Consider the following 57,671-nt stretch of genomic DNA (forward strand, 5'->3'; position numbering starts at 1 on the left):
AATGTGAGTAAAAATATTGGTGATGGTTCCATTTTCATTGCTTTTGATCTCATACACCTCTTCAAGACCATCACGCCTGCTTATGAAATTACAGAACATTACTGCATCATAAAAGGAAGTCCGCTCAGGTGTAAGATGTACGTCCCTTATCCTATCAAAACTTGCATTAGGATTTACAGTCAGAGTAAAATTACGTATTATAACTGTATGTTCAGATATGTAGAAAGGTGAGACACTCACAGGGTGTCTCGGGCTGGTCTGTTTATAAAAATTTCCAGCAAAACCATCAAGCCCCATCATGAACACCCCACCCGGTATATAGACCATATCCTCAGGGGGAGATGAAGGTGAATACTCTATGGGTTCAACCGGTTGTGGAGCCTCTTCCTCTTTTCGGGAGCCGCAGCCTGTAATAATAATTATAAGCAGAGTAAACAGTAGTATGTTCTTCATAAGGTTCCTTTCATGATTTGAATTATCCATCCCGGGTTACTCGTATTCGGGGATAGGTAGTAGAGTGTACCTCTTCTCTGCCACGCATAAGTGAAATTTTAAAATCTGCATCGTAGTGTCTGCCATCAGGAGGTTCAAGCGTATAATTTACAATAGTTCGTCCGTTGGTACCATGTTCATCCACCTTTGCAATAACCGCGGCACATGGCGTGCTCCTAACAAGACCCATCCTAAACATCTGAACTCTTAAATGTAGCTCATTTGCATATCTGGTAAAAACATTGATGCTGACTGTACTCTGTCTGCTGAAATTGAACTGCAGTCTGTTATTTATAAGAGTATAACCGGATCCTCGTGCGTACGGGCTAAAAAACCTCTCAAGCTTCAGGCTGTCGAAACTCCTTAAAACCGGGCTCTGTCTGAAATCTACCTCCTCATTTTCCAACATCTTAAAAAGTGCGAATGTTTTCCAATCGTCATTAACTGTCGCATAGGGGTCAATCCCCACCCGAATATTTACAATATCTTTTACGCCTTCAAGAAATGGCCATATCTCCTGCAGTTTTCTGATGAATACATGGTTGTCATTAAGCGAATTTGAGACAAAGTGGACAGAACCTTTTCCGTTGACATTAGATTCACCTGCAATAAATTGAACTTTATTCTCTCGTTCTCTAACGTGTTCAGGTGTACTATGGAATTCTTCAGGTACGATCCTTTCCACTCCAATAAATATTGACGTACCAGTTTCAATCACACCGCTAATGACCTTTATCTGGTTATGATCCTTATCGTCATATCGCTCCTCATACTGCACATCCAGCGTAAACATGGTCCTAAAAAACTCGTTGGTCGTCTCTGCAATCGGAACTCTCTTTTCAGGTGAGCGATCCAGGTATGTCCTGCTCCAGAAGAGAGATTCCAGATAATTCAGTATGGGAGGTGTGTATAAAAATATCGCCAGTACAGCTAGAATAATCCCCACAATAATCAAAATACCGGTGATAACAGTAAGGCTGAAAACCAAAGCGAATACGGAAGCGATCCCAACACCGATCTGTGCAGCGTGAATTCCCATCATCTGACGGTCATTGCGTCTGTACGCCTCATTAAACTCTAATACACTTATAACGGTCGTTACAATTGCAGCTGCAACACCAAATACCCTTGCCGTACCTTTAAACAACTTAAACGCTTTACTGAACTTGAGGGCTTCGTTTCCGGAAGTTCTCAATGCTTTCAGAGAGCATGAAGCAGCAAACGTTTCAGCTGTGCTCTTAAGAAGCCCTAACAGACCATTCAGCCCGGATAGTAAATCCTTTGGATCCATTTTTTTCGCATTTGTAGCAATTGTTACACAGGATATGAAAAGAGAAAATGCATCCAGCGCAAGTCCAACAGGTGCACTATCCAGTGTTTTAATATGCCCATGCACTTCTGCAGCCTCTGTAAAACTAGTGTCACTAGTCAGATCACTAAAATCTCCATACGCTTTTTCTGCCAGAGCGCTTTGCAGATTATCCCAGGCTACGAAATCCCTGGTCCTGCTTTCCATGTTAGCATTAATGGTCTGAACGAATGAGCCAGTTCTCTCTCTGATCCAGCTTGAAACCCGAATACCACCGAACTTTTCATCCAGAAAATCCAGTATATTCTTTACTGCCCCGCGCTGAAACACCGCATTCACCGAATTTGCCATGTTATTTTGCAGCATTTGCTTGATTTCATAATCGACCCGGGGGACGACATTCTGCAAAAACCTCCCGAAGGCATTGTAAACAATTTTTGCTGTAGCACTATTCTTCTCTATCGCCGATTTACCACTGGTCATCAGGCCCCACACCGTTCCAAATGCAGGAAGGTCACGAAGCTTGTTGTTATCAAGCAAATCACCGAGAAATTCATTTCCTGTTTCTGAAACAGCAAGATAATCAGTAAGAGTTGCACAGTAATGATCAATAGTGCGTATTTTTACCTCCGCACGATCTTCGGGAGCAATATCAGGATAGTATTCCGCGATCTCATTAGAGGTTAGGAAATCAAATTCCCCATCACAATCGCTGTGGTTTTCAATCAGATCCTGTTGAAATTCATTTGAGCGCAATATACTCACCAACTCTGCAGCCGCACTTTCAACGTCATCTCTCAAACCTTTCTGAAATTCCTCAAAACGTTCAATATCCTGAAATAATTTTGAGCCATCCAAGCCCGAAGGTGCAGGGTTAGAAGGACAGGACAACATGGTTTCGTAAAGAAGCCTGTCTGCAATATCTTTTTCCTTTATCTCTCCACCATCTTTGATGATTTTCTGGCATACATCTTTAACGAAATTCGCATTCTCAAGATAAGTTGCGACCATTACACCGCAATAAGGGGATTCAAGAAATTCATCCTGAGCAGCCAAAGCATCCATATACTTTCTTCTGCAAATCAGAGCCTGTTTCACCGGACACTCTTCAGAATCCAGATACCGTCTGCATGCAACTCTTTTGGTAGTACAACTATTGGTACAACTCATATCTCAGTCACTCTTTATTAAGTTCCACTCTCGTTTCATAATTATGTGCAAACGGAACAAGCGCCCCGATTTCATCACACTTTGAAAAGACTTTTTCGTAGATAGTTCTGCTTTCCTGCTGTGATGTTTCCAAAACAGTAAATTTGTAGGCATCAGTGTTTTCCTGCAGAGGACGCCCCTTCCTATCCATCAAACTCATACTGAACGGCACCCACACATATGCATACCGCAACCCGTTCACATACTCTCTTACCTTTCCTCCCTTTGCCTCTATCTTTTCATCCCCCTGGGTGTCGTTCCACTGGGGAATTTTGAGTTTTGTTCCGGGTTTCAGAAGATCGGGATTGTCGCCAATGATGTCTTTGTTGATTTCGTAGAGGTATTTCCAGGAAGCGAGCCAGAACTTGCGTGCGATGCTGCCCAGATCCTCTCCGTCTTTGACAGTGTATTGTTTCATCTTTTTTTCTCCCTATGCCATAAAGGCCTGCTATTCAGGTTGTCTTTTTCCCTTTACGATTTCCTGTATTCTTTTTTTAGCCCCTTCGTGTAATGGGAAAATCTCCAGAACTTTTTTATAATTTTCAATTATGGTTTCATCATCATAGGCGTATTTATTTTTTTTTGTATCCGCGAAAAAATAGCGATCCATAACCTTCGCCACAAGATAGTGACTTTCAGCTAAAATGGTATCCTTAGAATTATCAATTATTAACATGATTTGTTTATCTATTTCGCCAGATTCAAATAAACTCTTTGCAATATAGTAATCTATTCCTGTTAATTCGTTCTGATTTGTATTTAGCCTTGAGGCCAGATAAAAAGTGTCCAGAGCACTTTTATACTGTTCCTGAAAAAATAGACACTTCCCCTTTTTAAAAATCGCCCCTGCATCATCAGGATAATCTTGGAGATATTCATTATAGAAATAGAGTGCCTCAGTATAGCTGCCTTTTTCAAAATAGAAATTTCCGTTCTTGATAACAGGATTTCCTGCATATAAGAAAAATGTAATCAAAAACACAATAATCAAAGAATTCCTTTTCACCATCTCCCCCAAACTCCCTTGTTTGTCATAGGTTTGATTTGCTTCCACACACGAACCTGTGTAACCACATATAATTGACTGTCAATATATCTTACACCTGTTCTGTCTTGACCACGTAGGATGGGTTTGTACATTTTTGAATTATCATCAACCTGAAATTCTACTTTAGGAACCGTTGATGAGGCGTTATCTAAGCCAAAAAATCTAACTATTTCACCCATATTATTTTTTTCATATCCAATCATGACCAAAAAGTGATCTGTAACACCATCATTTATTTCTGATGCGACTCCAACATTTACTCCAACCAGAACTGGATACCCGTTGTCCAAAGTTGATTTAATATAATTTAAAATATTCAATGCAATATCAGGTTGTACAGTAATGTCACTTTGATCTTGAGGTATCTCTGGAAATTCTTCCCAAACTCCACCAATGCCATGATTTTTATCGAGTAAGACAGCATTACTGTCGGCAATTACAACAGCAGCAAGGGCTGCATCTCTGGCAAGTGTGAAACAGTTATCTTCCGGATCATTAAATCCATATTTTTTGATTTCGTTAATCTGTTCTTTAGTTAACATCACCTTGCTGCTTTTAAGCTCAAGCTTTATGCAATTCGCAGAACTATTTACAATTTCATAGCAATTTTCCGTCATACTCATACCCACTCTCCACAAGGACGGTTTCTAAAAACATATTCCGTCCTTTCATCCGTCCCTGATTCAATTTTCAGCGAATAACGTAACCGCTCGTCTAATCCCGTAAAAATCATCTCAATGGATCTTTTATCTCTATCCAAATAATCTTTAACGCTTTTTATCTGCTTAAAAGACCTCTCTTTGTCAGTACTGTAAAGAATGAAATTGTCATTGTGGACATCTGAATTATTCGGTTCTATACCAAGTTCAATTTTTAGAATGCGCTTTTCAGAATCTGCTCTCTCCTCCTCATCATCATCCTCCTCATCATCATCCTCCTCCTCATCATCATCCTCCTCCAACTCATCATACGGATACGGTGCACCATTCATCGCCGAAGCCAGAAACTGGAAATGAGCCTGCATCACCTCATTATCATAGGAGCCCTCCTCCTCCACATCATACCCCAGGAGCCTCAACCCCCTTCTCAGGTTTTTTACATTGATCTTGTGTTCTTCGCCCTCAAAGCGGTCGGGATGATCATCGATCTCCTTGATCTGGGAATCATCCATGCCATAAAGCAGCATAAAGCGGGTAGGCATGCGGTTAGGGTCGTTGTCAGGATCACTGTTTTCACCCGAAACAAACGCTTTTGCCATATCGGTGAGTTTACCGTAATCCAAATGGGACGCAAAGTGGCTGGCTGCCTCGTATCCCTCTTCTTTCTCAACCTCTTTTAAAACCTCAACGATGTCCTTTATAGTGAGCGGTTCCTTTTTTTGCTGCTCCCCTGCAGCAGCCAGAGCTTCGCCTATCTCTTTAATTTTCTGCTGCACCTCTTCGGGGGCGCAGTACTTATTCATCTCAGAAAGTGCTGCCTGAATCTCAACGGGGAACGTTTCTGTCCCCTCAACCGGCTTTATTTTGCCCTCCTTTAATGCCTGGGCAGTGTTTGCAGAGGCTGCTGATGCACCTCCCCCACCCCCGCCGCCTCCACCACCGGAGCCGATAAGTACTGTTGGGCATCCTAAAACGATCGATGACGGTGGTCCCACACACACACACATATCCCCTTGTCTAGCCGCGGGAAGTTTTCCGATAAGTACAGTGGGGCATCCCCCAACGATAGGTCCTCCTACATGAGGTACAGGGGGCACCCCCGGGGTGACCATAGGACACATGTGCATATCGCCCATTCGGGCGGCAGGCACTTTTCCTATTAGTACATTTGGGCAACCCGGCCCGGTAATAGTCCCCGCGTGGGCGGTCATATCAGTCACACGTGCAGCCATCATAAGAGCACACTCCTTTTATGTTTGATCCCCGAGAGCTATTCATCATTGGAAAAACCCCATCTCTAAGTTATGGTCAAGTACCAGCTTTATTCAATATATATAATCCACCTTAGTCAGGTAAACGTTTTTTTGCTTTTTTTTCCACAAATCATGAACTAACGAATTTCCCGTCTTGCCCGATGCTTTATCACCTCTCTCCATACCCTTTTTCCCCTTTTCCACCAGACCACGTAGGTGGAAAGCTCGGTAACATCCTCAGGTGTCAGTGAGCCATTTTTCTCAGAGTGCCACTGTTTGGCAAGATAGGGGTGAGTGACAGCCAGAGACTTTTTGGGCAAAGGGATTCTTCCGCTACAGTAGGGGCAGCAAGATCCACCATTAAGACTCGAAACCATTGCTTTCCATTCATGGCCTCTCATACAGAGCCACCACACCTTTTTTGTACTCCAGGGGAAAACATCGGTTGGCTTAAGGGAGCCGTTTTTTTTGGGGTGCCAGAACGCACTTTGTTCGGGATTCACCGCAGCAAAACTTGTTTCCGCGGTAATCAAAGTATGCGAGCAGTACGGACAACCACGTCCGCTCATACGCTTATACGGCGAGGCCATCCATTCATGGCCCTTACTGCACCTCCACCACACTTTTTTGGTGTAACGAGCAACTGTATTACGAGGTGTCAAATCACCATTTTTTTCAGGATGCCACTGGGATGCCAGTTTCGGGTTTACTTTTTGAAGGTTGTTCTGAGCCGAAGGAAGGTGATTTGCACAATAGGGACATCCGGTTCCCGCTTTTACCCTGGTAACTATGTCCGTTTGCCAGGAGTGCTTTTTGCTGCACTTCCACCATACTCTTGTGTTTGAACCAGGGGTTACATCATGAGGGGTAAGTTTACCGTTTTTGGTTTTATGCCACTGAAGGGCAAGCTCCGGATGCATGGTTGCAAGACTATTCTCCTTACCTACAGCTCTTCCCGCGCAATAGGGGCAACCGTTACCTCTGTTTCTTGGCCCCACCGCGGCACGCCACTCATGCCCCTTTTTACACCTCCACCACACTTTCCTTTCCGATTTCACCGAAATGTCTTTGGGACGAAGTGTACCATTTTTTATGGGGTGCCACTGAAGCGCAAGGGCACGGTTATTTCTCCACAATGAGTTTTCAGGAGAAAATTTTCGCCCGCTGCAATAGGGGCACCCTGTGCCTGAAAGCGCACGGCTTTTCACTACCGTTTTCCAGGAATGTCCCTTTTTACACCTCCACCACACAGCTTTATGCGATCCGGGGGCAACCTCTGCAGGTGAAAGCGTGCCGTTTTTTACTTTGTCCCACTCTTTAGCCAGTTGGGGATACTTTCCCTTAAGCGACTCTTTACCAGTGATTCTACTTCCTAAACAGTAGGGACACCCTCTTCCCCGGGTACGAACTTTAATCGATGTCTTCCAGCTATGTCCTTTTTCACATTTGAAAAACGCCTTTTTATCTGAACCGGGAGTTAGATGTTCAGGTTTAAGGTCTCCGTTGCGCTCATAGTCCCACTGATAAATCACTTCGGGATGAGTTTTGGTGAGGTTGTAGTCTTTATTCGCACAAATACCCATTAGATCGCTATCACCTTATTGTTAAGAACGTATCAGACTATAAAACTAATAATTTAATTTATGACCCTGAAGAGGAGAAAAAACTGAAAACATCTCTATGAGTACAAACTTTTTTTTCGATTATTACAATCCCATAGTTCCGAAAAAAGAGCTCACTCAAAAGGTGCCCAAAAAAGATACTGTCAGCCGCTAAAAAACTCAATAATTTAATGACTGCTGTCCCGCAGACGTCTTGAGTTTCATTTTTGATTCAATGAATTCATGCATGATATAAAGAAAGCATTAAGCCATGGTCGCTCATTAAAGTACCCTATTGACTTATATTCGACTGGTGATCATACAATGGACGTGAAGAATGGTAACGCGTAAGCACAGATGGAAAAGTAAACTCACAGACTTTGAGGATAAGCAATCTTTTCGTCACACTAAATCGCCATTACAAAGCCTAATAAAATTATAATAACAGCACCAGCATACCGAACGCCGGAAAACAGCTTCGGAATCATCTTGCCTTTTCCATGAATCTGAAGTTTCCTTCTGACTACCACTCCGGCTGTACCGATGACACTTACAGTAATAGCCATACCAACGGAGAGGGAAACTACAGACACAATTCCCCAGTGAAGCATCCCAAGGGTATTAGAAAAGATAAGTATCAAAAAAGCGCCGGGACAGGGGACAATACCTGCAGAGAATGAAAGCGCCGGTAAAGATGTAAATTTCTCATAGGGAAAAGGTATTTTCTTTAATGGTAGTTTTTTCAGCACCGGGGCAAGAAGCAAAATTGCTCCTACGACCATTATCATTACTCCGCTCATTCTCATCATAACCTGTGAAGAGTTGTCACCGGTTGCAGAGGTATCAAGAAGAAAAACTCGTACCAAAAGAAAAAGAAGTATAGCAGAGCTTGTATGCACAAGTGCAAAAAGTGCTCCGGCAAACCATGAGCTAAGCAGAGAATCGGGTTGTGTAAGTGTATGGGTAGAAATGAGTAGTTTTGCATGCCCGGGACCAAGACTATGAATCACACCGTATACAAACGCAAGTAACACGATTACAGCAACAGAAAACAGCGTATTCCCTTCATCAATACTTCTCAATCTACCGGAGATTGTCCTGTTAAGCGAATGCTGTAAACGGAGTATTGTATTCATAAAGGGGATACGTGAGGTAAGATTTCCTGATACGGAAGTGGTTGTTGATACCTCTTTTTCGGTACTGTCCTCTGTTCTCTCCTGTGCCGGAGAGGTAGGTAAAAACGGATTACTCTGAGCAAAAGACATACTAAAAAAGAACATTACAATCAAAATGATCAGGTATTTCAATCTGCACTCCTAAAGATTTCAAGAACGATAGTTTCGGCAAAATTTCGTGTTCTGAAGGACAAATCAGTACTAAAGGATTCATCACTTGTTGCCTGAATGAGATTTTTGTCCAGAAAAAAAGCGGTATAGATCTCGGGATCACTGAATGTTATCGTGATCTCCTTTGATTCTTTAACATCAAAGGAAACCGAAACGGGGATAAAAAAAGCGTATTGGATTCTTGATTGATGAGTTATGGATGGCACAAAGTTCTCTACCCTGCCAAAATCGTACCCCCTGCCATCAACCTCAACGGTGGTATAGTAATTATACATCGAGAGATTATTGAATACTTTCTCGATTTCTGCACGCTCACTTTCATCAAAAACCCCGTCACTGTTTCTGTCATAATGCTCGACCATCATAGCACTGTTCATATCATCGATTTCCCAAAGGACCTGGATCCCATCAAGCCCCGAATCATTAATGACAAAACGTGCAGAAACATCGATAAAAAGGTGAGGGTGTGCAAGAAGTGAGATAGAAAAAAGCAGCATTAACAGCGCAGCTTTTACACTTTTTTGAAACAACTTAACATTCTCCTGCGCTTTATAATCATTGCAGCTATACATACAATCACAGTTTCATTTTTTAAAGGGACATTAGCCCCACTCTTACCCTATGTAGCTACTTTATACACCTAAAAATAGCATACAAATATTAAAACTACTATGAGGAGAGTTCAAATAACAATATAAACACTACCGTGTAATGGCTAGCAGAGCAGGTTTAAACGTTTAACTTCATCGGTTTTATCATTTATAATTAAAGTACCCGGTATTAATTCTGCTTTTTGTATTTTGAGGTTACGATATTAGCTCTGCGAGCGTACTGATTTTATATTATCACAATTTTTTTGAAAAGAGGGTTTGAGCAGGAATGTTATCTAAACCATTAATGAGATACCTGGACAGTGATGAAGCGTATCTTTTAAAAGAATACCTCAGTAATGAAGGTATCGAATCGATCGTTAAGCGCCAGGGGTTACCAAGAATACTGGGCGGTATCACCAATTTCAAAGTACTTATCGATCCAGGAGAGGTCAGTAATGCTCAGGCAGCGCTCTCCAATTTTTCTCAAGAGATGAAACTCAGGCACAGTGAGCAGCAGCACCTTCTCTCAACACAATGCCCGGCCTGTAAGTCTGGCAATGTTACCACTGTAGAGAAAATTAGCATGATACAAAGAATTTTCTATTGTGGAGTAATTATCATGCGCTGCAAAGAGTGTAGCTCCAGGTGGTACAGATAAGGAGCTATACATCATTTTTAAGCTGTTGATTCTGCCCTAACGGCTTAATCTTTACCATACAGTTTCAAATCACCATCACTTTTTCTACGTTGGCCCTCTTTTTGCTTTCATTCTCTAGGTAAAATTCGGTAAAAGCAACGCCTGGAACGCAGACAGCAACAGAAAATGTAGGGAGAGGTGCATGAAGGATGAACATTTTTCAATCGTTTACGATGGTTATAAGTCATCAGAAGAACCACTCAGAGAGGCACTTTGTACACTGGGAAATGGCTATTTTGCAACCAGAGGGGCAAACGAAACATGCCATGCTCAAAACAATCATTACCCGGGCACCTATCTTGCGGGTGGCTATAACCGCTTAAAATCACGAGTTGCAGGCGAACTAATAGAAAGTGAAGACTTCGTAAACTGGCCAAACTGGCTCTATATGAGCTTTAAAATTGATGATCAGGAGTGGTTTAGCCTCGATGATGTTGATATTGTTTCCTATCACCAGGTGCTGGATACGTATCGGGGAATGCTTCAGTGCACTATTCGTTTCAAAGACCACAACGGAAAAGAAACTATTCTGGTAACCCACCGTTTGGTTCATATGGGTTCTCCACATTTGGCCGCGATTCAGTGGACCATTACCCCAACCAACTGGTCCGGCAAAATAACTGTTCACAGCGCCCTTGATGGTAGGGTAAAAAATGAAGGTGTTGAGCGCTATAAAAGCCTCAATAACAATCATCTGGAAACCCTTTCCTACGGTTGCACCAGAACAGGTTCAATCTATCTGGAAGTACAGACCTGCCAATCACGCATTCGCATGGCACAAGCAGCAAGAAATAGATTGTACCATCCTGATGGCTCACCCATTGATTGTAAACGAAGAGTGGTCAATGAAAACAGCTACATTGCCGAAGAACTTACATTTGATTGTAAGCAGGATACACCAAGTTATGCAGAGAAGGTGGTCGCGCTGTATACATCACGGGATGTAGGGATAAGCGAACCGATACTTGAGGCTACAGAGCACCTGGAGCGTGCCGGAGATTTTAGAGAATTACTAAGCTCCCACCAAAGAGCCTGGCGTGAGTTGTGGGATACCTTTGATGTAGAAATCAGGGATGGCGATGAAAGCCAAAAAGTGATTCGGCTCCATATTTTCCATATCCTTCAAACAGCTTCACCCCATACCTATGACCTTGATGTAGGAATCCCCCCCAGGGGGCTTCATGGTGAAGCGTACAGAGGACATATTCTCTGGGATGAACTGTTCACGTTTCCGTTTCTCAATTTCAGAAACCCGCTTTTAACCAGTGAGTTTCTTTTGTACCGCCATCGAAGGCTTGACAGGGCACGGTTAGCCGCAAAAGAGGCGGGCTACAGAGGAGCAATGTATCCCTGGCAAAGTGGAAGTAATGGTAGAGAGGAGAGTCAAAGAATTCACCTGAACCCGGTATCGGGAAGGTGGATCCCGGATGAAACCTACCTTCAGCGCCATGTAAACTCTGCGATTGTTTACAGTATATGGCAATACTTTCAAACCACCGATGACAAAGAATTTCTCTACTTTTTCGGAGCTGAGATAATATTCGAAATTGCTCTGTTCTGGTCTTCAGTAGCCCATTATAATCCCGAAAGGCAACGGTTTGAAATCCATGGCGTTATAGGTCCCGATGAGTATCATACGCGCTATCCTGCGTCAGAAAAACCAGGCATCAACAACAATGCTTATACAAACGTCATGGCAGCCTGGGTAATACTTCGTGCAATCGATATACTTAATTTGCTGGATGATGCACGAAAAGAAGAACTTCTCACAAGGTTAAGAATAGATAACTCAGAATTGGAAAGATGGTATAATATCAGTACAAATATGTACATTCCTTTCACCAACAGCATAATCGATCAATTTGAAGGTTATAACGATCTTAAAGAGCTGGACTGGGAGCAATATGTAAATAAATATGGAGAAGATATTCGACTCGATAGAATACTTGAAAAAGAGGGAGATTCTGTTAACAATTACAAGGCAAGCAAACAGGCTGATGTATTGATGCTTTTCTATCTTTTCTCAGGCGAGGAGATAGAGGAGCTGTTTAGCCATCTTGGGTATTCTTTTGAGCACTCAATGATCGAGGACAATATCGAATATTACCGCCATCGCACCTCTCATGGCTCAACATTAAGCCGCCATGTATTCTCATGGGTAATCTCCCGTTCTGACCGGGAACGATCCTGGAATATCTTTAAAAAAGCACTTATGTCAGATATAGAAGACATACAGGGCGGAACAACTCCTGAGGGGATTCATCTGGGCGCGATGAGTGGAACTGTTGATATGATTCAGCGCTGTTATACCGGTCTTGAAGCCAGAGAGGATGTCCTTCACTTTGCACCCCAGTTACCTTCCAACTTAAAAGAGATAAAACTGAAACTTCGGTACAGAAGCCACTGGATCTACATCACACTAAACCACGAGTGTATGAATATCGCCTTTGAAAAAGGGTGGGGAAACCCGATTAAAGTGAAGGTATTTGACAGTGAGTACGTGTTTTCAGAAAAAGAAAGTATGAGTTTCAGGCTTGAGATGTAGTTGGAAAACAGAAAATTAAACATCGGTCAGAAAACACGAAAATAGCACTCTTAAAACAACAACCCTGCAAGTCTGCATTATTAAACATGATTGAATGGGCGTTCAAGTGAATACACTGAACACCACTTAAACTATTCATGGTCATCATAGATTATTGTAACTGAATCAATCCATAATGTGCTGCTCGTAATTTCTTCATTAGCATCACCAAAAACCATCCAAAAAAAGCGTCTCACTTCATCCGACGGTATCATATCTCATCTCTACATTCAGGGTATCAACCCAGTTTTCAAATTTTAATTCACTAAACACAGTATCCGGTCTCGAATCACCGTAATCGATTCTAATCTCCTTACCATGCTTAGCCCCTGAGATCTTCAGGTCAAAAGAAAAGGTATCTCCCTTCGAATACCTGCAGTTCTTCATCTATAAGAAAATTTACCGTTACTTTTTCTAATGGATGAGTAGGTGATCTACAGAACATACCAGCAAGTATCATTAAAACAGCAGTAATCAAACAGAAATCAGATTTAATCATTATTGACTCCGTAGATGAGTTTTACCGGGCGCCTAAAGTGATTATGGTGAAATAAAACCAGATTATAATATAATCAAATAACAGAAAGTAATAAATGATTGTATTACTTTGTATTTCTTTAATGTTTTTTGGTGAAACCATATCTAAATACATTCATTGAAAAGCAGGTTAATATAGAACAGTATAAAGAGAACCGAGACTTTCTTATATAATAAGTTTAACAGATACCAACATACAGCTATAAATCAATAGGTACGCTGTCCAGAAATAGGCAGAAACTTTGAATATCGGAATTTTTGAAAAAAACTTTATAGTATAATATTAGCGCACTTAAAAGCGCAACTATATTTTTTTTCTTTTTTTTTTCGTTTTTACCTATTGACAGCAATGAGGGTTAGAATCATTTTTTATTAAACAAAAGGGATAATGCTGGTTACTATTTTGAATACATTGTAAAAAATCCCTCAAAATCGTAAAGGTATTTTTTTTACCTTTTTCTGTGTATATACATTCTTTTCATATAAAAGTGTGTTTGTGATTACTATATCATACAACCTGCTAAACCAAATAAAGGGGAATTAGCATGAAAGCTTCATTCTTTACTGGTGTTGTATTTATCTTCTTATTATTTCTTCCATCCTTAGCTCAACCGGGATTAACCATTTCGGGAGAACTTACCGATTCTGAAGGTGAACTTATAGGAGAAAATGATAGTGTTTCGCTGGATGTAGTCGTGAAAATCTATGATGAAGATGACGGGACGGAACCTGGTTATGTTGAATCATTTTTAACAGAAGAATCTCAGGGTATAACAGTATACAATGGTATTTTCACCGTTCAAATCGGTATCAGTGATACAACAGGAGCACTAAAAACAGTGCTTAGCTCTGCTGAAAACCCCTGGCTTGAACTGACTATTGATGGAGATACATTATCACGATCACCAATAACCTCATCACCTTATGTAATAACTTACAACCGTCCACATGAAATAGCTGGTAATTAGTCGGCTAATTGGAGGAGATATGAAACGAACTAACAGATTACTTCTTTTGGTTGCGGCTAAACTACTGGTTTTGCTGTTTTTTCAGGTTACTGCATTTACTACTTTTGACACAGCTAAGGATAACAAGGCTGCTTTTTCAGACAGAGTTGATTTCTCAGTTGACCCAACTTCTTTGAATGTCACTCTACCTGTTGGTGAAACTGATACAGTTAACCTGTTAGTCACCAATACGGGTGATTCATTGCTAACCTTTACTCCATTTGCGGTAGAGGAGATGGAATCAGGTAGTAGCGTTACAAACCATGTTTACGGCGATTACCACTTTAAAAGTCTCGAAAGAGGTAGCACAGATACCCGTAAGGGGATACCCGTAACAGCTGGCAAGGGTGGTCCTGACCTGTTTGGCTACAGATGGATGGACTCTGACGAAACCGGTGGTCCGGTTTATCAGTGGAATGATATAAGCGCAACTGGTCAGAGGCTCGATATTGTTTCAGAGTGCCTTGATTGCTCACAGATGCAATCTATTTCATTCACATTTCCTTTCTATGAAAATAGTTATGATGAAATTTACGTAGGTTCAAACGGATATATTACTTTGGGATCCGGTAGCAATATATTTGTAAACTATCCTTTACCCAGTACAATGGCTCCACCCAACCTTATTGCCCCTTTATACGAAGATCTTTATCCTGGATGGAGTGGTGATATCTACTTTCAGGATTTTGGTAATTATGTAATCGTCCAATATAACAATGTGGGCAGATGGTCAGGACCTGGTACCTATACCTTCCAGTTGAAGCTCGATAATAACGGCGTAATAACTTATTACTATAACAATCTCAGTGGCACGTTATTATCAAACACTGTAGGTATCCAAAACGCCACACAAGATGATGGTTTGACTATTGCATATAATACTTCCTATTTAAAAGAAAATTTCGCCATTGAGATAAGATCAACTCCTAAGTGGCTAAGTGTTGCAAATCAAACAATTACTCTTGATCCGGGAGAATCATATTCATTACTCTTAGAATTTAACGCACAGGAAGTATATGGGGACCATTATTATGGTGCATTAGAAATTAACCATAACTCCTCTTTGAAAGAAAATCCATTTATAATTCCTTGTACTTTGTATGCTCAGGGATTTAGAGGTTTATCGGTTTCCCCTCTAAGTCACCAATTTGAAAGTACGTGGGCTGGAGGCAGTGACACAGCTCTTTTTACATTAACTAACGCAGGGGACGAAACAACCGCAATTGATTCAATTGTTACAAATAACGAAATATTCTCGGTTTCGTCACAGCCATCAACCGTTCCGGCATTTGGAACCGTACAATTTATGGCAATCTTTTCACCTGAAAACCCGATAAACAATGAGGGGACATTAGAAATATACAGCAATGCAGAAGATAATCCCTACATAGCTGTTTCTCTTTCCGGTATAGGTACTGAGCCTCCCGTTGCATCCATAGAGCCCAGAGAGTTGTATGCTTCATCGCTGCCAAACTCTGCGCCGGTTGACCGGACCTTTGTGTTATCAAATTCAGGTGCCGCTCCACTTACCTTCGCGGTGAAAAGTATAGTGGAAACCTCCACACCACTTATGAGTTTAAAATCTTCTCCCCAACCTCCAACAATTAAACATGATAAGATTTACTGCGAAAGTAACTACAAGAATCCTTTTGTCCCTGGCAGGGTGATTGTTGGATTGAAGGAACAAGCTGATAATTTTTCAAACAGCTCAATCCTAAGCAGCATTGATGCAACTAATGTCAGAGATCTTACTGTATTTCGCAACCAACAAACGTCTCAAAGAGTTCCTGTTGGTCGACGTATACTGCTTGTAGAGCTGAAAACCAAAACAGAAGATTCAGTTCACCGTGCAATTTCAATTCTTAAAACAGATCCTAATGTTGCATATGCTGAACCAGATTTTATTGTAAGCATTGATCGCACTCCAAACGATGAACTGTTCGACCAACTTTACTCGATGCACAATACTGGTCAGACCGGTGGAACCCCAAATGCTGATATTAGCGCTCTTGGTGCCTGGCAGAAGCACGTTGGAAACGGAAGTATTCTAATCGGTGTTATTGATACAGGTATCGATTATCTCCATCCCGATATTGCAGATAATATGTGGACCAATCCGGGTGAAACACCAAATGGGGAGGACGATGATGGAAACGGGTATATCGATGATATCCATGGATATGATTTTGCCTATGGTACAAGTGATCCTATGGATCGAAATGGCCACGGAACACACTGTGCCGGAACGATTGCTGCTGTAGGAGATAATAACATCGGCGTAGTAGGAGTAATGTGGGATGCACAGCTTGTTGCTCTTAAATTCCTTAATGATGGTGGTGGTGGATCGACTTCAGGAGCAATTGAAGCAGTGAATTACGCCACAATGATGGATATTGATATTACTTCAAACAGCTGGGGTGGCGGTGGCTTTTCCCAGGGGCTAAAGGATGCGATTGCAGCCGGCGGACTTTTTATTGCAGCAGCTGGTAATTCCAGTGAAAATAAAGATATTTTTCCCTCTTATCCGGCAAGTTACAATCTGGACAATATCATATCGGTAGCTGCAACAGATCACAATGATAACCTTGCCTGGTTTTCCTGCTATGGACCCAATTCAGTTCACCTTGGTGCTCCCGGAGTAGATATCTTAAGCACAGTACCTAATAACTCCTATGATCACTACTCCGGAACATCTATGGCTACTCCCCATGTTGCAGGTGTAGCGGGACTTATTTGGAGTTTTAACCCATCCCTTACTGCTCTTGAAGTTAAGCAGATCATTTTGGACAATGTGGATCCAATACCGTCACTTCAAGGTATGACAATTACCGGGGGACGTCTTAATGCACAAAGAGCTATAGAGGCCACACCGGCACCTTGGATCACTGTAGAATCAATGGAACCGGGCGTTCTTAACCCTAATGAAGAACAGGAGTTTGTTGCCACCCTGGACCCACAAGGTCTCGTAGCTGGTGAATGGAGCGCTTTAGTTCTTATGGAAACGAATGATCCTCTTAGAACAGAAGACACAGTCTTTGTAACCCTTGATGTTCAAGAGTGCAAAAGCCTCTCTGCAAACAAAGACTCTATTGGTTTTGGAGAGATCGCAGCAGGTAGTGAAGTAACTGATACTGTTGAATTATCTAATACGTGCAATGCTGATTTAACTGTTAGTGAAATAGTATTTGAAAACGAATACTACGGAACAGACCTATCATTTCCGATATTAGTGCCTGCATATGGTTCTACAAATGTTGCAATCACTTACTCTCCATCAAGTGTTGGAAATCATGTAAGTTCGATGACAATCATAAGTGATGCTGATGACAACCCGGAGATTATAATTTCTCTGGAAGGAACAGCGCTTGATCCGCCATCGGCAATTATATCACCTCGTACTCTTGATTTTTCTTTTTCACCACCAGACATGGCCCCTGCTGACCGTACGTTCACCTTATCCAACAACGGTGGCCTGGAGCTCACATATGATATTATTGAGATTAGAGAGATTTCTACTCCGCTGAGACTTTCTCAATCGGTTCAATCTCTACCAAAAATTAATTCAGAGAAGATTTATAACAGTAGAAACTACGAGAACGAGTTTATGCCTGGGCGTATAATTGTCGGGTTTAATCGTGGCAAAAGTTCTTTTGCAGATAATATTCTTATGAACAGATTGAATATTGAGTCTGTCAGAGAATTGACTGCCTTTATAGATCCAAAAACAAATCAGCAAATTCTCGAAGATCGTAGAATTTTTCTTTATGAGCTACAAGATGACTCGCCCCAAGCTGTTTTAGATGCAATAGCTATACTAAAAAATGATGCAAATGTGGCTTACGCAGAACCTGACTACATAGTTAGTATCGATAATCTACCCAACGATCCTGAATTTAACAGACTATATGGCCTGCACAATACAGGGCAGACTGGGGGAACTTCGGGAGCAGATATAAGCGCTCTTTCCGCATGGCAAACGCATACAGGAAATGGGTCTGTTCTGATTGGAGTTATAGACACCGGTATCGATTATTTGCACCCCGATCTTGCCGATAATATCTGGACAAATCCCGGTGAAACGCCTAACGGCGAAGACGATGATGGAAATGGATATATCGATGATATCCATGGTTACGACTTTGCTTACAGGACAAGCGATCCCATGGATAGGCAGAGTCATGGGACACATTGCGCAGGTACGATTGCTGCTGTTGGAGACAACAGTATCGGTGTGACTGGTGTAATGTGGAATGCTCAGCTTGTTGCTCTGAAGTTTCTCAATGATAGTGGTAGTGGTTCGACAGCTGATGCCATTGAAGCCGTAAATTATTCTACAGCTATGGACATAAAGATCACCTCCAACAGTTGGGGAGGCGGTGGCTTTTCCCAGGGACTTAAAGATGCTATATCTCAAAGTGGACTGTTTGTTGCCGCTGCCGGAAATAATGGAAGAAATACTGATTTTACACCATTCTATCCTGCTTGTTATGATTTGCCAAACATAATCAACGTTGCAGCTACCAATCACAATGATGCTTTGGCATCGTTCTCTAACTATGGTCAAAACACCGTGCATCTTGGAGCACCAGGCGTAAGTATTTACAGCACAGAACCAAACAACCGTTATGGATACAAATCAGGAACCTCCATGGCTGCGCCGCATGTATCGGGTGTTGCCGGTCTGATCTGGAGCTATAATCCTTCTCTCACCGCTCTGGAAGTAAAAGATATTCTTTTAGACAATGTAGACCCTATTGCTTCACTTGACGGATTAACTATAACCGGAGGTCGTCTCAATGCACAAAAAGCTATAGAAGCTACCGTTTCACCATGGCTAACTGTAGCACCCGATGAGCCTGGCACTGTTTCACCAGGTGAACATCAGGATTTCACTGTAACCGTTGATCCATATGGTTTAGCTGCCGGCGAGTGGAGAGGTGAAATTGTAATGTCTACGAATGATCCTCTTAAGCCACTTGATACGGTTACTGTTATAGCGGATATTGAACCCTGCAGAAGTATCACACTAAGCACAGACACTCTCCAGTTTGGAACAGTTTACACTGGACAGGATTCAAGTCTGAATGTTGATCTAACTAATAATTGTAACAATTCTGTCCAAATCGATAGTATAGTAATGGATAGTGAATATTTCTCTTTTGATGAATCGTTCCCCTTAACAATACCGGCATTTAGTTCAATTGAGCTCAGTGTACAATTTGCGCCTGAGAGTGAAGGGGTGTTCTATGAATATTTACATATCTTTAGCGATGCAGACAACAACCCGGAGTTAATTCTCACTTTGCAGGGTATTGCTGAACTCCCTCCTGAGATGACCCTTTTTCCAAACGCCTTCGAACGATACGCTTCTCCTGGCCAAATTATTGAAGACACGCTTTTTATCGTTAACGATGGAGGCTCCGTTCTTGACTGGTATATTAGTGGAGTAAGTGATACTACCGCGCAAGCAACCCACTTTTACGACGCAAGTCACTTTATAAAGTTTGATAAAGGTGAAGAGGACCTCCGTGAGGGATATCCGCTACCAAATAACTCCGGTGGGCCCGATCTTTTCGGATATACCTGGATTGATTCTGATGAACCCGGCGGGCCGGTATATAACTGGAGAGAGATAAAAAATACCGGAACACGTTTAACAACTGTTTCCGGATGTGATGATTGCAGTCAAGTCCAAACTATACCTTTCAGTTTTCCGTTTTATGGCACAGAATATGACAGAATATTTGTTTCTTCAAACGGATTTATTACCTTTGGTTCAGGAAGCGGTCAATATGTAAACTACCCCATACCTTCAATCAATAATCCAGCAAGGCTGATTGCTCCATTTTTCGATGACATCAACCCACGCGCTATGGGCAATATTTATTATCAAGCTAATTCAGACTCTGTAATCGTTCAGTTTGAGAATTGTGCACGGTATGGTGGTAATGGTGTGTACACATTTCAGGTAATCCTACTGAAAAATGGTGATATTGTATATCAGTATAAAGACATGTCAGGATTTCTAAACAGAGCAACGGTTGGTATCCAGAATGAAGCAAGAAATGATGGTTTAGAAATTGTGTACAACGCCCCTTATGTGAAGAATAATCATGCAGTCAAAATTTCACTGATTCCTGAGTGGGCTACAGTGTCCCAGCTTAGTGGCCAAACTGAAGCTGGTGATACATCAAGAGTAATTCTTAGACTTAATGCCACTGACCTTGACCCTTCTGTATACACTACCGAATTAAATGTATATCATAATGTACCAGGAGATGAATCGTCCATTATAGTCCCAATCACGTTAACAGTTTCAGAAGATATAATTGAACCACCTCAGATCATCTCTCATCCTGAGGACCTGACAGTTGAGGAGAATGATACTGCCTGGTTTGAGATATCTGCTCAAGGTACAGACCTCTCCTATCAATGGCAAAAGGATGGTGAAAATATCGATGGAGCTAACGATGCATTTCTAATGGTACCTAACGTAGATAGAATCGATGATGGTGCAACCTTCAGGTGTATAGTCTCTAACTCTGCAGGTACTGTTATTAGTAATGAAGCGCAATTAACCGTAATTGTTCCAAGCAATTACGGATTATTCATTACCGCAATTGGCAGTTCAGCGGAACCAGAGCTCGTTGGGTCTCAGTTCAGATTGGAGGAAGTAAATATTGGTTCTGTAAGTTCCGGCAAAGTCAGCGGCAACAGATTTAACCTGTTTTTAAGATAAGCTATATAACACCTTTAAATATTTATAAAAGGATTTTTCTATGAAAGATAAAATGTTACTCTCTCTGCTCCTTTTTGGGTTGTTTTTTAATGTGTTTGGTAATAGTTTTTCCGATGACCACAGTGATGGTGAACTAAATGGATGGACGATTTACGGGCAACGACCATGGTCTGAAACAGATGGTAGCGCTTTACCCGCAGATGCAAACCCCAATGAAGGGTTTCTAATTAACGATTACGAATGTACTGATGATGGGATAATCGAAGTGAACATGACTGCCGACCAATGGAATGGTAACAGAGCCGGTGTCGTGTTTAGATGGACCGATGTTAACTCCTATTACTACGTTGCTGTACTTCCAGGTAATAGATGGAGCAACCATTTGATTTTTAACCGCAATTCAATGAGTATTGAAACCGCTACTATTGTCGCGCAAAATGACATCGACATGGGTACAACATTCGATCTTAGAGTCGAAATTGAAGGAAACACTTTCAGGTTTTATGTAAATGATACTTACAGAGGTGAAATCACTGATGATACTCATCCTTCCGGAGGAGTGGGTTATGCACAAAGTGCAGAGTGGAACAGGTATAATGCTTATAACAGTATAGCATGGACAGATGTATCTTCTGGGTATAACTTATCGGTAGAAACTGAGGGGCAGGGATCGGTTGATCCTTCAAGTGGTCAATATTCCGAAGGTGATACTGTTACTGTAACCGCAACAGCAGATCCAGGATGGACCTTTTCACATTGGAGCGGTTCTCTGACAGGAACTGATAACCCTCTTATCTTTAATATCGATTCTGATGTCGAACTTACCGCTCATTTCATCCAATTGCCCACCTATTCACTAACAATAAATATTGTAGGTGAGGGTGAAGTCATTGCAGACAGTGGAACTTTTTATGAAGGTGATACCGTTTCACTCTATGCTCAGGCTGCTCAGGGATGGATCTTTTCAACCTGGGACGGCGACCTTTCTGGCTTTATTAATCCAGCGACTATTTTAATGGATGAAGATAAAACCATTACTGCGTATTTCAGCGAACACCTATATTCCCTCTACATTAACACAGAAGGTTCTGGAACTGTAGATCCTGACTCTGGCAGATTTCCTTTTGGGGATACAGTTACCATTATAGCTACCCCTTTACCCGGTAATGCTTTCACTGGATGGAGTGGAGACCTAACTGGAAACGAAAATCCAGCAACTGTTATAATTGACACTAACAAGTCAATAACAGCTAATTTTGAAGAACTTACTTTCGATCTTTCAGTAACAACCGAAGGATCTGGAACTGTTACTCCTGATAGTGGTACCTTTTCCTATGGAGATAGTGTAACACTTACTGCCACCCCGGATGCTGGATGGTTCTTTTATGGGTGGAGTGGAGACATAAGCGGTGATGAGAACCCTGTTACTATAATTATGGATTCTGATAAATCAGTTGAAGCACGGTTTGTACAGAACTTTCACCAGCTGACAGTAGATATTTTTGGAAATGGAACTGTCACTCCAGACTCAGGCTCATTCCCGGAAGGTGACACTGTAATGATCACCGCAACAGCCTCTCCCGGATATCGTTTTTCACACTGGGATGGTGATGCTACCGGAACGGATACAGTAGTATCTATTGTAATACTTTCAGATATTACAATAGAAGCCTATTTTGAAGAGATACCTACCTACACTCTCTCTATCACATCTGAGGGTGACGGTATTGCTGAACCGGATTCTGGTGAATTTATGGAAGGAGAGATTGTTAGAATAACAGCAGTCCCCAACCCCGGTTGGAGATTTGAAAGATGGAGTGGAGATATCGAATCTACCGAGAATCCGGTGATGGTGCAAATGAATTCAGATATTACCGCCACTGCCCATTTTATTCAAACACCTGTATATGAAGTAATCATAACTGCAGAAGAAGGTGGAACGGTTACTCCTGACACCGCACTGGTTAATGAAGGTGATAGCCTTTTAATCACAGCCACTCCCCTTCCAGGTTATGCCTTTGAACGCTGGAGTGGTGATATTACTGGCTCACAAAATCCAATTAGTATCATCGTAGAAAGTGATATGGTAATTACCGCCCACTTTGTTGATTACATCCCACCTGTTCCAAACAGAGAAAAATTAAGTATCAGTGCCAAAATATTCGACAGTGAAGGAAATCCAGTTGGTGAAAGCAGTGCAGATACTTTGGATGTAGTAATCAGACTTTATAACCACCCTGAAGAAGGAGCCATGAGATATGAAGAGTTCTTTCTTACTTCTGAAGAAAAGGGTATAATTGTAACCAGAGGAAACCTTGTAGCAAGACTTGGAGAAGGAAGAAGTGACTATGAATTAGGAATTGTTCTTAGTGACAACCCCCATCTTTGGGTCGAAATTACAATTGGTGATGATTCACTTGGAAGGATTCCTCTTACAGGAGCTGCGTACGATTTATCTACTATGCCATAAGTTCTCAGAGGGGTGTATAGGTTTTTTTTTGCAGGCAGATATATTTCTGCCTGCTTTTTTTTCTGAATTTGAGTACAGGCAACCGTGCACAAGACCATACAGATTGTTCTCTTTAAATTCTTCCATCTTTGGTAAAACACTATTCTTTTCTGGCTCTCATTTTGCTTTAGTAACAGCTACTTGAAAAATTTCAAAACAATCGCTGATACAAAGGAGGACTGCTGTGCAAAACTTCCCCACACTTCTGTCACCAGGACAGATCGGTTCACTAAAGTTGAAGAACAAAGTTGTTATGGCACCAATGGGCACACTTCTCTGCGGCCCGGGGGGAGAACTTACAGATCACTTTATTAAGTACTATGAAGAGAGAGCAGCTGGTGGCACGGGATTAATCATTGTGGAAGTAGCCTGTGTAGAACCTGAACTTGGAAAAGCGGTGGCCACTCAGGCACGCATTGATGATAATCGCTTTATCTCCGGACTCAGCCGGCTGGCTGGTGCTGTCCAAAAATATGGTAGTCGTGTCTTTGTGCAACTTCATCACGCCGGCAACCAATCCAACTCTCAAATCACCGGCGGCAAACAGATTGTAGCCCCCAGTACCGTAACCAATGCTGCTGTTGGTGAGGAGCCCAGAGAGCTTTCAACCGAAGAAGTTAAGGGTCTTGTGGAAAAATTTGTTTCAGCAGCAGAAAGGGCGCAAACTGCTGGTCTGGATGGAGTAGAGCTCCATGGTGCACACGGCTATCTTATCTGTGAGTTTCTAAGCCCTCATACAAACAGACGCACCGATGAATACGGCGGGAACTTTGAGAACCGAATGCGCTTTGTTAATGAAATAATTGCCGGCATTAAGCAGAGGTGTGGAAACGATTTTCCGGTGTGTGTGAGATTCAGTGCTGATGAGTTTACCGGAAGAGGAATCGATCTTAAGCAGGGTACAGAAATAGCCCAGGCACTGGAGAGTGCTGGTGCAGATGCATTGCATGTCAGTTGTGGTACCTACGAAAGTCTCCATACTGTAATTGAGCCCATTATGTACCATGAGGGCTGGAAGGTGTATCTTGCTGAGGCTGTAAAAGAGGTGGTCAAGATTCCGGTAATCACTGTGGGCGCTATAAAACTGCCATCAACTGCAGAAAATATTTTGGAAAGTAAAAGAGCGGATTTTGTAGCTGTAGGAAGAGCCCTTCTCTGTGATTCACAATGGGTCAATAAAGCTTCAGAGGGCAAAGAAGATGAAATTATCCCCTGTATTGGTTGTATGCACTGTACGGACACAATATTTTCCTCCAGAAGAATACAATGCGCGGTAGATGCTCGTACGGGAAGAGAACTGGAATTCGACCATAGTCCACAAGACGGCAATGGGCGGGTTGTATCAATCATTGGTGGTGGTCCGGCAGGTATGGAAGCTGCCCGGGTATTAGCAAATCGCCACTTTCGCCCAATAGTCTACGAACAGGAACAGCAGATGGGGGGAGAACTAAATCCCGGCTGCACCCCCCCGGATAAAAAACCGATCCGTCAGTACAGAGATGCACTCATCAGAAATACAGAATGCATGGAGATAGCCTTAAGAACCGGAACCGAGGCTACCCCTGATCTTGTCCGGGGTGATAACCCGTATGCGGTAATTGTTGCTGTTGGAGGAAAGCCTATTATCCCTCAGGACATTTCTGGCATAGACAGTGAGCGGGTAGTAAGCGCTCTTGAGGTGCTCAACAATCCCGATATGATAGAAAGCGGATCAAAGGCAGTTGTTGTTGGTGGTGGTATGACCGGGTGTGAAACAGCAGAGTTACTAGAAAGCAGAGGAATTGACGTTTCAGTTGTGGAAATGCTACCAGAAATTGCTGTTGAGGAAAGTAACATCTCAAAAGTCGCTATGATTGAAAAGATGAAAAACAGTAAAATAGAGCTTCTTACAGGTCATAAGCTTATTGCTGTTCATGACAGACAGCTTGAGCTTCAGAGAACCGATGGTGAAGGTGGAACAAAGATCAGTGCCGATTATATCATTATTTCTCTTGGCTTAGAAAACAAAGAAACACAGCCCTGGACAGAAGCTTTTGAGCGGTGTATAGTTGTGGGTGATGCGCTTAAACCATCCAATGTTGCATTTGCCATAAGAACAGCTTTTGATGCGGCATTTACGCTCAGGTAGTGTTTAACCGTAATCTCTTAGAGATTGGTTTTATCTCTTTTTAGTTCCCTTCAATATGAGGGGTACCACCTGTATCCTTCATATTAAGGCAATTTCATAATGAGGGAGGAAAGTATGAAGGTAAATGAAATTATGACAAAGGGTGTCGAAGGTATCAAAACAACAGATACGATTCTGCATGCATGTCAGCGTATGCGTGATCTGGATATTGGCGCTATTCCGGTTTTTGATCAGGACAATGTTATAGGCGTTGTGACAGATCGTGACGTTGCGGTCAGGGTAATAGCTGAACAACTTAACCCTGCACATACCTCTGTTGGAGAAGTGATGAGCAAGGATGCTAAAACCTGTGCAGAGGACACTGAAGTTGAGGAAGCGGCACGTGTGATGGAAAACTACAAAATCAGACGGTTGTTTGTTACCGATTCAACAGGTGCTCTTACCGGCATTGTATCGTTGGGAGACCTTGCTGCAAAAGGCGGAAAGGAAATAAGTGCAGAGATACTCTCCGAAATTTCTCAGCCAATCGGACCTCACCGATAGCTAACAGGGTTGTTTGTGCGGATATGCAGCGTACATATCCGCACTTTACTATCTTCTCTACTCCTAATAGTTTATAGTCATTACCGGTGTAGATTACTCAACTAAATCACCCAAAGTAACCCCTTCAAGCCTTATATCATCAAGCCAGATCTCATCACCGAATCCCTCAGGCATAAAGGAGATCCACTGGAGCCTCCCCGCAACGCTTTCCCAGGTTGGGTTCTCACTGTTTTGATCCCAAATATGGAATCTATCCGGTGTTACTACAAATTGGGTCCATTCTGAGCTCAGTTCAACCGAAAAAGATGCCTGGGGGAAATCACGGTTGTCACCCTCTTCACCATGTAGCCGTAATGTAAGATGATCATTACCTTTAGCACGAAAAGTAACGGCTTCAATACCTTCCAGACCATTTTCTGAAGCAGAAATTTGTGAACCGATAATAAGATAGAAATATTCAGAGGGTACATTATAATGAAGGTTAAGTGACCTGCCCTCATAAGCACCTTCTGTGACCAAAGCATCCTCAGGGGGAATATAGGAGGTATCAGTTTCTCTTGACTGAGGAAAGGTAACTTGGACATTGTTACACTTAACGATATACCAGGTACCAAGATCCAGCTCCGGAACAAGCATATTATCTCTTGTACCATCATTAAAATCATCAATTAAAACCCCGGTGCTATCTTCCAGGTCTGTATTCGATATGACTATTTCTGTCGTATCGGATTTCAGGAGATGAACTGTATCCAGAAAAGATAGTGAGTCATCAAACATAGTAAAAACCCTGTATACCCCTGGAGCAATAGTATTAAAAATGAATTCTCCGGGCAAAACACTCTCAGCTTGATAATCACTACCTTCAATAAATAGGTAATCCGGTATGCTGTCTGAATTTTCAAATAACACCTTGAGTGTTGAATAATATAACAACGCAACGGTATCGTTACTTTCATCAGATATTGTAAAATCGGGTATAAATGCTCCTTCATTCTCACTATCAATTACAAGGTTATAGGAGGTAGACCTAGGTTTTTCGTTAAGGATAACAATTCCCTGTTCATTACTCAAAAAGGTGTACTCGGCCACTTCGTTTCCAGTCTGCACATTTTTAACCCACTGCTCACTATCGACGAAACGTACCCTTGCATTTTCAGCCGGCCTCATATTCTCATTCAATACAAGCAGTGAATCATAGACGGGTGGCAGCGAGTCTGAGTGTTCAATATTTAGCTCTGTGGTTCGGGACCTTTCTAACTCTATTTGCGCCAGGGGCAGATACCGGCCGTTAGTTTCTGTAAGCACTTCATAACTACCAGGGGCCACCCCGGAGAAGGAATATTTACCTGTAACCTGATCGACACTGGCCAAATAATCGGTGCCCTGAAGACGAACGGTTTTGGGTAAGCTGTCGGGGTTTTCAAATCTGCCCTGAAAAAATGCATGAGCTACAAGCACAACAGTATCGGTTTTTCCAGAAGGATCAAAATGAGGAATAAATCTTCCTGAGTTCTCATCATCAATAAGCAGATTTAGATATTTTTGAGGCATTTGCTCTTTATCTATTGCAATTTTGCCCTCTTCGTTGCTAAGAAAGGTATGTGCAGTAACTTCTTTGCCGGCTTGAAGGTTTTCTAACCACTGTTCACTGTAAATAAATCGCACTTTGGCATTGTGTACAGGTTCCTTATCTTCAGAGATGACAACCATGGCATAGGTATTTACAGTTTCTGAACCTCCCGGACCTGTGACCTTATCAGTAGTACACATCAAAAAAAGAACGGATCCTACAGTTAAGAGAATATGTATAGCCGTAATTATTGGACTGCCTTTCACTTCTTCTCTCCAGCTCTTTTTTTAACGCTTGCCACAGGTATTAACTGCAGATTCAGTTGATAAACTCTGTTTGGTTCCTTCCCGCTCTCCATTACTCTGCGTAGCAGGGTTTTGCGAAACTCCTCGATCATCTCCTTATATTCTACAATCTCCTCCTCAGAAAGTGAAATCGTAAGCGAAGAAATATCCCGAATTTCAGGGGAATCGTTTAGAAGAGATCGCTCACTTAGTTTTATCGTCTGCTGCTGAAAATTTCTCACCGCATACATTCGCCAGTCTCCCCCACCACTGATAAACGTGTCGGTTAGCTTAAAACTGTTGTCTTCATCTTTTTCAATAAACCCCAGTTTAAGGAGCAGTTCAACAGCTTCCTTTGCCTGTTCACCTTTTATGGGGGGCGAAAGCATGCTTCCAAGCTTCTCGTAATCACCATCAAAACCGTGAAAAGCCAACAGCACTCTGATTACAGAATAGTACCATTGGTTGAAAAAATGATCCTGATCTGGTTTCACCTGAGGAAGAGAAAGCCCCTTTAGGGCCATCAATTTTTCGTAATAAAGGCTTACTTCGCTGCCAATTTTCGCCTTATTAAAGCGAACCAGACAGGTAAAATACTCCTTTTCCCGATCTTCAAGGTTTAAAAATTTAATAAATGCAGGAAGCAGGCGCTCTGATATATGCCGTTGGCCCTGAAGAATTTTAACCAGCTGTCCGGGATCTATTTTAAGTCGCTGCGCTATTAAGCGATTGGAAAACCAGGGGCGCTCCCGGCGCATATCATCAAAGCGTTCCTTTAGGTATTGTCGATAATCGAGTGAATCAAATAATCTGCACATACCATATAATATATACTGGTTCCAAAATTTGTATACTAAAACTTTGTTCAAAGTGGTGGCAGGGCTGCCAATTTTAACCAAAGGTTATCCCCTTTCGAATCAGGTGCGATGTCCATCAGAGCCAATCAGGCACTCTACCAAATGCTACAAATCCGCAGGTATGGTGCAGAACATGAGAGGTAAGTGTTAAAAAATTTTTAAAACAATCATAACACTTCAAAAAACGATTAAACCACCAAACCCTTTTCTTAAACGTATTTATGCGATTATTTTCTTGAGATCACTCTTCAAGCCCCTTTATTTTTTTAAAATGGAGCCATCCTATGCACTACGGTTACTTTGATGATAAAAAAATGGAGTATGTTATAACTCGCCCGGATACCCCTGAGTCCTGGAGTAACTATTTGGGATCCACAGAGTATGGAGCGATAATCACTAACAATGCAGGTGGCTATGGATTCTATAAATCCGGTGCCGATGGACGTTTTTTGCGCGTAAGATTCAACAGTGTCCCAATGGACCAGCCGGGAAGATACATATATATCCGCGATAACGAAAACTCTGATTTCTGGTCGGCATCATGGCAACCCGTAGGAAAACCGCTCGAAGAGTATGAATCGGTGTGCCGCCACGGCACAGCTTATTCAGTATTTGAATCCAGATACTCTAAACTACATACTGAAACCACCTATTTTGTCCCCCTGGATCAAAAGTTTGAATACTGGAAACTAAGGATCACCAATGAATCTGACACTAAGCGCTCACTCTCGGTGTTTACTTACTGTGAATTTGCCAACAACTGGAACACCAATCAGGATCTGGTGAATCTTCAGTACTCAACATTCATTGTCAAAGGTTCACGCAAGGACAACATGCTCAGAATCATCACTCATGAAAATTTATTACATTCAAAAAGTGAAGATGACAGCGTGATGCAGTGCTGGATGGCCATGGTGGGGTCTCAAATCGATGGTTACGATACAAGTCGCGAATCGTTTCTGGGACGATATAACGGGTATCACAACCCTCAGGCTGTAAGCCGGGGAAAGTGTTCAGACAGTGATGCTTATGGTGACAATGCATGCGGATCATTTCAGAGCAATATAGTGCTTAATCCCGGTGAGAGTAAAGAGATTCTGATCATGCTCGGTGTGGGAGATACTGCCACTGAAGGCAACAAGGCGGTTGCGGAGTTTGGATCTGTAGAGAGAGCCAATAAAGAACTAGCAGCTCTGAAGGATAACTGGCACAGCAAACTTTCATCCTTTAAAGTTACAACACCCGATAAAGAGTTTAACAGCACCATCAATGTGTGGGGCTTATACAATTGCCTGATCAACTTTTTTTGGTCAAGATCTGCAAGCCTCATCTATAATGGAGAGCGCAATGGGCTTGGTTTCAGAGATTCGGTTCAGGATATCCTTGGAGTTGCAGCAGCAGTCCCCGAAGAAGCTTTGAAGCGAGTGGAGTTAATGCTTACCGGGCAATTAGCTAATGGTGGAGCGATTCCGGTGATAAAACCATTCGCCCACAATCCTGGCCATGAGTTGCCACCAGATCCGCAAAAGTTACGATCGGATGATTGCCTGTGGTTTTTTAATGCAGTTCCTGCTATCGTAGCAGAAACCGGAGATTTTGATTTTTACACTAAGGTTCTCCCCTATGCCGACAAGCAGGAGGATACTGTCCTTGGGCACCTTCGACGGGCACTGGAGTTTAACCTTGAAAGAAGAGGGAAAAATGGACTCCCCTGTGGGCTGCATGCAGACTGGAACGACTGTCTGCGACTTGGCTATAAGGGTGAGAGTCTTTTTGTTGCATTTCAGCTACGGTATGGATTGAGTGTCTATGAAGAGATCTGCCTTAAAATGGGTAAAACTGATGAAGTATCCTGGGCGGTAAAAAAACGAGAAGAACTGGAAGGATGCATTCAGTCTGTCGCCTGGGATGGTGAATGGTTTATCTGGGCAATAGGTGAGGATGGAACGGTGTATGGTACTAAGGAATATGATGAGGGACAGATCTATTTAAACACTCAGGTGTGGGCGGTTATAAGCGGTGCGGCATCAAAAGAACAATCGAGCAAATGTATGGAGAGTGTAAAAAGGTTGCTTGCTACAGAGTATGGCCTGATGCTTTGTGCGCCACCATTTAAAAAGACACCAATCGATGTCATGAGGTCGGTGGTGTTCAATGCAGGAATTAAGGAGAATGCCGGTATTTTCAATCATACGCAAGGATGGGGAGTCATAGCTGAATGTATTCTGGGCAATGGTGATAGAGCTTATGAATACTGCAGAGCAAATATGCCTGCAGCCTACAACGACAAAGCCCAGATACGACAAATGGAGCCCTACGTTCAGGGGCAGACCACCTATTCATCCTATTCTCCACGGGCCGGCAACAGCAGAGTATCATGGCTCACAGGCGCTGCTTCCTGGTCCTATTTCAGCGCAACACAACATATACTTGGAATAATCCCGATGTATGAAGGTATAAAAATCAACCCCTGTATCCCCAGCCACTGGGACAAGTTTACTGTAGCAAGAATTTTCAGAGGAAAAGCACTCAACATTGAAGTTTTAAACCCTCAAAATGTAAATAAAGGTGTGATAGAGATATTTCTTAATAATGAAACCATAAAAGATAATTTTATATCGGTTGAAAAACTCAAAAGCCAAAACGACATTAAAGTTTTGCTTGGTAAGTAAAACAGGTCTGTCAGTTTCAGACCTAATTCACTGTAACTTCATCTTGAGTACAAGCCCATATATTGTGCCCAATCGATTACGTGATTTTTCATACTACCTTCAACCAAACTGCGGGAGCATCCATCAGGTAAACCAAGCTGCTTATCCAGAGCATAAATTTTAAAAAAGTAACGATGTGTTCCTGTCCCCGGACAGGGACCACCGTACTGATGGTTGGTGAAGTCATTAAGCCCCTGTTTGCCCGGAATGCTGTTTGCATCTATACTGCTGATTACTGGTATATCATAAACAACCCAATGAGTAAAAAGTCCTTTTAGCGAATCAGGATCATCCATAATCAATACCATACTAACAGTCGTATCAGGTATTTGCTCAATATTCAAAGGAGGATTTATATCATCTCCATCGCAGGTAAATTTTACAGGAATCCTCTCACCATCATTAAATGCATTACTGGACACTTTCATTCCATGTCTCCTTTTTCTATGTTTTTACTTTGAAACAAATGGTATACATAACTTTAAACAATAAGAGTAAGATCAAAATTGCCCCTTGGTGCTTCCTGTATTGCTTCTTTAAATTCGCTACAATTTAGATAATCCCAGTCATTTTTTTGATGTGGATGAGCAAGCAACTCTACAGTATATTCTTTTGACAAAGAGATGATATTTTGTAGCTTTTCTAATCTATTATGTCCAGTTTTGTTACTAATCTGCTGTATATGAAAAAAATAATCACTACATAGGTATCTTTTTTGCAGTAGCTTATCAATCATAAAGCGATATCCTTTATTGAGCTTATTCTTTTCACCTTTAAAAAAGGAATTATTCCTACGTACCCATATATTATGTGGAAGTAAATCACTGATCAGCATATTCGCACAAAGATGCATATGATTATGTCCATCGATTCGGCCTGGAACACACTGATATAACTTAAAATACTCTTCACATTGAGCATTAAACACGTACTCAAACTCATTTTTTAACAGCGGATTATAGATATAGGGAGCAATCTTGCTGCTGCGAAGATAGTTAACTATTTTTTGCTGGGATTCAATGAGTCGTCCAGCTCCTGAATATCCATTAAAAGGAGTGGTAAAATTTATATGGAGAGCAGCCGCTAATCCACTGCTTAAAACTTTATCCGCAGCCCTTTCAGAATCGTTCATAAAAACCATCGCGCTAATCGAATCTACCACATTTCTGTCTATACACTCCTGAATCAGATTTGTAGTAGTTTCAGATGCACCCCAGTCATCTGCATTTATATAAAGCATTTTTGTAACTGCTCCTATTTGTATTTAGCAAATCACACCTTCATCTGTTATTGTCTTATCAACAATCCTTATGATGTCGCTCTGCTCACTTATTTTTTCGAGTTTAAGAGTAAGCAAACTTTTATCCTCTTCGACTATTTTTTCTTCAAATGGCAGTTCCTGAAATACCCGTACAAGCGGCCCGTTTTTCTTTGTCCTTACCAACACCAGTTCAAGACTGCTACAACCTCTTTGCTTTTGGTTTCTCCCAAGCCATTCAATAAACGTGTGTTCAACCTTCTTCTGAGCTACTCTGCAGGATATTACAAAATCCATGATTCTAGGTACCCTGGCGGTTTGATCAATACTACAGAACCCAATTATTCCGTATTCACCAAATTTATCCCTGCACTGAAGAGCCAAACACAGATAGCCCTTTTTACCAAGTAACTCTTCAAACTCCTCGGCCGAATATCTCCTTGAAGAGAGATTTAGCTGATTAGATCGTTGTACCAGTTCAAGACAACGGTGTTTATGTTTTGTCTCAAGTGGCCTGAAAATTTCAAGCTCCATTCGACACTCTTTTAAAAATGTGGTATAATCACCCGAAAATTGCTCTTTCACTCTTTCCCTCTGAACCTGATTGAGGTAACTTATTCGTCTCATTTTGCTTGCATCTGTCACTGGAACATCAAATTCAGGGTTTTGCAGTAACTCTAAAACCTCTTTATCACTGTACAATCTTACCTGTGGATGTGAAGCTTTAATCTCAGCTCTTTCAAACGCTGAATCATCTATTATGGCAAATGTGTTAAGGTCAATATTTATTTTTTTTGCTATCGTTGATAGGTTTTCACTTTTGGGAGCCCAATTAATTGCCGGATAGATAAAATACTGCTCAATACCATATTTTTCCAAAACACTCCAGGCCTCTTCATAGTTATTTTTACTGGTTACAGTTTGTATAATACCTCGTTCATCAAGTTTTTTAATGACTTCAATATGCTCCTGAGGAATTACCATATTGCTTTCTCCATCTTCGATAAGAGTACCATTCCAAAGTGTGTTGTCAAGATCCCAGGCAACACACTTAACCTTTTCAGCGGGCTTCTCTTCTTTTTTAGGATTCAAACTGTTGCTCGTTTTCTTTTCGACAAAATCAAGCCAGGTAAATACCATTCTGACATTTAAGTCATTCTCAGGATAGATTGTGATACTACCAGTAGAATTAAAGTTTTTTATCGGAATTTCTCTGTAGTTATGCCCTGGTGTAATTAATACAGAATCCCGAAAAATGATTGTTTCTTTTGAATGTTCTATCTGAAGTTTAAATGAAGTTTCATAAAATGAGTAACATTCCATTACAAAACAATCTGGCTTAAAATCATTATCTTTACTTTTTATTTTTGTTAACACCTTTTCTCTTAAAAGGGTATGTAATTTATATAAATTTCTCTGCGGATTTCTAAATGTAATCCTAAACCACTCCAAAGGATTAAATGGGTTAGAAATTCTATACATTGCATTAACAAATCTGGCCATGAGAATGTCTATTTTTGCTATTTTTCTATATTCCGAAGGAGATAGTGAAGCATTATAAAGAGAGGTGCCCAGTTTTGCCCACTTTTTAAATCTTACATCGATACCATAAGGAAGAAGACCTGAAAAATGTGGATTAGGATACAAACCATAATTTACTCGTACACAGCGTTTATCCTTTCGGGGAGCATAAATCGGACAGGTATGGTAACACTCCGGAGGAGAACACTCAAGACAATGTTCTCTCCAGTATAAAAGCTTAACTCTGTTAACATCTTTTATACCTAGCCTGCTTTTAACTTTTTCAGGTATACTTTTTTCCGATTTCCATAGCCTTTTATTGGCAAATTCAGGTTCCCACATTTTCTAAAACCATTCCTTTCAAATGCACCTCAACTTTAGTTAGTATCTATATTTTACTCTTTTATAAAGGACCGGTCTTTTATCGTGTTTATTCCCAGTGTACCAAGTATAAGACCAATATGATCAAAACTTTTTACAAGATAATTCATAAAATGGTGATGACCTGCAATATATAGCAGAGGTAAAGTTATACTATAAAGTGTAAAAGCAGTGAATGACTTTAACACCGAAGAGGAGAATAAACTAATTCGCTTAGCATTGAGGGTGCCGCGCAGTAACGCACGTTGTAGATGGTACCTTCTCTTAAACCTGTTAGGTGGTACAGTCTCATAAACCACCCCCTCATCACACCATATAAATTTGTATTCCCTCTTTAGGGCTTTTCCAAAGAAATCAGTGTCTTCCCCCCCACTCAAACCAAATTGTTCATCAAAAACCATATCGGAATCTTTGAATACTGATCTTCTAAAAAGGACATTTCCGGTACGCATAAAGACAGTATTTTTAAGATTAGTGCCTGTATTAAATCTTTTTCTTTGGCATAACCCACTTTTTACCAACCATTGCGGTGCCCCATCTTCAAAATGGGGTACTACTGGCCCCAACACCCCATCAGCATCATAGCTGATACAGGATTGATACATATTTTTAAGCCAGTCTTTATCAGGGAATTCATCATCATCTATAAATACCAGAAACTCCGTACTAACATTATTTACCGCAACATTCCGTGCCCTGGCGATATTTGTAACCGGTTCCACAAAATAGTGCAGTTTATAACTGACCGTATTAATCAGGTCACCGATCACTTCTCTTGCAGATTCTTCACAGTCGTTATCAACCACATTAACTCTAAAGTCCGCAATATTTGCACAGTCCTGAGCATCGAGTGCTTTCAAAAGTTTCTCCAGCATTTCAGGACGTTTGTAGGTACAAGTACATACTGTTATCTGAGGTAGCATAAAAAGAGAAGCCTCCTGCTTTTAAATATATTGCGTTAAGAATGGCAAAATGCATGCCATAAGGCCCTAAATACTATGTGGCGGACCTACCCCCCTTAGTAAATACAGTATCATTCAAAACCACTCAGTCTCTGTATAAACACCATACCTTTTAATAACTCAAAAAGTCTGCCAAATGCTGTATTTACTACTATGTTACGCACTTTCTGAGGCTACAACGAACACTTTTTCTTTGTGAATGTACTTCTTTATTTCCATCCACTCATTTTTACTGTTCTTTATCTTTATTGAGGTGAGTGTATAATTTGTTTAGGTAAGAGTTGTGGAACCAGGAGATTTTCCCGCGTTCAAGGATGATTAAAAGGTGTTTGGGTTAGATCTACTAATGCAACTATGATCGATAGGGGATTGAATACTTTGTCCCTAGCTAAACACCAGATTGCTAGTGTTTATACTATTTTTTGCAAGAGAGGGTAAAGATTGCATGCAGATACCCACAAATTTCCAACAAACATCGAAAAGGATCATAGCTTAATTGTACGTATATGCTTTGCTTAAGCTATTAGTTTCAAATGTTTACGCCCAGTGGCCCGAATACCATTTCAAAGTTTGCTCAAATGGCCTTTACATGCCCAAAAGTCTAAGAGTGAAAATTCTCAGACTTTTAGGCTACGACCCTATTCTAAAAAGGAAGTATGTTTCACTGGGTAATATCGTTTTCTAAACTGTATTGAGCAAATTCCCAGTTTATCATGTTATTGACCACAGCAGCGACATATTCCTGGCGCTTATTCTGATAATCTAAATAGTATGCGTGCTCCCACACATCAATCCCTATAATTGGTTGTAACCCTTTAGCCAATGGATTTTCTGCATTAGGGGTTTTTATTACCTTTAACCCTTCTCCGTCTTTCACAAGCCAGGCATATCCACTGCCAAACTGGGCTATTGCAGCCTGAGAAAACTCATTTATAAAGCTCTCGTAGCTTGAAAAAGAAGATTCTATGGCTTGCATCATAGTTCCCTGAGGTTTTTTACTGCCCCTTGGGTCTAAACAGTTCCAATAAAACCAGTGATTCCAAACCTGAGCGGCATTGTTAAAGAGCTTTTGAAATTCCTTGTTATCACTGGTGGAGTTAATAATTTCAACCAGATTTGATTTCTCAAACTGAGAACCTTTAATCAAATCATTGGTGGTATCAACGTATTTTTGATGATGTTTCTGATAATGAAAGGACAGCGTTTTTTCTGAAATGTGAGGTGCTAAAGCTTCTAATGAGTACGGTAGGGGTGGAAGTGTGAATGGAGCATTGGCTTTAATTTCATTCAGACCGGCGATTTCCATGAATAGGGCCTCCTGTATAAAGTTTTAGCTATAGGTTTATAAGATAATAGTACCCCCAGACATCGATTGGTATCCGGGGGAATAAATAACAGATTATTGGGCTGCGCGAGTTGCGCGCTTTGGAGTTGTCCTGGATTCTGAAAGGCGCCAAATTGCAAATACTGTAACTGCTATTCCTACAATTAATAAATTGGCCTGGGTTATTAAAGCCGGTATAAACCCCGAAAGTATGAGCCATAACCCAAGTATTCCATTGATTATCCCCTGCCAGCTCTTTTTGGGTCTCCAGAACCCAAAAACCGCCATAACTATACCGGTTATGATGAAGTTGGTTGGATGAACCAGCGGTATTGAAAATGAAGAAAAAAGTGCCCATAATCCAGCTATGATATTAATCCATGGTTGAAACATAGCAGTTCTCCTTTCGCTTCAAAACCAAAATACTACCCCTAACTAACGCAATAACTATTCCACTGCTGTAGCTTTTATCTATCTGCTTACCGTTTCTATATATATACTACGATTCATTCCCTTGTTAGATTATCTTTGATTACTACATATTTTGAATACAACAGGAGATGAATATGTTTGATGAAAAAAAAGTACCCAAATTTGATTACAAAAACGTACTTTATATCTGAACACTTAAGCTAGGGAGTAATTTATGCCACTTTTTGAATATCGTTGTCAGAATTGTGACAATTTTTTCGAGGAACTCATCACAAATGAACAAAACTCAAACATCAAATGTCCCAAATGTAGTTCAAACAAAACAGTGAAGCAATTTTCTACTATAGGGGCAATATCAATGGGGAGCACTTCTATGCCGGATTGCTCGGGCGGATGTGGCTCAATGCCATCATGCTCAACAGGTGCTGGATGTCCGCATGCTATGTAGAAGATTTTTTTGTTCAGTAAAATGCTATATTGAATCCATGACTTGAGAAATTATCCCACCTGCAACGACTTTATCGTCTTTGTACAGAACAGCTGATTGCCCGGGTGCAACAGCCCGAACCGGGTCGTTAAATTGGAGAACAGCACACTGTTTTTGGAACCTACTGAGGGTAGCCTCAACGGGGCTGCCTTTATACCGTATCTGGACCCGATACTTCCCACCCTCAACCGGAGCATCTTTTCCCCAAAGCATGTCATCAACTCGAATAATGCTTGAGAACAGATCTTCATCAACAGCAGCCACCACGGAGTTATCCTCTACCCTAATTTCCTTTACATACATTCTTTTTCCCAGTGCCCCAAGACCCTTGCGCTGTCCAACTGTGTAGAACGCAATTCCCTGATGTTGACCTATTTCATTTCCCCATACATCCAGTATTGGACCTGATTTATTTGTGATACCTGCATTCTGTTTCAAAAATGAAGCGTAGTCACCTTCCGGTATAAAACAAATATCCTGGCTTTCCTGCTTGGATGCAGTAGGGAGTGCATATCTTTGGGCAATTTTACGTACTTCACTCTTTTCCATATTGCCCAGTGGGAAGAGGATCTTTTCTGTTTCTGAGGCAAAAACCGGGTATAGAAAATATGACTGGTCCTTCTTCTCATCCCTGCCCCGTATAAGGTACCCATTATCCATAACAGCGTAATGACCAGTGGCCAAATATTCACACCCTAATTCTTTAGCTTTTTTCATCAGGAAATCAAATTTAAGAAAATAGTTGCATCTGATACAAGGATTTGGAGTACGACCATAACTATACTCCTTTACAAAGTTATCGATGACTGTTTCTTGAAAAGGGGCAAGTGCATTTATTACATAGTGCGGTATTTTGAGTTTATCTGCAACCATTTTAGCATCTCTTGCTGCATCAAAACCACAGCATGATTTGCTGAACTCATCACAAATCTGCTCATTGTCCATCAGCTTCATAGTAACCCCACACACATCATAGCCCTGCTCTAATAACAGCGCAGCAGTAACAGAGGAATCAACTCCCCCACTCATTGCTGCAAGCACCCTTTTCACTAACAAACTCCTTTACATAGCTCTGGTTGTAACAGTTATAAGTCTAATTATTCTCTAATGGGTAATATTAAATTCTGAAGAGTCTTTTTTAACTGGTTTATCTTTTATTTCTATATCAGTAACCCTGGCCAGTGCTGGACCTTTCTTGAGTTGGGCTGCAAATTGATCCAGTTCACTCTCCTGTCCCTGCGCCTCAAGCTCTACAGAACCATCATGGCGATTTTTTACCCACCCACTAAGATTAAAACTAGTAGCAAGATCGGAGGTAAAGTACCTAAACCCAATTCCCTGAACATTTCCTTTGATAAGCATATAAACTCTTTTCATATTATTCTCCTTTAGAGCTTATTTACGCATAAAAAAATTCAATATAATTGTGAGAATAACACTCAGAAAAATTGAAGTTGCAAAGGGGATATAGATTTTAAATCTTTCATTTCCAAGCTGTATATCGCCTGGTAGTTTTCCGATCGGGAACTTATCGCTGAGCATAAAAACGAGACCCAGAACGATAATTACCGTGCCAGCAATAATAAGAAATCGCCCTAATTCTACCCAGTTCATAACTCCTCCTATGAAATATTGGTTAAGTAAAGAGGTTTGTCTGCGATCTGTTCTGAGGAGGTATACGTGCAAAGTGCTTGTATGTTTTCTCAGTGACTTCTCTTCCTCTTGGTGTTCTTTTGAGAAACCCAGACTGAATCAAAAAGGGCTCATAAACCTCTTCTATCGTATCTGATTCTTCAGCTACTGCCACAGAAAGCGTATTAAGGCCAACAGGTCCTCCCCCATAGTGATCAATAATAGAGAGTAATATACTTCTATCCATTTCATCGAGACCACACCTGTCGATCCCCAAGAGGTTCAGGGTTTTATTAACTATTGGCACATCAATGTTTCCGTTTCCTTTAACCTGAGCAACATCTCTGCATCTTCGTAAAAGTCTGTTTGCAACTCTTGGAGTTCCTCTGGAGCGTTTTCCCAGTTCCAGAGCCGCATCCTTTTCACATTGTATACCAAGAATAGAAGCAGATCGAAGAATCACCTTCATTAGTTCATCTGCAGAGTAATAGGAGAGTCTGCAGACATACCCAAAACGTGCATGCATAGGAGAAGTCAACATACCAGCTCTGGTTGTTGCACCTACAAGTGTAAAGGGCTTAAGATTCAAACGTATTGAGCGTGCTGCAGGTCCTTCGCCTATAGTGATATCAAAAACAAAATCCTCCATTGCCGGATACAGAAACTCTTCTACAACCCGGTTAAGTCTGTGGATTTCATCGATAAAGAGTATTTCTCTTGGTTCCAAATTAGTCAGGTTACCTGCGAGGTCCCCTTTTTTCTCCAAAACAGGTCCCGAAGTGGTGTGTACTTCAACACCAAGTTCGGATGCCAGTATTCTTGACAGGGTAGTTTTACCGAGCCCAGGAGGACCACAGAAGAGAACATGGTCGAGTGCTTCACCTCTTTGCTTTGCAGCCTCGACAAAAATTCCCAGATTTTCTTTTATTGACTCCTGGCCGACAAAGTCACTGAATTGCTCAGGTCTAAGTGCGTTATCAAACTGAACTTCTTCATTATCCCTGTTGTTTCCAGAGAGTATTCTTTGTTGCTGATCTTCGTTCATTTCGCATTTCCAGTTATATTACCTGAAGAGCCATTTTGATCCATTCATCAACAGCTGCATCGCTTGTGATCACCTCTTCAACACGGGCCATTGCGCGACCAACCTGTTTATCATTATACCCCAGAGCAACCATAGCGGCAAATGCTTCGTCCCGCAATGGCAGTGAGTCTTTGGATATAACAGAACTCTTTTTTGAAGAAGAAGGGATACATTCTATGTTGGATGAGAAATCTTTCAGTTTATCTTTAAGTTCAACGATCAAACGCTGTGCTGTTTTTGCCCCTATTCCGGGTACTTTTTCAAGAGCAGAGGGGTCTGAGGCATTTACGCTTGAAACGAGCCTTTCTACACTTACCCCCGAAAGTATACTAATAGCTACTTTGGGGCCAACTTTGCTTATATTAATCAAATGACGAAAAATTTCTCTATCTGATCTGGAGCTGAACCCATACAGCTTTACAGCATCTTCCCGAACATAATAATGAATAAAGAGTTTTACTTCCTCGCCTTCATCGGGTAACAGTTCAAATGTTGAGATAGGGATAATCACCGAATACCCTACCCCGCTACATTCAATTGCTACCTGCATTAATTCTTTTTCAGAAAGAATTCCACGAATATATTCTATCATACCGTTTTTTCCTGTAAATCAGCGAGTTGTTTTTAATGCAAAGAGTTGTTTACTACACTGAAAGTCGCACAGAGCCACAGCAAGCGCATCATACGCATCGCTTCGCATATGTTTATGCGGAGGTGAAAGGAGCATGTTAACCATATACTGCACCTGTTCTTTTTTCGCATTACCATTGCCTGTCACTGTTTTTTTTATTTCCCGTGGAGTATATTCCCGAACTGATGCACCAGATTTAGCAGCGGCCAGCATCGCAACCCCTCTGGCGTGGCCTAAAACCAAAGTTGTATGAACATTTTTCCCATAGAAGGCCTGCTCAATGCATACAAAATCCGGTGAGTGTTGATTCATCTTCTCCCATAGCCCATCATAAATACACTCAAGACGAAGCCAGAGCGAGGCTGCGCTATCGGGGGTTATAGCTCCTGAGTCGATCCAGGACACTCGATTGCTATCTACTTTTATTACACCATACCCTGTGGCCATAGTGCCAGGATCAACTCCGAAAATAACCATATCACTCCCAAAACACTACAAGAAATAAATTTTACTGAGTTTAATTACTTATCGTAATTTATCCATCTCTTCATCATCAATATCAAAAGCGGCATAGACATTTTGGGTATCATCAAGCTCATCAAGAATATCTATAAGTTTCAGCACTTTTACAGCAGTATCGCCTTCTACTTTCACCGGATTTTCAGCTATTTTAGTAACTTCGGCAGAAGCGGGTTCGATACCTACGTTGGTCAGTGCCTCTCTTACACTTTCAAATGATTCTGGGTCGGTGCTGATTTCAAACTCATCCCCATCAAGAGCCATATCTTCAGCCCCCGCTTCGAGCGCTATTTCCATAAGCTCATCTTCAGGCTTTTGATCCTTTGCAACTCTTATAACCCCTTTGGATTTAAACATCCAGGCAACAGAGTTTGACTGTCCCAAATTTCCTCCGTGCTTAGAAAGTGCATGACGTACTTCCGCTACAGTACGGTTTCGGTTATCAGTCATCGATTCGATCATTATAGCCACACCACCAGGCCCGTAGCCTTCAAAAGTAATCTCTTCATACGTTACTCCTTCAAGCTGCCCTGTGCCTTTTTGTATTGCAGTTTCGATATTTTTACTCGGCATATTAGCAGCCCGTGCACTGGTGACTGCGGAACGTAAACGGGGGTTTGCAGTAATATCACCTCCACCCATCCTTGCTGCTATTGATATCTCTCTGATCAGCCTGTTAAATAATTTACCCCGCGCTGCATCAGCTTTACCTTTTGCTCTCTTTATTGTTGCCCACTTAGAATGTCCTGACATTGTACTCTCACTTTCTGTAAAAATTAGACACTGATAAAAAACATAAGCTTACATAGAGGATAGATTACAAGTCAGGAGGGCGTACCTGATCCCATCGAAGCGGCAGTCTAACTTTATTTTTAATAACATATAAGCATGATAAAACATATTTACATAGAATCATTTTACCAATTCCTCAAGGGAAATCTTTTCGATTGCGGGAATTTGCTGCCCCAAAAAGGCTTCGGCAAGCACCTCAAAATGAGTTGTAAGATCAGTAACCATAAAGCTGCTTTTTGAAATTCCACCGTTGGTATCCGGGGATAGCGCATCAAGAGCAGTTAAAATATCCTGTGCTTCTTTAGCCGTCCATAGAGCACTGTCAAGAAGTTGCATACGATTTCCTACTGTCCCCTGAATGACTTCCATAAGAAGAGGATAATGTGTACAGCCAAGAATAAGACAATCAACTCCCAAATCAATCATGTCGTAAAGATAGTGTTGAGCAACCAAACGAGTGATATCGCTATCGAGCAACCCCTCCTCAACCAGTGGTACAAACAGAGGGCAGGGTTTTCCATAAACTTTTATATCTTTATCGATTTTGTGAATAGCAGTTGCGTACGAGTTTGTTCTGATAGTTGCAGCTGTACCGATTACTCCAATTTTCCTCTCAGCAGTTCTAAGCACAGCAGCCCTTGCCCCTGGCAAAACGACACCAATTACCGGTATCTCCTTTATTTGCTGCTGAAGATTTTGCAACGCAACAGATGAAACGGTATTGCATGCAACAATGAGAAGCTTTATATCCAGGTCCATGAGGAATTTAGCATCCTGGAGCCCAAAGGTGGTAATGGTATCTTCTGACCTTTCACCATAAGGACATCTTGCTGTATCACCAAGATAAAGCACCCGTTCACCAGGCATAAGGCGCTGAATTTCACGTATTACGGTTAATCCCCCCAACCCCGAATCAAAAACCCCTATTGGCCGAGCATCACTCATAGTCCAGCCTCAATCTGATGTTTAAATTGAACGATCGCCTCGCTAATGGAAGCGGCCATTGTGTCCTGAATTTTTTTATCATTCAAAAGTTTTTCCTCTGCAGGATTAGAAATAAAACCAGCTTCAATCAGCACAGAGGGCATATACGCTCCGTTTAGAACCCAAAAATTTGCTTGTCCCACACCAAGGTGCAGCTTTGGCATATAGTTGGAAACAGGCCCTGTTGAAAGAGTTTGGTCTATCAAAATACATAAGTCCTGACTCAGTCTGAGGTATTCGTTGCCCGCAAGATCGATTAAAATATTTTGCAGGTTATCGTAGTTTTTGGGCTTATCCTCAAACTCAATTACAGCATTCTCTCTCATAGCCGCAAGCCGTTCGTGCTCATTTCGAGCCTGTGAGAGAAAATATACTTTGTACCCTCTGGTAGTCTCTCTTCTTTCCCTGGAGCCGGGGACTGCATTTGCGTGAACACTTATGAACAGATCGGCTTTCTTGTCATTCGCAAATTGAGTACGCTCCGCTAAGGGTATAAATTCATCCTTTTCCCTGGTCATATAAACGGTGAATCCAGCCGTTTCCAGATGTTTTCTGATTGCTAAGCACAGCTCAAGTACCACAGTTTTCTCTTTGGTCCCACCGGGCCCAATAGCGCCGGGATCCCTGCCACCATGCCCGGGATCTAAAACTATTGTCTCAAGCCTCGGAATCTCTATATGTGCAGGAAAACCAGCAGTATTCTCTTTAGACTCAAGGGCAGCGAGAGTAAATCCAATGGTGTTTGATTCCTTAGTGTACTGTAATTGCGATTTTTCAACGGGTTTATTAAGGCGAAAGGATATCTGGGATGAATTTTGGTACTGAACAGCAAATATCGAATCAATGAACCCGCCAGCCGTACTGTTATCAATGTTTTTAGCATTAATAGTTGCGTCAGAAAAAGTAATAGAGAGATCTGGGTGGATATAGCTTATTTCAAATTCAACAGTTTCTGTTACGCCGATATTTACTCTGGTTTCGTTTTCAGCAAAACTACATTGAACCGATTGAATAGTATACGATGATAAGCGAGGAGAGGATTGAATCAAAAGAGTATTACTGTCGGTTTTGTATTCAATAGAGGTGGAAGGAAATTTTGAATTAAACACTTCAAGCAATGTGCTTAGCGGTAAATACAGTGCACCACCTCTTCTTAGAGGAGAAACAGAGAGCTGATAAATTGAGCTATCTGAACTATAGAATGCAACATCCTGGGAGAAAGTGAGTTGTACTTGATCCTTAACTACAGTTAAACGCTGAGCAAAGGCTCTCCAGCGAAAGGTTGCACCCGCTTTAACAGCTAAATCAGATACCGACACCCACCGAACACCGGAGTGAGAGATGGACCGTACAGCTGTTTTTTTTCCATCCGGCTCATGAGTAACCGAGATGTTTGCATAAAGCGTTGCTGCCCAAAGTAGCAACATCAGAACCGAACTGAAGAGTGGCACCTTATTCATTACTATCGACGACTTTTCATTAATTGTGCAATTCGTCTATTTGATTCTTTTTCTGCGATTTTCTGACGTTTATCATGTTTCTTACGCCCTCTGCACAATCCTAACTCAATTTTAACCCACTGATTTTTAAAGTATATAGAAAGAGGAATCAATGTAAGTTGTTTTCTTTGCACCTCACTGCACAAATGCTCGATTTGCCTTTTATGCAAAAGTAGCTTGCGACGTCTGTAGGGATCTGGAGTATAAAGCCCGGACTGGTCGTAGGTACTTACATGCAAGTGGTTAATGAATATTTCGCCCCTGATGCATTGAGCATAACTGTCCATAAGATTGACTTTTCCGGCACGCAGAGACTTCACCTCTGCCCCGGAAAGAAGAATTCCTGATTCAACCTTCTCGAGAATATCATAATCACGGTATGCTTTTTTATTTCTGGCTATAATTTTCATGTGTTGAAAAATAGTTCCCGAATAAAGTTAATGGCAAAAAATGTATGTGCTACCCTACAGGCTAAACCTGCATAAGTTGTGTTTTACCCAGATTTTGCTAACAACCTCTTCCATACCTTTATTAATTTAAAACAAGCCCCTGGTAATTCAAAAGTATAAAACATGCTTACGTTTATTACGGTCCACATAATGGAATAAGGAGTCAGCTATGGAAAACTGCCTTTTTTGTAAGATTATCAAAAACGAGATCCCAGCCCAAAAGGTTTATGAAAACTCCACCTGCATCATAATCAAAGATATCGACCCCCAGGCCCCAATGCACTACCTTGCCATTCCTAAACGCCATTATGAGGCAATACATCAAATCCCCGCTGAAGAAAAACATATTTGTTGTGATCTTTTCGATTCAATATCAATGTTTCTCACAAAAGAAGGATTGGATCAAAAAGGATACCGCCTGGTCTTAAACTCCGGTAAAAATGCCGGGCAAAGTGTATTTCACATTCATGTACATATTTTAAGCGGTCGTGAAATGCACTGGCCACCAGGATAATTTCCACATCCAATCTAATTCATATCAGCTTTCAGAACATGAGTAGTCTGGTCTTCGGTATTAAACCAAAAAAGCACATAGTTTTCATAGACTGTAAAACAGTCATTGAAATTTTGCCTGTAACTGCAGGGAAAGATCTTTTTGTATTGCCTTTTTGCCAGACTGATTAATTTATCTTTAGTTTCTTCCATTTACACTTCCTGAATAAACCTTATAGACGGGTGTAGGCAGTTTTTTTGCATACACCCGTCTAGGTACTTTCTACTGCATCTGTTTTCTAAGAAATGTTGGGACATCCATGTCATCTTCGTACTGAGTAATAACGCTTCCTTTTGAAACATATACTCTTGCCTCTTTTCGAATGTCTTCCTTTTTTAAGAAAGCAGGTAACTCAAGAGGTGTATTGCTTTGGCTCTCCTCATTAGAGTCCTCGTTTATCATTGTTTCATTGGTCTCTTGTATATCAGTGGTTTCTATCGTTTGATCTGCAACCTCTGAATCAGACGGAGGAGGAACTACTTCCTTCTGTTTTTCCTTAGGTGCCAGAGGCATAGAAAGTTGCTCTACTTTTTTCTCTGATTCCTTTTTGTTTGGAGGAAGTTTAACAGCCATTTTTGGAGCATGCATTTCGTTTCGTTTTCTGTCGATCTCTTCATCGTTAAACCCTGTAGCGATAACGGTGACTCTAATTTCCCCATTTAATGAGTTATCGGTTACAGCACCAAAAATGATATTTACATCGGCATCTTCACCCACAGCATCATAGACAGTCTGAGTTGCATCACTTACATCGTAAAGAGTCATGTCCTCACCGCCAGAGATATTTATAAGAATACCACGTGCCCCATTGATAGAGATATCATCTAAAAGAGGGCTATTGATGGCAGTATCGGCAGCAAGAACAGCACGATTTTCACCTTCAGCATGCCCTGTACCCATAAGAGCATCCCCCATGCCCTTCATTATTGTTTTCACATCTGCAAAGTCCAAATTCACCAGTCCATGTACAGATATGAGATCAGAGATACCCTTTGTAGCCTGATAAAGGACTTCATCGGCAGTTTTAAAAGCATCAATTAAAGATGTTGATCTATCAACTATTGTAAGAAGTTTTTGATTAGGAATAACAATAATTGTATCTACATTTCTTCTAAGATCTTCTATTCCCTTATGGGCATTTTTATCCCTTACTTTCCCTTCAAAAAGAAACGGTCTGGTTACAATTGCCACGGTAAGAATACCCATTTCCTGGGCGATTTCGGCAACAACAGGTGCTCCACCAGTTCCGGTTCCACCACCCATTCCAGCAGTAATGAAAACCATATCTGCTCCTTCAAGCACAGCGGAGATTTTGTCTTTATCCTCCTCCATTGCCAGTCTTCCAACTTCAGGGTTGGCGCCAGCACCGAGTCCCTTTGTGACCCTTTCCCCAATCTGTATTCGATGAGCAGCATTGTTGTTATCCAACGCCATAGCATCAGTATTGACGGAAATAAATTCAACACCAGTCAAGCCTGAAGAAATCATTCTGTTAACTGCATTCCCTCCGGCTCCCCCAACTCCTATTACCTTCATTTTTGCGATTGTGTCGAAGTTTTCATCCATCTGAAACACCATAAATCCCTCCCTCAAGGTTTTGGTGATATGTGAAATAGTTCAATTATCAATTTCAAAAAAAATCAAAAGAATTCTTTTACCCATGTTTTCATTCTATCCAGTATCTTCTTAAAATTATCTTCACCTGAAAGGCTCTTTTTGCCTTTGCGGGTCTTGAAGTTTTCTTTTCCATACATACAAAGGCCAATACCGGTCGAGTGAAGAGGTGATTTGGCTGCCTCCGTTAACCCCCCAAAGCCATCAGGTAATCCCAGTTTAACTGGCATTTCAAATACTTTTTCAGCAAGTTCCTGTACCCCCTCCATCAAAGATCCACCGCCAGTTAAAACTACGCCGGCTCCCAGCATATCAGAATAATCTGTTCTTTTTATTTCTCTCAATGCAAGTGACAGAATCTCCTCCATTCTGGGCTCAATTATTGAAGCAAGCACAGCTTTTGATACTTCACGCTGTTCGCGTCCCCCAACACCGGGTACACTAATGAATTCATCACCCTTAACAAGTGGCGTATAGGCGCATCCATATTGCTTTTTAATCTCCTCAGCCCTATCTACCGGGGTACGAATTCCAATGGCAATATCACTGGTTACATTTTTACCACCCAAGCCCACTACTGCAGTATGTCGTATACTTTCATCAAAATAGATAGCTATATCGGTGGTTCCACCACCCATATCAAGTAGTGCGACACCAAGTTCCTTTTCATCATTTTCAAGTACCGAATAACACGATGCAAGTGGTTCAAGTACAAGATCAATCACTTTCAGTCCGGCCTTATCAACACTTTTGAAGATATTTTGAGCACTAGTTACAGCTCCGGTAATGATATGAACCTGGGTTTCAAGCCTAACACCACACATTCCTATAGGGTCTTTTATTCCCTTTTGATCATCTACAATAAATTCCTGAGGTATAACATGAAGAATTTCTCTATCCATTGGAATTGAAACTGCCTTAGCAGCATCTATAGCTCTCACCACATCAAGTTCGGTAATTTCGTTATCATCCCTTGATATAGCCACCACCCCTTTACTATTAATGGCTCTTATATGATCACCAGCAATACCTACCCATACCGAATCCACATCAACACCTGCCATCAATTCAGCTTCTTCGACGGCCTTTTGAATGGACCTTACAGTTTTATCTATATTTACTACTACTCCCTTACGCAATCCATCTGAGGGGCTTACTCCAACACCAACGATCTTTAATTCACCACTTGAATCAAGTTCACTTATTATACAAGCTATTTTTGTAGTACCTATATCCAAGCCAACAAAAACATTATCTTCCATTTTTACTCTTCCCTTTCCCCAACATTTCGTAGCCCCTAATCCCTGTTTTCCATTCTTACAAAAGCCATATGTTGAAAGCTTAAATTTACAACAGAAGGCGTTTGATTTGCTGAACTCAACAGTTTTCTCATTTTCGCTGCTTTGTTCAACTGAGACTGAATGTCTTTAATTGTTGCTATATATTGAATTCCAGAGCCCTGGAAATTGAAAGTTAGTTCACCCTGTTTACCTATGTTTATTGTAGCCATTTGTTTATAAAAGTTTTCTCCTATTTCATGGGCAGAATCTATAAACTTTAGCACCTGTTCTAAATAGTTCTCACGTACTCTGTTACTATCGATGTATTCTGCTATGCCTGATAGTACAGGAACTTCATAAAATTCACCTTTAGAAGTTGGAAAAATGAATCCATCCCTATCCATAAGCACCATTTTGTTTAAAGGAATCATTGCAACAGGTTTTCGTCTTGTTATAGTAATGCTTAAAACACCATCGATTCCCCTTCGAACACGAACGTGTTCTACACCCGGCAATGTCAGTAAGGCGTCCCGAATATCCCTGGTACTGATATTATAAATCTTATCTGTAAGCAAGGTATCAATATGAGTCATAATATCGTTTTCTATCTCTTTATTAGTTCCATAGACTCTGATACTGGTAACATCCAGCAGATCTGATTCATCAATAGCTTCAATAGCATACTGAATCCCTCTTCGTGCACCCTTAAAAGTAAACCAGAGAAACGGTATAATTATAGCGATTAAGAGAAAGAGCCTGAAAAAGAGTTTTTTACGTTTCTTTCTTATTTCCTCTTTTTTTTTCTGATTTTTCCTGTAATTTGCTCCGACTCTTTTACCCACGCTTCAATTCCTCTGCAAACTGTGCTGCTATTTGCCATATATCTCCTGCACCCATAAAAACCACAGCATCTCCAGCCCCTACACAGGCGTTTAATTTAGTGATAATTGCTGTCTTCTCAACATAATGAGCCTTTTTGTGTCCTAACGAATCGATATGATCAATTATCAGCTGAGAACTGATCCCGTCTAAAGGTTTCTCCCTCGCTTTAAATATATCGGTTATCACAACCTGATCAGCCAAGCATAAGCTTGAAGCAAAACCTCTGGCAAAATCTCTGGTTCTACTATATAAATGAGGTTGAAACACCGCGATAATTCTGTTATAATTTCCATGTGCAGCGGCATTGAGAGTAGCTTTAATCTCTCCTGGATGATGAGCATAATCATCAATAACCGTCACAGAAGAAGACCCGGTATTTAAAATATCATACCTTCTCTTTACTCCCTGAAATCCTGCCAAAGTCTTTTTTATTTTTTCTATACCGATACCCATTTCTACAGCTACAGCAATAGATGCAAGTGAATTTCTGAGATTATGAGCACCAGGAATATTTATAGTGATTGACTCCGTAAAAACATTATTTATAAAGAGATTAAATGTTGAAGCGGCATCTTTGTATTGAATGTTTTCAGCTCTGTAGAAAGCAGATTTATCAGTTCCGTAAGTAATAACAGTTCTGCTTATTTGGGGAATAATACCCCTAACAACAGGATCATCAACACATGCTACTACCGCTCCATAAAAGGGAACTTTCTCTGTAAATCTGATAAATGTATCTTTTATATCTTCAAAATCTTTATAACAATCAAGATGATCTGCTTCAATATTGGTAATAACAGCCATTGAGGGATTCATTGCAAGAAAAGATCTATCGTATTCATCTGCTTCCGCTATAAGCAATCTGCTTTTACCAACAATAGCATGAGCCCCTGTATTTCTTAACATTCCACCAACTAAAACAGTAGGGGAAGCATCAGCATCAGAAAATATCGATCCAGCCAAAGACGTTGTTGTGGTCTTACCATGTGTCCCAGCTATACAAACTGAGAAATACTTTTTCATAATATCTCCCAGTACCTCAGCCCTGCGCATTACAGGTATCCCTTTATTTACAGCATATACCCTTTCAAGATTATCATCTCTCACTGCACTGGAATACACAAGCAACTCAGCTTCTTTAACGAGTTGCGGGGAGTGATCGTACTGAATTTTTATACCCAATGAAGCAAGTCGTTTGGTTTCCGCAGAACATGCCTTGTCACTTCCTGTTACCGTATGTCCACTAACATGAAGTACTTCAGCAAGTGGGCACATTCCAGCCCCACCGACACCGACCATATGTATTTTTTTCACAAACTGCTTCATGCCTCTATCCCCAACTCTTGTGCAATTACTCCGGTTATTCTATTTACAGCATTTAAGGGTGCGTGATCAAGAGCTTTTCTACTCATTTTCTCAAATAACTGGTCATCATCAAGCACTCTTATTGCAGCTTCCTCAATCTCTCTTGAATTCTTAAAATGGTTATATCTAAAGGCCCATCCCTGATTTCGAACTATACCGGCATTTACCCACTGTACGTTATCCTGAGCTTTCGTTAAAGGTGTCAGTATACTTGGCAAACCGAAATAGGATATTTCGGCGAGTATGTCAGCTTTACTTCTCGAAACAACTACTCTTGAAGCAGCAAGATAGGGATATCTGTCCTTTAAAGAAGAAAAAACGAAAGCAGCAGGGTATAATCTAAACTTATCCCTGATTCTATTGCAATCATCTGCTCCTGTCTGCCATACTACCTGAGCACCATATTTAAGCCAATTTTTAACTATCGGTATCAGCGAGGTATTTAAATCGTGAACTCTCTCCTCCCCACAGCAGATTAGTATTGTTTTTTTATTCTTATCAAATCCTTGTGGGTAATAGGACTTTTCATAATCCCCAGAAACTGGCTTTACCGGTATACCGGTAACTTCGGTCTCTCCGTTAAGGTTCTTTGACTGAGGTAATCCAAGAAATACCCTTCTTGCTCCTGAAGCAAATATTCTATTAACAGGATCTGCAACAGAGTTATTTTCCATTAAGTAGTACGGGACAGATTTAAGCCTTGCAGCAGCAAGAATTGGTGCTGTTTCAAAACCGCCAAACGCAAACACTGCTCCTGGCTTTTCCCTACTCAGAAGTTTGCTGTAATGAAAAAACTCTGTGGCAAACTTAAGATAAGAATGCTTGAAATACTGTTTTTCTTTTCTAAAGTTAAACAAGGATATTCTATGTTTTTTGCAGAAATCAGCTTCTCGTTTTCTTCCACTACCTATCCACGATAATACTATATTACATGAACGCCGACGTAATTCCAAAGCAACAGAAATAGCCGGTATGCAACGCTCTTCAAGCCCTGCTGTAGCAAATATTACTTTATTGGAATTTACAGTCTTTTTGTTTTTCATCTTTTTTTCTTTTTCTTTTTTGGCGCTCCAATGATGCCAGACAATTCCTTAACTGCAATTTCATCCCGTGTTTGACTGGATATGTTAAGAAGAATACCCATTGTACTCATTGTAAAAATAAGGCTCATACCACCATAGCTGAGAAATGGCATTGGAACACCTGTAGTAGGAATAAGCCCTGTACTTACGCATGTATGAACAAGAAGATAGATAGTAACAGTTATTGTAAAACCAAAGGCCATAACCTGACCTAATTTATCTCTGGCATTCAGAGAAATTTTTAAACCTCTGTAAATCATAAATACAAAAATGCAAAGTACGATAACCAACCCTATGAAACCGATCTCTTCACCAAGAATGGAAAAGGCGAAATCAGTGTGTGGCTCTGGCAAATAGAAATATTTCTGCTCCCCCCTGCCCAAACCCACTCCCAAAAGCCCCCCATTCCCCAATCCAACCAAAGATTGAAAAGTCTGGTAACCAAGATCCTCAACTCTATCAGGCATATTCAAAAACCCAAGCATTCTGTTTCGTCTGTAGGGTGTGTTAAAAACAAGTGCAAAAGAAACAGGCACTATGCTTACTATCATCAAAAAGATATGGGATACACGTGCACCCGATACAAATAAAATCGATAATCCTATGAAGGTAAGAATTATAGCACTTGAAAAGTCAGGTTCAAGAACAATTAAGGATGCCATTATACATATTTTTGAAAGGTGTAGAAAAAACACCTTTCCTTTTTTTATTTCCGGCCCGGATTCCTCACATTTTCTGGCAAGATACATTATCATTACAACACGGGCTATGTCTGAAACCTGAAATCTTACATTTCCAATTGTAATCCATCGTCTTGCACCATTTATTGCATGACTTTCTGGCAAAAACAGTACATAAATAAGTAATCCTATAGCAATCAAATAGAGTAGATTACTTAACTTACCCCAAATATGATAATCTATATTGATAAAGAATATGAAACACAATAAAGCCAACAATGCTCTGTAAGCCTGCCGCGAAAGAAAGAAATCTGCTCCCCCGAATCTCTGATGTGCAAGTGCAAAAGATGAACTATAGACAAGAACAACACCCAAGCCAAGCAATAGTAGTGTTGCAGCAAAAAGCCCAAAGTCTATTTTTCCAAATTTTGCATTCATGGATAATTTCTCTTCTTTTGTTTTACACAGCTTTTAAACAGATTGCCACGTTCTTCAAAATTTCTAAACATATCAAAACTGGAACAACCAGGTGAGAAAACAACAACTTCACCCGCTGAAGCGTGATCGGTAGCGACATCAACAGCCTCGTTGAGACTTTTGGCCAGAGTAACAGGCACCAAATCCCCCCAGGCAGATTTTATCCTCCCGGAAGCTTCACCAATAAGAGTAACCGATTTAACATGTCTTGCAATACACTCTTTTGCGGAATCAAAATCACACCCCTTATCCTTACCCCCAGCTATGAGATGAACTTTTTTTTGAAAAGCACTCACAGCACAGCATATCGATTCTGCAGTGGTTGCTTTGCTGTCATTATAGTAACTGACAGAGTTTATTTCCCCAACAAACTCCAGCCTGTGAGCAAGTCCTTCAAATGAACAAATACCCTCTCTTATCCCCTCATCGCTGGCCCCGGCAATAAAAGAGATCGCTGCTGCTGCACACGCATTTTGATAATTGTGCTCACCTTTAAGTTTCATATCTTTATAATTTAACAGTACCCCACTTTTGCCATCAAAAGAGTACTTTAAATATTCACCTTCAATGAAAAAACAGTCATCACCAAATTTTTTGCCAAACCAAACGATTCTAACAGATCCTTGTATCTCTTTTGACCATTCAAGGAGTTTAGGGTCATTTGCGTTTAACACTAGATAATCGGAATTATTTTGATTTTTGATGATATTTTTCTTTGCCGCATAATAATCATCTTCACAGGAGTAGCGATCCAGATGATTTTTCATCAGATTTAAGATCGCAGAAACTTTTGGCCTAAACCGATCAATAATTTCAAGCTGAAAACTTGATACTTCTGCTACAATATGATCACCCGGTTTTAATGACGGCGAAATTGTGATTACAGGAAGGCCAATATTTCCAGCTACTACAGCGTTTTTCCCACCGCAGCTCATTGCTTTACCTAAAAGAGAAACAGTTGTACTCTTTCCCGTAGAACCTGTCACCGCTACAAATGTAGCATAAGATGCTCTGTAACCAAGTTCCAGTTCAGACCATACAACAATTTTCCTTCTCCGGGCTTCAGTTAGCAAGGGATGGTCGGAGCGCACCCCCGGAGATACAATTATGAGATCACAATCCAGGACATTTTCACTGTGGCCATCAGCTTCACTCTCTATCTCAGCTAACCCTGCATCAGATAGTTTTTTTTCAAGCACCTGCTTAGAACAGGAATCGCTTATAAACACCTTTGACTTACGATTTATAAAATAACGAGCAGCAGCTATACCACTTTTGGCAGCTCCTAAAATCGAAACCTTTTCAGGTGCATAGTTGTGAAGATCATTTATGAATTGTAAGCTGCTCATGAACTGAATCCCTCAAAAACTTTTTCGAGTTTTACACCCCTGGACCCTTTCAATAGAACTGTTTCATCTTCATTAAGGAATTCTTTGGCAATTTCCAGTGCCTCAGCAGCATCCTTTGCAGTGTGAATCAGTTCTGATGAAAGCTTTTCATTAATCGCACCCCGGGCAATGTAATCGGAATAATTTCCAACTGCAATAATTTTGTGCACACCAGATTTCACCAGCTCAGCACCGAGCTTAACGTGAAGCTCTTCGGTATATTGTTCAAGTTCAAGCATATCTCCCACAACCGCCACACGTTGTTTTTGATTAGGAGTTATGTCGCACAAATAGCTGATGGCATTACTCATAGAAGAAGGATTGGCGTTATAGCAGTCGAGTATAAATCTAATACCTTGTCTTTTTTCTACCATTCCACGCATTGAAGCCGGCTTGAGATTTGCAATTGTTTCAGCAATAAGTGCATCAGGAATTTTACATCTTCTCGCCAGATATATGGCAGGCAGTATGCAATACATAAAGTGCTTACCAGGCATTGCTAATGAAATTTCCATTTCATCCACTGTAAACTTAAGCCCAGTCTGTGCAGAAATCTCCACATTTTCAGCACGGATATCGCACTGTGGTGAAGTTCCATAAAAAACGGTTTTTAGTCCCCGCTCAGAGGCACCTTTCACCAGTCTGGGATCATCTCCGTTAAGCAACATAAAGCCATCAGAACTCAGGCCATCAGCAATCTCAAATTTTGCTTTGGTTGTATTCTCAAGTGAACCAAACAGACCAACATGGGCATACCCAATATTGGTTATTACAGCGATGTCGGGTGCTGCGATTTTTGACAATCCATGGATTTCATTTACATGATTAGCACCCATTTCTATAACACCAGCCCACTCATCACCATCAAAACGTAATATACTCAGCGGAACACCAATATGATTATTCCAGTTAGTGTAAGTTTCACCAACTTTGATTACTTGCTTAAAAATTGAGGAGATAAATGTTCGGGTAGTGGTTTTTCCGTTAGATCCGGTAATACCTATAACAAGTAATCCCATTTCTTTTCTGTAAGATGCTGCCATTGTCTGAACAGCTTCAAGAGTATCAGAAACCACAATACAATCGGATCTAAACTGTTCGGGTACTTCCATTATACCGGATTTATCCACTATAGCGGAAATGGCCCCATTTTGGAAAGCAGATTCAATGTAGCGATGCCCATCATCGTTATCTGTACGTAAGGCCAGAAATACATCACCTTGTTGTACTTTTCTTGAATCATTCCAAACAGTATTGACTGTTTTTGCCCTTAACTCTTCACTCATTTCACTGTTACCATTTCCCCATTTAATCAGTGAATTCAGAGTCAAGGGTGTGTTTGATTTATCTGTTTTGCCCATTTTTACTTCTTCTCCATTTCAGTATATAATTCTTTAACAGTCTCCTTGTCACTGAAATGATGCTTAACGCCCTTTACTTCCTGATATTCCTCGTGCCCTTTGCCGGCAATGACTATACAGTCTCCCTCCCTTGCATTTCTAAGAGCACACGCAATAGCTTCCCTTCTATTTTCAATAACGACATGTGGGAAATCAAGTGGGATTGCATTAACTATATCATTTATGATCGATTGAGGTTTTTCGCTTCGTGGATTATCGGAAGTAACTATAGCTTCATCACAGTTATCAATCACCGCCCTGGCCATCAGGGGCCTTTTGGTCTTGTCTCGATCGCCACCACACCCAAATACAGTCAGTAACCTGTTTTTTGCTAAACGCCGTGAGGTTTTAAGTACATTTTCAAGTGCATCGGGGGTATGTGCATAATCAACAATAACCAAAAAGGGCGCATCTATATCCACAGCATCCATTCTACCCGGAACAGTACTAATTGAATCTAAAGCACGTTGGACAACCTGGCAATCAACACTTAGCGCTTCTGCACCTGCGGCCATAGCAGCAACATTATAAACATTGAACTGTCCTTTCAGAGAGGATTTATACTTTTTTAAAACCCCACCACAAATGAGCTCGATTTCACATCCATTCCAGTCACTGGTACAATCATTTATCTTTACCGAAGCATCATCACTGGTACCAAATGTAATGCACTTTTTATTTCCAAGCTCTTCACTTAAGCGCCGTCCCCATTTATCATCAATATTTATTACACAAACACCATCATTTTTCAGGTAATCGGTGAAAAGCAACTTCTTTGCTCTGTAATACTCTTCCATGGAGCCGTGAAAGTCGAGATGATCTTGTGTAAGATTGGTCCATACTGCAAGATTATACTTCAGACCACTCACCCTATGCAATGCAAGCGAATGAGATGACACTTCCATGGAAATACTCTTAGGTTGCTTGTTTTCTTTCCCAACAAATCTAAAAATATCCAATGCTTCCGGAGTGGTGTGGGTTGCTTCGAACCGTTTATCACCAATTTTAAATTCAACAGTTCCAAACATCCAGGAATTTAAAACGGTGTGTAACTGATCCATCAGAGCAGAAAACAAAAGAACTGTAGTAGTTTTGCCATTGGTCCCAGTCACCCCAATAGTATATATCGACTCCAGATCTACATTCCACAACGCCCGCCCCAGTGCACCGGTAAGCGCCCTTGCATTATCAACCTGAAATGCAGGAACCGAAAGTTGAGGCTGTTGATTTTCAGATATTACAGCCACTGCACCTGACTGTATCGCCTCATTAATAAATGAATCACCATGTACCTTAAATCCTGGCACAGCTATGTACAA

At 41.0% G+C, this 57,671-nt stretch carries 49 protein-coding genes (1 of these 49 running past the window's edge); 10 read left to right on the top strand and 39 right to left on the bottom strand.

Going from position 1 to position 57,671, the window contains the following annotated elements; translation table 11 throughout:
• The 9 genes from QA601_07180 to QA601_07220 all read right to left on the bottom strand — a co-directional run.
• On the bottom strand, window positions 1-453 hold a 453-nt coding region (locus tag QA601_07180), incomplete at its 3' end, for an SUMF1/EgtB/PvdO family nonheme iron enzyme (protein MDG5814852.1).
• A 22-nt stretch (window positions 454-475) separates the two neighbouring features.
• Entirely contained in the window at window positions 476-2,971 is a 2,496-nt protein-coding gene (locus tag QA601_07185) for a hypothetical protein (protein ID MDG5814853.1), read from the bottom strand.
• 7 nt (window positions 2,972-2,978) lie between these two features.
• Window positions 2,979-3,428: a LysM domain-containing protein gene (locus QA601_07190; protein MDG5814854.1), complete on the bottom strand. Its 450-nt coding sequence runs from the start codon at window positions 3,426-3,428 to the stop codon at window positions 2,979-2,981.
• A gap of 30 nt (window positions 3,429-3,458) precedes the next feature.
• Entirely contained in the window at window positions 3,459-4,064 is a 606-nt protein-coding gene (locus tag QA601_07195; protein MDG5814855.1) for a hypothetical protein, read from the bottom strand.
• Window positions 4,013-4,681, bottom strand: a complete 669-nt coding sequence (locus QA601_07200; GenBank protein ID MDG5814856.1) for a hypothetical protein — start codon at window positions 4,679-4,681, stop codon at window positions 4,013-4,015. The genes QA601_07195 and QA601_07200 overlap by 52 nt, the downstream gene beginning before the upstream one ends.
• A complete protein-coding gene (locus QA601_07205) occupies window positions 4,678-5,952 on the bottom strand; it encodes a PAAR domain-containing protein (GenBank protein MDG5814857.1) in 1,275 nt (424 codons plus the stop codon). Before QA601_07205 ends, QA601_07200 begins: the two co-directional genes overlap by 4 nt.
• A gap of 155 nt (window positions 5,953-6,107) precedes the next feature.
• Window positions 6,108-7,553, bottom strand: a complete 1,446-nt coding sequence (locus QA601_07210) for a zinc-ribbon domain-containing protein (GenBank protein ID MDG5814858.1) — start codon at window positions 7,551-7,553, stop codon at window positions 6,108-6,110.
• A 425-nt stretch (window positions 7,554-7,978) separates the two neighbouring features.
• Window positions 7,979-8,878: a hypothetical protein gene (locus QA601_07215; GenBank protein MDG5814859.1), complete on the bottom strand. Its 900-nt coding sequence runs from the start codon at window positions 8,876-8,878 to the stop codon at window positions 7,979-7,981.
• Entirely contained in the window at window positions 8,875-9,447 is a 573-nt protein-coding gene (locus QA601_07220; protein MDG5814860.1) for a DUF1007 family protein, read from the bottom strand. Before QA601_07220 ends, QA601_07215 begins: the two co-directional genes overlap by 4 nt.
• A 349-nt stretch (window positions 9,448-9,796) precedes the next feature.
• On the opposite strand from QA601_07220, the gene QA601_07225 reads away from it, so the two are divergent.
• Window positions 9,797-10,168, top strand: coding sequence for a hypothetical protein (locus QA601_07225; GenBank protein MDG5814861.1), 372 nt, complete (start codon window positions 9,797-9,799; stop codon window positions 10,166-10,168).
• Between the two features lie 181 nt (window positions 10,169-10,349).
• Window positions 10,350-12,752: a glycosyl hydrolase family 65 protein gene (locus tag QA601_07230; GenBank protein ID MDG5814862.1), complete on the top strand. Its 2,403-nt coding sequence runs from the start codon at window positions 10,350-10,352 to the stop codon at window positions 12,750-12,752.
• Window positions 12,753-12,883: 131 nt separating this feature from the next.
• Here QA601_07230 and QA601_07235 read toward each other — a convergent pair whose 3' ends face one another.
• Together QA601_07235 and QA601_07240 are read right to left on the bottom strand one after the other, a co-directional pair.
• On the bottom strand, window positions 12,884-13,006 hold the full coding sequence (locus QA601_07235) for a hypothetical protein (GenBank protein MDG5814863.1): 123 nt from the start codon (window positions 13,004-13,006) through the stop codon (window positions 12,884-12,886).
• Window positions 12,990-13,178 carry a hypothetical protein gene (locus QA601_07240; protein MDG5814864.1) on the bottom strand — a complete coding sequence of 63 codons (189 nt, stop codon included), beginning with the start codon at window positions 13,176-13,178 and terminating at the stop codon, window positions 12,990-12,992. The genes QA601_07235 and QA601_07240 overlap by 17 nt, the downstream gene beginning before the upstream one ends.
• Window positions 13,179-13,873: 695 nt before the next feature.
• Here QA601_07240 and QA601_07245 point away from each other — a divergent pair.
• From QA601_07245 to QA601_07265, 5 genes are all read left to right on the top strand, one after another.
• Entirely contained in the window at window positions 13,874-14,296 is a 423-nt protein-coding gene (locus QA601_07245; GenBank protein ID MDG5814865.1) for a hypothetical protein, read from the top strand.
• 19 nt (window positions 14,297-14,315) lie between these two features.
• Window positions 14,316-21,074: a S8 family serine peptidase gene (locus tag QA601_07250; GenBank protein ID MDG5814866.1), complete on the top strand. Its 6,759-nt coding sequence runs from the start codon at window positions 14,316-14,318 to the stop codon at window positions 21,072-21,074.
• 40 nt (window positions 21,075-21,114) lie between these two features.
• Window positions 21,115-23,544: a hypothetical protein gene (locus tag QA601_07255; GenBank protein ID MDG5814867.1), complete on the top strand. Its 2,430-nt coding sequence runs from the start codon at window positions 21,115-21,117 to the stop codon at window positions 23,542-23,544.
• A 223-nt stretch (window positions 23,545-23,767) separates the two neighbouring features.
• Complete coding sequence (locus QA601_07260) at window positions 23,768-25,711, top strand: FAD-dependent oxidoreductase (GenBank protein MDG5814868.1); 1,944 nt, start codon at window positions 23,768-23,770, stop codon at window positions 25,709-25,711.
• 114 nt (window positions 25,712-25,825) lie between these two features.
• Window positions 25,826-26,254, top strand: a complete 429-nt coding sequence (locus QA601_07265) for a CBS domain-containing protein (protein MDG5814869.1) — start codon at window positions 25,826-25,828, stop codon at window positions 26,252-26,254.
• Window positions 26,255-26,347: 93 nt separating this feature from the next.
• On the opposite strand, the gene QA601_07270 is transcribed toward QA601_07265, so the two are convergent.
• Together QA601_07270 and QA601_07275 are read right to left on the bottom strand one after the other, a co-directional pair.
• Entirely contained in the window at window positions 26,348-28,090 is a 1,743-nt protein-coding gene (locus tag QA601_07270; GenBank protein MDG5814870.1) for a hypothetical protein, read from the bottom strand.
• Complete coding sequence (locus QA601_07275) at window positions 28,087-29,007, bottom strand: TIGR02147 family protein (protein MDG5814871.1); 921 nt, start codon at window positions 29,005-29,007, stop codon at window positions 28,087-28,089. Before QA601_07275 ends, QA601_07270 begins: the two co-directional genes overlap by 4 nt.
• Window positions 29,008-29,249: 242 nt before the next feature.
• Here QA601_07275 and QA601_07280 point away from each other — a divergent pair, with 242 nt between their 5' ends.
• Window positions 29,250-31,637 carry a hypothetical protein gene (locus QA601_07280; protein ID MDG5814872.1) on the top strand — a complete coding sequence of 796 codons (2,388 nt, stop codon included), beginning with the start codon at window positions 29,250-29,252 and terminating at the stop codon, window positions 31,635-31,637.
• Between the two features lie 38 nt (window positions 31,638-31,675).
• Here QA601_07280 and QA601_07285 read toward each other — a convergent pair whose 3' ends face one another.
• The 6 genes from QA601_07285 to QA601_07310 all read right to left on the bottom strand — a co-directional run bounded on the left by QA601_07285 (window position 31,676) and on the right by QA601_07310 (window position 37,515).
• On the bottom strand, window positions 31,676-32,104 hold the full coding sequence (locus QA601_07285) for a YbhB/YbcL family Raf kinase inhibitor-like protein (GenBank protein MDG5814873.1): 429 nt from the start codon (window positions 32,102-32,104) through the stop codon (window positions 31,676-31,678).
• A 53-nt stretch (window positions 32,105-32,157) separates the two neighbouring features.
• Window positions 32,158-32,916, bottom strand: coding sequence for a ChbG/HpnK family deacetylase (locus QA601_07290; protein MDG5814874.1), 759 nt, complete (start codon window positions 32,914-32,916; stop codon window positions 32,158-32,160).
• A gap of 24 nt (window positions 32,917-32,940) precedes the next feature.
• The gene (locus tag QA601_07295) at window positions 32,941-34,797 is read right to left on the bottom strand and encodes an HAD-IIIC family phosphatase (protein MDG5814875.1); all 1,857 of its coding nucleotides are present in this window, start codon (window positions 34,795-34,797) and stop codon (window positions 32,941-32,943) included.
• Between the two features lie 53 nt (window positions 34,798-34,850).
• Window positions 34,851-35,759, bottom strand: coding sequence for a glycosyltransferase family 2 protein (locus QA601_07300; protein MDG5814876.1), 909 nt, complete (start codon window positions 35,757-35,759; stop codon window positions 34,851-34,853).
• Between the two features lie 700 nt (window positions 35,760-36,459).
• Window positions 36,460-37,104 carry a superoxide dismutase gene (locus QA601_07305; protein MDG5814877.1) on the bottom strand — a complete coding sequence of 215 codons (645 nt, stop codon included), beginning with the start codon at window positions 37,102-37,104 and terminating at the stop codon, window positions 36,460-36,462.
• Between the two features lie 93 nt (window positions 37,105-37,197).
• Complete coding sequence (locus QA601_07310; protein MDG5814878.1) at window positions 37,198-37,515, bottom strand: hypothetical protein; 318 nt, start codon at window positions 37,513-37,515, stop codon at window positions 37,198-37,200.
• Window positions 37,516-37,768: 253 nt separating this feature from the next.
• Between QA601_07310 and QA601_07315 the strand changes: the two genes are divergently transcribed.
• Complete coding sequence (locus tag QA601_07315; GenBank protein ID MDG5814879.1) at window positions 37,769-38,002, top strand: zinc ribbon domain-containing protein; 234 nt, start codon at window positions 37,769-37,771, stop codon at window positions 38,000-38,002.
• Between the two features lie 24 nt (window positions 38,003-38,026).
• Here QA601_07315 and mnmA read toward each other — a convergent pair whose 3' ends face one another.
• From mnmA to smpB, 10 genes are all read right to left on the bottom strand, one after another.
• On the bottom strand, window positions 38,027-39,091 hold the full coding sequence (gene mnmA / locus QA601_07320; GenBank protein ID MDG5814880.1) for a tRNA 2-thiouridine(34) synthase MnmA: 1,065 nt from the start codon (window positions 39,089-39,091) through the stop codon (window positions 38,027-38,029).
• A 54-nt stretch (window positions 39,092-39,145) separates the two neighbouring features.
• On the bottom strand, window positions 39,146-39,418 hold the full coding sequence (locus tag QA601_07325) for an acylphosphatase (protein MDG5814881.1): 273 nt from the start codon (window positions 39,416-39,418) through the stop codon (window positions 39,146-39,148).
• A gap of 18 nt (window positions 39,419-39,436) precedes the next feature.
• Window positions 39,437-39,655 (bottom strand): DUF2905 domain-containing protein, encoded by a 219-nt coding sequence (locus QA601_07330; GenBank protein ID MDG5814882.1) that lies wholly within the window; start codon window positions 39,653-39,655, stop codon window positions 39,437-39,439.
• A 22-nt stretch (window positions 39,656-39,677) separates the two neighbouring features.
• Complete coding sequence (gene ruvB / locus QA601_07335) at window positions 39,678-40,718, bottom strand: Holliday junction branch migration DNA helicase RuvB (GenBank protein MDG5814883.1); 1,041 nt, start codon at window positions 40,716-40,718, stop codon at window positions 39,678-39,680.
• Window positions 40,719-40,731: 13 nt separating this feature from the next.
• Complete coding sequence (gene ruvA, locus QA601_07340; GenBank protein ID MDG5814884.1) at window positions 40,732-41,349, bottom strand: Holliday junction branch migration protein RuvA; 618 nt, start codon at window positions 41,347-41,349, stop codon at window positions 40,732-40,734.
• An 18-nt stretch (window positions 41,350-41,367) separates the two neighbouring features.
• Window positions 41,368-41,865, bottom strand: a complete 498-nt coding sequence (gene ruvC / locus QA601_07345) for a crossover junction endodeoxyribonuclease RuvC (protein MDG5814885.1) — start codon at window positions 41,863-41,865, stop codon at window positions 41,368-41,370.
• 48 nt (window positions 41,866-41,913) lie between these two features.
• A complete protein-coding gene (locus tag QA601_07350; GenBank protein ID MDG5814886.1) occupies window positions 41,914-42,660 on the bottom strand; it encodes a YebC/PmpR family DNA-binding transcriptional regulator in 747 nt (248 codons plus the stop codon).
• Window positions 42,661-42,819: 159 nt separating this feature from the next.
• A complete protein-coding gene (gene murI / locus QA601_07355) occupies window positions 42,820-43,644 on the bottom strand; it encodes a glutamate racemase (GenBank protein ID MDG5814887.1) in 825 nt (274 codons plus the stop codon).
• Window positions 43,641-45,143 carry an N-acetylmuramoyl-L-alanine amidase gene (locus tag QA601_07360; protein ID MDG5814888.1) on the bottom strand — a complete coding sequence of 501 codons (1,503 nt, stop codon included), beginning with the start codon at window positions 45,141-45,143 and terminating at the stop codon, window positions 43,641-43,643. The genes murI and QA601_07360 overlap by 4 nt, the downstream gene beginning before the upstream one ends.
• A 2-nt stretch (window positions 45,144-45,145) precedes the next feature.
• Window positions 45,146-45,592: an SsrA-binding protein SmpB gene (gene smpB / locus QA601_07365; GenBank protein ID MDG5814889.1), complete on the bottom strand. Its 447-nt coding sequence runs from the start codon at window positions 45,590-45,592 to the stop codon at window positions 45,146-45,148.
• A gap of 208 nt (window positions 45,593-45,800) precedes the next feature.
• Between smpB and QA601_07370 the strand changes: the two genes are divergently transcribed.
• On the top strand, window positions 45,801-46,145 hold the full coding sequence (locus QA601_07370; protein MDG5814890.1) for an HIT domain-containing protein: 345 nt from the start codon (window positions 45,801-45,803) through the stop codon (window positions 46,143-46,145).
• A gap of 14 nt (window positions 46,146-46,159) precedes the next feature.
• Here QA601_07370 and QA601_07375 read toward each other — a convergent pair whose 3' ends face one another.
• From QA601_07375 to QA601_07420, 10 genes are all read right to left on the bottom strand, one after another.
• The gene (locus QA601_07375; protein MDG5814891.1) at window positions 46,160-46,336 is read right to left on the bottom strand and encodes a hypothetical protein; all 177 of its coding nucleotides are present in this window, start codon (window positions 46,334-46,336) and stop codon (window positions 46,160-46,162) included.
• A gap of 70 nt (window positions 46,337-46,406) precedes the next feature.
• Window positions 46,407-47,762, bottom strand: coding sequence for a cell division protein FtsZ (ftsZ, locus tag QA601_07380; GenBank protein ID MDG5814892.1), 1,356 nt, complete (start codon window positions 47,760-47,762; stop codon window positions 46,407-46,409).
• Between the two features lie 62 nt (window positions 47,763-47,824).
• Entirely contained in the window at window positions 47,825-49,060 is a 1,236-nt protein-coding gene (ftsA, locus tag QA601_07385; protein ID MDG5814893.1) for a cell division protein FtsA, read from the bottom strand.
• A gap of 35 nt (window positions 49,061-49,095) precedes the next feature.
• Window positions 49,096-49,920: an FtsQ-type POTRA domain-containing protein gene (locus QA601_07390; protein ID MDG5814894.1), complete on the bottom strand. Its 825-nt coding sequence runs from the start codon at window positions 49,918-49,920 to the stop codon at window positions 49,096-49,098.
• Window positions 49,913-51,274, bottom strand: a complete 1,362-nt coding sequence (gene murC / locus QA601_07395; protein MDG5814895.1) for a UDP-N-acetylmuramate--L-alanine ligase — start codon at window positions 51,272-51,274, stop codon at window positions 49,913-49,915. Before murC ends, QA601_07390 begins: the two co-directional genes overlap by 8 nt.
• A gap of 8 nt (window positions 51,275-51,282) precedes the next feature.
• On the bottom strand, window positions 51,283-52,368 hold the full coding sequence (locus QA601_07400; GenBank protein ID MDG5814896.1) for a UDP-N-acetylglucosamine--N-acetylmuramyl-(pentapeptide) pyrophosphoryl-undecaprenol N-acetylglucosamine transferase: 1,086 nt from the start codon (window positions 52,366-52,368) through the stop codon (window positions 51,283-51,285).
• Entirely contained in the window at window positions 52,365-53,525 is a 1,161-nt protein-coding gene (gene ftsW, locus QA601_07405) for a putative lipid II flippase FtsW (GenBank protein MDG5814897.1), read from the bottom strand. Before ftsW ends, QA601_07400 begins: the two co-directional genes overlap by 4 nt.
• Complete coding sequence (gene murD / locus QA601_07410; GenBank protein ID MDG5814898.1) at window positions 53,522-54,913, bottom strand: UDP-N-acetylmuramoyl-L-alanine--D-glutamate ligase; 1,392 nt, start codon at window positions 54,911-54,913, stop codon at window positions 53,522-53,524. The genes ftsW and murD overlap by 4 nt, the downstream gene beginning before the upstream one ends.
• On the bottom strand, window positions 54,910-56,313 hold the full coding sequence (murF, locus tag QA601_07415) for a UDP-N-acetylmuramoyl-tripeptide--D-alanyl-D-alanine ligase (GenBank protein ID MDG5814899.1): 1,404 nt from the start codon (window positions 56,311-56,313) through the stop codon (window positions 54,910-54,912). The genes murD and murF overlap by 4 nt, the downstream gene beginning before the upstream one ends.
• A 2-nt stretch (window positions 56,314-56,315) precedes the next feature.
• Window positions 56,316-57,671, bottom strand: the 3' portion of a protein-coding gene (locus QA601_07420; GenBank protein MDG5814900.1) for a UDP-N-acetylmuramoyl-L-alanyl-D-glutamate--2,6-diaminopimelate ligase. 117 nt of this gene lie beyond the right edge of the window; the window shows 1,356 of its 1,473 coding nt (coding positions 118-1,473); its start codon lies beyond the right edge, outside the window; it ends in the stop codon at window positions 56,316-56,318.

The sequence above is a fragment of the Chitinispirillales bacterium ANBcel5 genome, assembly GCA_029688955.1.
GTDB lineage: Bacteria > Fibrobacterota > Chitinivibrionia > Chitinivibrionales > Chitinispirillaceae > Cellulosispirillum > Cellulosispirillum alkaliphilum.

Coding starts and splice junctions, on each gene's coding strand:
- QA601_07185 (MDG5814853.1), bottom strand. CDS start 2,971: ATGAGTTGTACCAATAGTTGTACTACCAAAAGAGTTGCATGCAGACGG.
- QA601_07190 (MDG5814854.1), bottom strand. CDS start 3,428: ATGAAACAATACACTGTCAAAGACGGAGAGGATCTGGGCAGCATCGCA.
- QA601_07200 (MDG5814856.1), bottom strand. CDS start 4,681: ATGAGTATGACGGAAAATTGCTATGAAATTGTAAATAGTTCTGCGAAT.
- QA601_07205 (MDG5814857.1), bottom strand. CDS start 5,952: ATGATGGCTGCACGTGTGACTGATATGACCGCCCACGCGGGGACTATT.
- QA601_07210 (MDG5814858.1), bottom strand. CDS start 7,553: ATGGGTATTTGTGCGAATAAAGACTACAACCTCACCAAAACTCATCCC.
- QA601_07225 (MDG5814861.1), top strand. CDS start 9,797: ATGTTATCTAAACCATTAATGAGATACCTGGACAGTGATGAAGCGTAT.
- QA601_07230 (MDG5814862.1), top strand. CDS start 10,350: ATGAAGGATGAACATTTTTCAATCGTTTACGATGGTTATAAGTCATCA.
- QA601_07235 (MDG5814863.1), bottom strand. CDS start 13,006: ATGATACCGTCGGATGAAGTGAGACGCTTTTTTTGGATGGTTTTTGGT.
- QA601_07240 (MDG5814864.1), bottom strand. CDS start 13,178: ATGAAGAACTGCAGGTATTCGAAGGGAGATACCTTTTCTTTTGACCTG.
- QA601_07245 (MDG5814865.1), top strand. CDS start 13,874: ATGAAAGCTTCATTCTTTACTGGTGTTGTATTTATCTTCTTATTATTT.
- QA601_07250 (MDG5814866.1), top strand. CDS start 14,316: ATGAAACGAACTAACAGATTACTTCTTTTGGTTGCGGCTAAACTACTG.
- QA601_07255 (MDG5814867.1), top strand. CDS start 21,115: ATGAAAGATAAAATGTTACTCTCTCTGCTCCTTTTTGGGTTGTTTTTT.
- QA601_07265 (MDG5814869.1), top strand. CDS start 25,826: ATGAAGGTAAATGAAATTATGACAAAGGGTGTCGAAGGTATCAAAACA.
- QA601_07280 (MDG5814872.1), top strand. CDS start 29,250: ATGCACTACGGTTACTTTGATGATAAAAAAATGGAGTATGTTATAACT.
- QA601_07285 (MDG5814873.1), bottom strand. CDS start 32,104: ATGAAAGTGTCCAGTAATGCATTTAATGATGGTGAGAGGATTCCTGTA.
- QA601_07290 (MDG5814874.1), bottom strand. CDS start 32,916: ATGCTTTATATAAATGCAGATGACTGGGGTGCATCTGAAACTACTACA.
- QA601_07295 (MDG5814875.1), bottom strand. CDS start 34,797: ATGTGGGAACCTGAATTTGCCAATAAAAGGCTATGGAAATCGGAAAAA.
- QA601_07300 (MDG5814876.1), bottom strand. CDS start 35,759: ATGCTACCTCAGATAACAGTATGTACTTGTACCTACAAACGTCCTGAA.
- QA601_07305 (MDG5814877.1), bottom strand. CDS start 37,104: ATGGAAATCGCCGGTCTGAATGAAATTAAAGCCAATGCTCCATTCACA.
- QA601_07310 (MDG5814878.1), bottom strand. CDS start 37,515: ATGTTTCAACCATGGATTAATATCATAGCTGGATTATGGGCACTTTTT.
- QA601_07315 (MDG5814879.1), top strand. CDS start 37,769: ATGCCACTTTTTGAATATCGTTGTCAGAATTGTGACAATTTTTTCGAG.
- QA601_07325 (MDG5814881.1), bottom strand. CDS start 39,418: ATGAAAAGAGTTTATATGCTTATCAAAGGAAATGTTCAGGGAATTGGG.
- QA601_07330 (MDG5814882.1), bottom strand. CDS start 39,655: ATGAACTGGGTAGAATTAGGGCGATTTCTTATTATTGCTGGCACGGTA.
- ruvB (MDG5814883.1), bottom strand. CDS start 40,718: ATGAACGAAGATCAGCAACAAAGAATACTCTCTGGAAACAACAGGGAT.
- ruvA (MDG5814884.1), bottom strand. CDS start 41,349: ATGATAGAATATATTCGTGGAATTCTTTCTGAAAAAGAATTAATGCAG.
- ruvC (MDG5814885.1), bottom strand. CDS start 41,865: ATGGTTATTTTCGGAGTTGATCCTGGCACTATGGCCACAGGGTATGGT.
- QA601_07350 (MDG5814886.1), bottom strand. CDS start 42,660: ATGTCAGGACATTCTAAGTGGGCAACAATAAAGAGAGCAAAAGGTAAA.
- murI (MDG5814887.1), bottom strand. CDS start 43,644: ATGAGTGATGCTCGGCCAATAGGGGTTTTTGATTCGGGGTTGGGGGGA.
- QA601_07360 (MDG5814888.1), bottom strand. CDS start 45,143: ATGAATAAGGTGCCACTCTTCAGTTCGGTTCTGATGTTGCTACTTTGG.
- smpB (MDG5814889.1), bottom strand. CDS start 45,592: ATGAAAATTATAGCCAGAAATAAAAAAGCATACCGTGATTATGATATT.
- QA601_07370 (MDG5814890.1), top strand. CDS start 45,801: ATGGAAAACTGCCTTTTTTGTAAGATTATCAAAAACGAGATCCCAGCC.
- QA601_07375 (MDG5814891.1), bottom strand. CDS start 46,336: ATGGAAGAAACTAAAGATAAATTAATCAGTCTGGCAAAAAGGCAATAC.
- ftsZ (MDG5814892.1), bottom strand. CDS start 47,762: ATGGTGTTTCAGATGGATGAAAACTTCGACACAATCGCAAAAATGAAG.
- ftsA (MDG5814893.1), bottom strand. CDS start 49,060: ATGGAAGATAATGTTTTTGTTGGCTTGGATATAGGTACTACAAAAATA.
- QA601_07400 (MDG5814896.1), bottom strand. CDS start 52,368: ATGAAAAACAAAAAGACTGTAAATTCCAATAAAGTAATATTTGCTACA.
- ftsW (MDG5814897.1), bottom strand. CDS start 53,525: ATGAATGCAAAATTTGGAAAAATAGACTTTGGGCTTTTTGCTGCAACA.
- murD (MDG5814898.1), bottom strand. CDS start 54,913: ATGAGCAGCTTACAATTCATAAATGATCTTCACAACTATGCACCTGAA.
- murF (MDG5814899.1), bottom strand. CDS start 56,313: ATGGGCAAAACAGATAAATCAAACACACCCTTGACTCTGAATTCACTG.